The sequence below is a fragment of the Neobacillus dielmonensis genome (genome assembly GCF_000612665.1).
Taxonomy (GTDB): domain Bacteria; phylum Bacillota; class Bacilli; order Bacillales; family Cytobacillaceae; genus Neobacillus; species Neobacillus dielmonensis.
In genome coordinates, this window is record NZ_HG942067.1 from 1 (window position 1) to 44,205 (window position 44,205).

Consider the following 44,205-nt stretch of genomic DNA (forward strand, 5'->3'; position numbering starts at 1 on the left):
GATAGGTCAGAGGTGGAAGCATGGTGACGTGTGGAGCTGACTGATACTAATCGATCGAGGACTTAACCAAGTCATTTTAAAGCGAACTCGAGTTTATGAAAGTTTCTTCTGATTATCTAGTTTTGAGGGAATAATCCCCAGTTTTATAACATTTATTTAAATTTGCGGGTGTGGCGGAATCGGCAGACGCGCTAGATTCAGGTTCTAGTGGTAGTAATACCGTATGGGTTCAAGTCCCTTCACCCGCATCAGTGATTTTTGCGGAAGTAGTTCAGTGGTAGAACACCACCTTGCCAAGGTGGGGGTCGCGGGTTCGAATCCCGTCTTCCGCTCCAATATGCCGGGGTGGCGGAACTGGCAGACGCACAGGACTTAAAATCCTGCGGTAGGTGACTACCGTACCGGTTCGATTCCGGTCCTCGGCATCCTCTCTTCCGGGAAATAGCTCAGCTTGGTAGAGCACTACGTTCGGGACGTAGGGGTCGCAGGTTCAAATCCTGTTTTCCCGATCCTTCGGGGTCTTAGCTCAGCTGGGAGAGCGCTTGCTTCGCAAGCAAGAGGTCGGCGGTTCAATCCCGCTAGACTCCAATTTAAATAATAACATGGCGGTGTAGCTCAGCTGGCTAGAGCGTACGGTTCATACCCGTAAGGTCGGGGGTTCGATCCCCTCCGCCGCTACCAATTAGAGTATGGCTTTTTTTTGGAGGAATACCCAAGTCCGGCTGAAGGGATCGGTCTTGAAAACCGACAGGCGGGTTAAACCGCGCGGGGGTTCGAATCCCTCTTCCTCCGCCATTGATTTGGAGGGGTAGCGAAGTGGCTAAACGCGGCGGACTGTAAATCCGCTCCCTCAGGGTTCGGCGGTTCGAATCCGTCCCCCTCCATCCTATAGGGGCATAGTTTAAAGGTAGAACAAAGGTCTCCAAAACCTTTGGTGTGGGTTCGATTCCTGCTGCCCCTGCCATATATTTATAATTTAATTTTAGGGCCTATAGCTCAGCTGGTTAGAGCGCACGCCTGATAAGCGTGAGGTCGATGGTTCAAGTCCATTTAGGCCCATTAAACCGAGTTCTTATTGAATTCGGTTTTTTTATGTGCTCCATTGACTTCCACTAATTTTCTTATTAATCAAAACCATATTAGGAAATTCTAAAGGAAAAGCATAAGCAATGGGGGAATCTGAGATGCCTGAACTTCCAGAAATGGAAAATTATAAAATACATTTAAACCATAAAATTGCCGGCCAAGACATTACCGATATACAAATCAATCGGGAAAAGTCAATCAACATTAATGCAGGGCTTTTTACTAATACAGTCCTGCACCAAAAAGTATTGAATGTTAGTCGGAGAGGTAAGCATTTGCTGTTTCACCTGCAAAACGGATATGTCCTTTTACTTCATCTGATGTTGGGGGGATGGATGTTTTTTGGACAGGAATCAGACAAGCCTAAACGTACGATTCAGGTTCGCCTCTCATTTGGCAACGAGCATCTTTATTTTATTGGGCTTAGGCTTGGATACTTGCACCTATATAATCCCCAGGAAACACAAGACAAACTGTCTCACTTAGGCCCCGAACCATTAGACCCCAATTTTACCGCAATTGAATTTATTAATCGATTAAATAAAAAACATGGGCGGTTAAAAACAACACTAATTGACCAAGAGTTTATTGCTGGAATTGGAAATTGTTATTCTGCAGAAATCTGTTTTCACGCTGGGATACTGCCTATAAAAGATATTGATGATCTCGATGATCCTGTGAAAAGTCAATTATATCAGTCCATGAAAACTGTACTTTTAGAGGGCATTAGACTGGGCGGGTACATGGATAATCCATTTTATTCAGGGGATACAAAAACAGGGGGATTCAATGAACACTGTCAAGTATATGATCGTGAAGGTCAGCCCTGCCATCGGTGCGGGACAATTATTATCAAACAAATGGTCTCTTCACGAAAGACATTTTATTGTCCGAATTGTCAAAAGTAATCTATCTCGCCAATCTGGCGAGATTTTTTAATTATATTTAAAATAAGTAAATTTGTAAAAATAGTGGTTTCGAATTCATTTTAAATAGTATATACTAAATATAAATAAGTATAGCATAATTGTTGAGAAACCAAAGAATATACCCTAATTAATCAAATAAAGGGGGTGGTAATGATTAAACTTAGCAAACGTCAGGATGAAATTTTACAAATAGTGAAACAAAATGGTCCAATAACGGGGAAGAAGATTGCTGATAAGCTTTCCGTAACAAGAGCAGCATTAAGACCGGATTTGGCCATTTTAACGATGTCAGGAAAATTGGAAGCCAGGCCCAGGGTTGGATATTATTTTAATGACAAGTTTGAATTGAAACAGCAAGCCCAACAGTTTATTTATCAGAAGGTTGCAGACTTTAAGGCACATCCAATTGTAGTTGAAAAATCAACGTCAGTTTACAATGCTGTAGTTCAGCTTTTTTTAGAAGATGTGGGCACTTTATATACGGTTGATTCCGAAGGACATTTAGCGGGAGTGATTTCTCGAAAGGATTTACTTAGGGCAGCTTTAGGTAATAGAAATCTCCAGGAATTACCGGTCAGTGTCATTATGACACGAATGCCCAATATCATTACTATTTTTCCTGAGGAGTCGTTACTCGAGGCAGCAAAAAAAATGATCAATTATCATATAGATTCTTTACCTGTTGTGAAGGAAGTAGATCAGCAGAAAAATACATATTTGTTATTGGGGAGAATAACCAAAACTACGATAACAAGGGCATATGTAGAAATCATGGAAGGTAAAACTGTCTAAGGGAGGGCTGCAGTTGGTTCAGAAAGAAGTGGTTTATGTGGTGAGTGACTCAGTTGGGGAAACAGCTGAGTTCGTTGTAAAAGCAGTGGCAACACAGTTTAACGGAGGTCATGTAGAAATCCGCCGCAGTTCTTATGTTGAAGATATTGAAGATATCGAGGATGTTTTGATTTTAGCAAAAAGAGATCATTCCATCATCGCCTATACCATTGTTATTCCTAATTTAAAGGAGTATTTAGATAGAAGAGCAAGCGAAGAAAGGATTACTGCTGTGGATTTACTAAGTCCGTTGATGAATGCGTTTGAGACAAGGTTTCATAAGCCGCCACATCACCGTCCTGGACTGATGAGGAAATTGGATGAGGAGTATTTTCGGAAAATTGAAGCAATTGAGTTTGCTGTTAAATATGACGATGGGCGAGATCCACGCGGCATTTTAAAAGCAGACATTGTGTTAATTGGAGTATCTAGGACATCAAAAACGCCATTGTCCATGTATTTGGCACACAAGCGATTTAAAGTGGCAAATGTTCCATTGGTACCGGAAGTACCGCCGCCGGAGGAATTATATCAGGTGCCGAGGAAAAATTGTATCGGCTTGATTATCTCTCCGAATAAATTAAATGAAATTAGAAAAGAGAGATTAAGAGCTTTGGGTCTAGCCTCAAAAGCGAATTATGCAAGTTTCCAAAGGATTCTGGATGAATTGGATTACGCCGAGAAAATTATGAAACGTGTTGGCTGTCCGGTCATTGATGTCTCCAATAAAGCCATTGAAGAAACAGCCGGTTTAATTCTGGATATTTTAAAAAAGGAAAGGAGTTAGTGGATTATGGAGAAGTTCGTCTATTTATTCCATGAAGGAAATGGAAATATGCGTGACCTGCTAGGTGGGAAAGGGGCAAATTTAGCGGAGATGACCCGTATTGGGTTGCCTGTCCCCTATGGATTTACGATTACCACCCATGCTTGTAATACCTACTATGAATCTAATAAAACCGTCCCAGAATTGGTTGAAAGACAGACATTGGAGGCTTTAGCCTGTTTAGAAGAAAGAATGGGAAAAAAATTGGGGGACCCGCTAAACCCTTTGCTAGTGTCGGTCCGCTCCGGCTCCGTGTTTTCTATGCCTGGAATGATGGACACCATTTTAAACCTCGGGATGAATGATGAAACGGTGGAAGGGGTAGCAGCATTAACCAATAATCCACGGTTTGCTTTCGATTCCTACCGCCGTTTTATTCAAATGTTTAGCAATGTGGTACTTAATATCGATACGTTTTATTTTGAACAGCTTTTAGAAGAGACACGAGAGCAAAAAGGATATGTTTCAGACCCGGAAATGACTGCAGAAGACTGGCAGGAAGTGATTGTGGGTTACAAACAGATCGTCAAAAAACATACAAGAAAAGATTTTCCTCAAAATCCAAAAGAGCAGCTGTTTCTTGCTATTAATGCCGTATTTGATTCTTGGAATAACCAGCGGGCGATTGTATACCGCCGCTTGAACAAAATACCAGATCATCTTGGTACCGCCGTAAATATTCAAAGTATGGTTTTCGGTAACATGGGTAATGACTCTGGGACAGGTGTTGCGTTCACCAGGAATCCGTCTACCGGAGAACCCGTACTTTATGGTGAGTACTTAATTAATGCTCAAGGAGAGGATGTAGTGGCGGGGATTCGCACGCCGCAGCCGATAGCAGCCTTGAAGGAAGAAATGCCCGAAGTTTACCAGCAATTTACTGAAACTAGCCACCGATTAGAGCAGCATTATAAAGAAATGCAAGATATTGAATTTACCGTTGAACGAGGAAAACTATTCATCTTGCAAACACGTAACGGTAAACGGACGGCACAGGCAGCGATTCGAATTGCCGTTGATATGGTGAAAGAAGGCATCATTGACAGAAGAACCGCATTGCTCCATGTTGATCCGGACCAATTAAATCAATTGCTGCATCGCCGGATTGATGACACAGCCACTCGTAAAGTATTGGCAAAGGGACTGCCTGCATCACCAGGGGCAGCAACAGGCCAGGTTGTGTTTGATGCTGATGAAGCGGAGCAATTAGGTAATGAGGGCACCAAGGTTATTCTGGTCCGTCCTGAAACTACCCCTGATGATATACATGGGATTGTGGCTTCTCAAGGGGTATTAACAAGCCGAGGTGGAATGACCAGCCATGCAGCGGTTGTTGCTCGCGGTATGGGGAAAGCATGTATTTGTGGCTGTGAGGCAATCAAAATTGATTTAAGATCAAAAAAATTTACTGTAGGGGATAGGGTGGTCCATTACCGCGACACTATTACCATTGATGGATCGACAGGTGAAATCATGCTGGGGGAAATTTCTATGATTGATCCAGAGTTATCACCCGAATTTCAGCTTTTATTAGGATGGGCAGATCAGGAACGGAAAATCGGAGTTCGTGCCAATGCAGATAATCCTGAAGATACCAAGAAAGCATTCGAGTTTGGGGCTGAAGGAGTTGGCTTGTGCCGAACAGAACACATGTTTATGGATCAGTATCGGATACCAATCGTGCAAAAAATGATATTGGCAGATAATTATGAGGAAAGAATGGAAGCGCTCGAACAGCTCTTGCCAATGCAGCAGGGTGACTTCGAGGGAATCTTTGAAGCAATGCAAGGCTACCCTGTCACAGTTCGATTATTAGATCCACCGCTCCATGAATTCCTACCTTATAAAGAAGAACTGATAGTAGAGGTAACAAAGCTTCAAATCTTGGACCCACAATCAAAGGAGTTGAAGCAAAAAGAACAGCTATTGAAGAAGGTTCGTCAACTGGATGAGTTTAACCCAATGCTTGGACACCGTGGCTGCCGTTTGGGTATGACCTATCCAGAAATCTATGATATGCAAGCTAAAGCCATTTTCTATGCAGCAGCAAAATTAGCAGAGAAAGGGATCGAAGTTCAACCAGAAATTATGATTCCGCTTGTCGGGCATGTCAATGAATTAAAACAAATGCGCCAACTGGTAGTTAATGCAGCATCAACAGTGCAGGAGGAAACAGGAACAACCATTCATTACACAATCGGTACGATGATTGAAATACCACGAGCAGCTTTAACTGCTGACAAAATTGCCGAGGAAGCCGACTTTTTCTCGTTTGGAACTAATGATTTAACTCAAACCACCTTTGGTTTTAGTCGTGATGATGCGGAAGGTAAATTTCTGCAAGCCTATATTGAACACAAAGTTCTCCCGGAGAATCCGTTTGCCGTGTTAGACCAAGAGGGGGTCGGAAAGCTGGTAGAAACAGGTGTCCAGCTTGGCCGCTTGACAAAGCCTTCTTTAAAAACCGGTATTTGCGGTGAGCATGGAGGAGAAAAAAGCTCGATCGATTTCTGTTATAAAACGGGCTTAAATTATGTCAGTTGTTCGCCGTATCGGGTGCCACTTGCTCGTTTGGCTGCAGCCCAGGCTGCTATTCGCCATCAGGAAAATAAACAAGAAGTATTTACTACTGCATAAAAGAATGGAACGGTGTCAATAGGCACCGTTCTCTTATTATGTAAGCATAAACCGGATTAGCCCCCATATTTTTGCTTATACTATAAAAAAATTAGGCTCTGTTAAACGTTAAATGATCATGTTGATTTTTTCTTTGTTGATTGGAGCGGAATGCGCTCGACTCCTCGAAAATCTTCAATGATGCTATCGCATCATTTCGTGCGAAGAAAGTTCATGGATGCTTTCCTTGTGGTATCGCATTTTCTTCGTACGTGGGCGGATTCGAGATGAATTTCAGTGTCCTGCGGTTGTACAGGGCTGGGGCTGCAATCAACAGCCAAATGTACCAGAGCTAAAATTAAAAAGTGAGGAATATACATGGGAGCTATTGAAAGAAACGGATACCGCTTTGTACCGGAATATAGTGTGATTCAACAAAATGGAGCAATCCATGTCTATAATAAAGAGAAGTTTATAGAGGAAATAAGATTTAAGTTTTCAGGAAAATTCCCTGAAATGGACCAAATAGAGGACCTAGTAGACAAATATTGTGAGCAGAATAATCTATAAGGAACACTTGTTCGATTGTTAAATCAATGCTATAATGTAACATGCAATAGAATAGGACTTTTCAAGGGTGGGGCACATCTCCTGTCAGAAAGGAGGTGATGCTTTTGACAGTGTACCAGGGATTGATGTTTGCTGTATCGTTTGCCAGTCTCATTGTCACGGTACTGTCGTTTCACCGAAAAAAATAATCCACCCTTGAGCCGGCAAGCAGGAGAGGTGGATTACTGTTTCGCCGATCCCCAATCATGGGAAGTCAGCTATTGCAAAGCCGAGCGGTTTCCTGTAAGTTCTGCTCGGTCTTTTTTACTATATGCGCTTCTATACGAACATTATACATAAGATTAAGACAAAAGGAAATGAAAATGTCAAAATGATTGGAGGGGCAGGGATGAGCAAATTAATGGCGATTTACCCTCAGGCGATAGAACATACCAAATTAAAAGTGTATGAAGATATCGACCGCTATTTAGAAAGACAGGAGACAGCGCCTTCTTTTGAACAATACTTGATAGACCGTGGCCATTATCTGGAGCAACTTTGGACTAATGTGTGGCTGAACAAATCAACAAACGATGTCCCAAAGAATGAAAAAAAGCAATATTTAACTGAAAAGGGCTTTGAAGTACAAGGGGTTGACCGAAAACTTATTAATAAGCTTTTTCGTGATGAAATGAGGATGTATCAGCCCTTTGATGCCCTTTCCTGGGTTACCGGTATTTTTGCTGGCAAGAACGAGGAGTGGCGCAAACGTTACCAGAACGCGAAAGAGGCGTTTACACTGCGAGAAGTAATAAAAGAGCGGGAAGAGATAAAGTCAGCCCTTCAAGATAAAATGGTGAAAACGGCGATTCGGATAATGGAGGGCCACTATCAGATTTTTTATTTATATATCCGTTATTTTGCGGCCAAACAATTGGCTGCCGATTTTAAAAACAATATCAAATTTCAATCCATGGATCCTTCCTCATTAGAAGAGAAATTAACCAGTGAAGGTTCTTTTAATCCCGGAGCATACAGGACAGTGGATCAGTTCTTTAAGGAATTGACAGGAGAAATCCAATCGACGCTTGACTGGGGTAGAAGTTACTATGAATATGAGACCTACTTTTATGTTTATGAGAGCTTAATCTCTGATTACATATCGGATCTGATTCCAGAGAAGGTATTGGAAAATATTCCCGATCAATTAAAACGAGAATTTGTGGAAACTTTTCAGGAACCTTTAACTACATCCTTCGTGAGAGGCACAATATCTGATTTGTTGTATGATGTTTCCGGATATTATTTTGAGGATCTTCAGGAAGAGTACCTTAATGACCTGCTAAGACTGGCTGAGGTGCCATTTGACCTCCAGCTTCATAAGCAAATATTGGAGCAGGATATACACGAGCAGGAGAGAAGACGGGCCGAAGAAATGGCCGAGTTACAGAGAAGAAAAGAAGAAGAAGAACGCATGATGCGGGATATTTTTGGAAAAGAATATGACCCGTCACTTAGAGGGCAGATTCATTATGTTCTGCATATCGGTGAAACCAATACCGGAAAAACCCATCATGCATTAGAAAAAATGAAGCAAGCCGAAAGCGGTTTGTATTTAGCACCCTTGAGGCTGCTTGCACTTGAAGTGTATGACAAGTTAAATGCTGAAGGAACTCCATGCTCGTTAAAAACAGGAGAAGAAGAAAAAGTCATCCCTGATGCGAACCATATTTCCTGTACAGTTGAAATGTTCCACGAAAAGGAATATTACCAAGTGGTTGTAATAGATGAAGCCCAAATGATCACCGATAAGGACCGAGGCTTTTCTTGGTACAAGGCGATTACTAAAGCCAATGCCGCGGAGGTTCATATTATTGGCAGCCGAAATTCCAAACCAATGCTGCTGGAGCTTTTGGGTGATTCCGATATTGAGTTAAATGAGTATAGCCGTGATACCCCGCTAGAGGTGGAAAACAAGGAATTTCATATTAAGCATGTAAAAAAAGGAGATGCCCTTATTTGTTTTTCCAGAAGACGGGTTTTGGAAATGGCCTCAAGATTACAAAATGATGGCCATTCTGTCAGCATGATTTATGGAAGTATGCCACCTGAAACAAGGAAAAAACAAATCGAGCTGTTTATTGAAGGTAAAACAAAAGTCATTGTCGCAACGGATGCAATTGGCATGGGGCTTAACCTTCCCATACGGAGGATTGTTTTTCTGGAAAATGAAAAGTTCGATGGAACTAGAAGGAGACTGCTAACCTCACAGGAAGTCAAACAGATTGCCGGAAGGGCCGGCAGAAAAGGGATTTACGATGTCGGCAAGGTGGCATTTACAAGTGACATAAAAAAAATGCGCCATTTGCTGCTTCAAGAAGATAAGCCTGTCCATACCTTTGCTATTGCTCCGACCAATGGTGTATTTGAACGGTTTCAGCGTTATTATCATGATTTGGGGACGTTCTTTGAACTCTGGGAGAAATTCGAAAGTCCTAAAGGGACAAAAAAAGCTACTCTTTATGAAGAAAAACAGTTGTATGAAAAAATTGCTGGGACCGAAATCGAGGCACGCCTTTCCTTGATGGATTTATACGGCTTTTTACATTTGCCTTTTTCCCAAAATGAGCCTGCATTGATTAATCAATGGGAGTCATCCATGTATGCCATCGTCCAAGGTAGAGAGCTGCCAGAGCCAATTGTCAAAGAGGGCAGTCTCGAAGAGCTAGAACTTAGCTATAAGGCGATTGGTCTTCATTTGTTATTTTTATATCGGTTAGGAGAGCGGACGGAAGCGATGTATTGGGAACGGCTGCGTCTTGAAATTAGTGACAAAGTTCAGGAACGGTTGCGAACCGATATCAAAAAGTTTGTAAAAAGATGCAGAAACTGCGGAAAAAAACTTTCCTGGGATCATCCCTTTCCTACGTGTGATGCCTGCTATAGGGCTAAGTATAGAAAGTATTGGTACGAACAGGAACAGTGATTTTAAAAAGTCGACATGTTAACTGGAACGGATGAAGACTACACAAACAGCCATGCTAAAATGACCAGCATGGTTGTTTGTGTTTAAATTACAAAAACCTAAAGTATAATATATCCATTTGCCCATATGATGAGTATAAAAGGGGTGTGAAAAGATGACAGTTCATGTTGTGGGTGCTGGTGATAGTTTATGGAGCATTTCAAATACGTATGGTGTGCCGCTGCAAACGATCATGTCGACAAATGGTCTGCCATCGGAAAAGAGTCTTGTTCCCGGTTTAGCGCTATATCTTCCAGATCACACGACGTTTATGCGGTCCTATAAAATTAAAGCGGGAGACAATGATTGGAGTCTGGCAAAAGTTTTTCAGACAACTCCTGAGGCTATTTTATCAGCCAACCCTGGCATAAACACTAATTTGCTCTCCATTGGGCAAGTCATTAACATTCCATCCCCCCTTAAATTACGTTTAGCAACCCTTGGTTTTCTTATTCCTTATGATGCAAGCGCCATTCTACCTACATTAGGGGCTATTTCCAAGGAATTAACGTTTCTCGCCATTGTAGCATATTCATTTACATCCGAGGGATATGCTTATAACGAAATAGAGGATTCTTCCATTGTTGCAAGATGCAAAGAGTTAAATATCACCCCATTATTGATGATCCGTAATTTTGCTGGCGGGAATTTCAGTCCTAACCTAGCAGGTGATGTACTGGGGAACTCCAGGTATCGAAACAATCTAATTGCTAGTATCGTGAATTTAGCCAGGCAAAGGGGATTTGGCGGCATCAGCATCGACTTTGAATTTATTCCCCCTGCTAGACGCAACGATTTCAGCAGTTTTTTATCTGGTTTAAAATCGGCACTTGGCAACTTGATTTTGCAAGTGAATGTCCATGCTAAAACGGAGGATATCCCGACGAACCGGATTATCGGTGCCTATGATTACGCTGCCATTGGCAGGGCAGCAGACCTGGTTGCTGTTATGACCATTGATTATGGGTATCCAGGCGGGCCACCTGACCCGATTGCGCCGATTCCCTGGATGGAACAGGTGATTCAGTATTCTTTAACCCAAATACCTTCTTCTAAACTGCAGGTGGCGATTGCCTTGTATGGCTATGATAAAGTGACCACAACGAAAGCAACCACAGCCTTCTCTATTTTGGCGGCTCAGAATTTGGCGATATCTACAGGTACCTCCATTCAATATGACGCTTCAAACAAGTCACCATGGTTTCGTTATTGGCGGGGGGCGGAAGAACATATCGTTCGGTTTGAAGATATAAGAAGTTTACTAGAAAAATATCGGCTAATGGATATTTATCAGCTATCGGGTACGACTTTTTGGCAGATTAGTCTGCCCGCTCCGCAGAATTGGGCATTTATTCGGGATCATATAGAAGTTTTCAAACTTTACAGATAATATCCTTTTAGGGAAGCGTTCAGCATGTTAAACTGGAAAAAAACGAAAGGCTGGAATTTTAGTAGATGGAAACTTTTGGTTTTATAGATGAACAAATGAATAGAGAATTCCTTGAAAAAAAGTTGAATATATTGATAGAATCGTGTGCCGACCTCCAGGGGGCGATTGCAGGAATTAGTATCAGGTCCATTGAAGATGGAAATATAATCTATCAACACCATGGTGCTATTCGCCTGCGGCCGGCATCGAACATGAAACTGTTTACGGCCGCTGCCGCTCTTAATGTATTAGGTGAGGATTATACCTTCCCTACGGAAATCTATAGCACGGGTTTGATACAAAATCATAGCCTTTTCGGGGATCTTTTTTTAAAAGGAAAAGGGGACCCGACTTTACTGAAAGCTGATTTTGACAAAATAGCTGAAAAACTAAAAACCCTTGGAATTCAACAAATTGAGGGAAACCTGATTGGTGATGATTCTTGGTATGACGATGTCCGTTACTCCCAAGATCTAACATGGACGGATGAAACGTTTTATTATGGAGCACAAATTTCTGCTATAACTGCCTCCCCAACTTCCGATTTTGATGCAGGTGCAGTTGAAATCACGCTTACTCCTGGTTCAAAGGCCGGAGATCTAGTCCAAGTGGAGGTTACCCCTAAAACTGATTATGTACAAACCCTCAACCAGGCCATAACCGCTGAAAGCGGAGAAGAAGAAATTATTTTTGAGCGAATACATGCCCAAAATACCATCTTGGTTAAAGGGGCATTGCCCATCCATTCAGAGGGACTGAAAGAATGGATCGCGGTCTGGGACCCGACGCGGTTTGCCCTGACTCTTTTTAAACAATCATTAGAAGAACATGGGATTCAACTATCAGGGGAATTGGAATCTGGCATTGTTCCTGACAGTGCTGAACTGGTATGTTCCCGGCGTTCAATACCACTCTCTCAGTTGCTCATCCCATTTATGAAATTAAGCAATAACACCCACGCGGAGATCTTTATTAAGGAAATGGGAAAAATGGTTACAGGAGTTGGCAGTTGGGAAAACGGACTGGAAGTACTAACGGAAGAAATCAAAAAATTAGGTGTTAACACCGACACGATGGTGATCAGGGATGGGTCCGGCATTTCTCATGTTAACCTGATTTCAGCTAATGAAATTTCCAAATTGCTATTCGCGATTCAAAAGGAAAAGTGGTTTCCGGCCTATCTGCATTCCTTGCCTGTTGCTGGGGATGGTGAAAAGATGGTTGGCGGTACGCTTAGAAACCGTATGGCCCATTTGCGGGGGATGATAAAAGCAAAAACAGGATCCATTTCCACGGTCAGTACTTTATCAGGTTATCTTATGACGAAAAGTGGTCGGGCACTCATCTTCTCTATTATGTTAAATAATCTACTTGACGATGAAAAAGGCAAAGAAGTGGAAGACCAGATGGTTGACCTTATAGTGAACTCGTATTAGATACAGACTATTTCATTTTTATTTTAGTGATTTTTTTCAGCCTAATGGGAATATAAAAGTAGTAGACCCAAACTAGCCGTGTGCTATTGGCCAATCACTTTTCTAAAGAAAGGCTGAAGAATCCGATGAAAAAAATGCTTTCTTTATCTATGATCATTTTATTGTTTATGGTAACGTCCACTGCTGGACAGGCAGCAACGGAGGGACAGCTTAATACTAAATTAAATCAATTATTATCTGCTTCTGCTGAACTGCAAGGAGGGATTGTTGGGATTAGTGTCCGGAATGCGGCCGATGGCCATTTGATTTATCAGCATCTTGGCGATATCCGTTTGCGACCTGCCTCTAATATGAAACTGTTAACTGCCGCAGCAGCCCTTAATGTTTTGGGGGAGGCTCATACATTTCCAACCGAGGTGTACCGGGATGGTCCGGTTAAGTCGAAAATCCTTCGAGGTGATCTCTACCTGAAAGGAAAAGGCGACCCAACATTAATGGAGTCAGATTTTAATAAAATGGCGGAGAAACTGCAAAAACAGGGAATTAAACAGGTAAACGGGAATTTGGTTGGTGATGACACCTGGTATGACGGAATCAGATATTCCCTTGATTTGCCCTGGAGTGATGAAATGGCCTATTATGGTGCACAAATTTCCGCTCTAACAGCTTCGCCAACAACGGATTATGATGCTGGTGCGATGGAAATGGAAATACGTCCGGGCACAAAGCCTGGTGACAAGGTCACGGTGGACATGACTCCAAAAACAAATTATGTAAAAGTGATGAATCGTGCGGAAACGGTTAATAAAAAAGGAAAAAAGAAATTGACAATTGAAAGGGAGCATGCAAAGAATACAATCATAATTGGTGGCACGGTGCCACTTGGCTCAAAACCAATAAAAGAATGGATTGCGGTTTGGGACCCCACTCGCTATGCCTTGACATTGTTTAAACAATCACTCGCCGAACATGGAATTGAAATAAGGGGAAAAATCAAAACAGGGAGGGTTCCAGATTCCAGTGTGTTACTACTATCCCATCAATCCATGCCTTTATCAGAGTTGCTTGTCCCATTTATGAAATTGAGTAATAACACTCATGCGGAAATATTAATCAAGGAAATGGGAAAAGTGGCCAAAGGGGAGGGAAGCTGGGAAAAAGGGATAGAAGTACTGAAGGAAGAACTGGTGAAGTTTGGGGTGGACCCAGCCACAATGGTGATTAGGGATGGCTCGGGTGTATCTCATGTTGACCTGATACCAGCTAATCAAATTTCTCAGTTACTATTTTCTGTTCAGAGTGCCAAATGGTTTCCCGCTTATCTGAATGCCTTGCCTGTAGCAGGCGATCATGACAAAATGGTCGGTGGTACGCTGCGAAGCCGAATGAGGACGGCAGATGTGCTGGGAAGAGTAAAAGCAAAAACTGGTACGATTTCCACCGTACGTTCCTTATCGGGGTATGTCACGACAGCCAATGGACAGACGGTTGTTTTTTCCATTCTGTTAAATAATTTGCTGGATGATGAGAAAAAGAATTACATAGAAGACCAAATTGTTAGGATGATTGCTGAATAGAGTCTGAATACCTGTGTGACAATCTGAAGCAGTTTCATGGTCACACTTTTACGGATCAATGGATGTTGACCGGATAAAAATGGGACCTTGCAATACAGGGAGTCATTTATTATTCCGTGTTACCCCAGTTGATGATGGACAAAAAAGTGTCCTAAGACCTTAATTCTTTTTTCAGGGCTTCAATAGCACTAAAAACCCGAATCCTATTTTCGTCTGTATTCCTATGATTCCTCGCATAAAGCAGCACAGGTCTCACAGATTCAATAGAACGACCCCATTCATGCATCCACTCATACCGTGGCACCATCCATGTATGAAAGTGGTGCGTAGTATCTTCGTTATAAAAATAATAAACATGCTCAATTCCAAGCGCAGTCCGCTGCGCTTTTCTAATTTTGGTTAACAAATTGATGTAATCAATCTTTTCGTCCTCTGTCAGCTCATCAAAACATTTAATATGACGCTTCGAGGCCAAGATGACCAATCCCTCTATCGGATATGCAACATCCTGATGAGCATGGAAATGTTCGGTTTCAACCATGACTCCACCATCCGGCTCGAGTAATCCTCCTGTCAATGCACAGCTTAAACATTCCACCTCTACAGTTTGTCCGTTAGCTAAAGTTATCTTTCTCATCCTTCTCCCCCCAATGACTCGATCTATCTAACAAATTATACTATAGAGATTGACAAGGCGAATAGAATTTTCCAGTTGGGCAAAATCTAAAAATACATTCAAACACGGTGGGATGAGTATGATTTTTGGAAGCCATGTCAGTATCAGAAACGGATATTTAGGGGCGGCAAAGCGGGCAGCCTCTTATGATGCATCCGCGTATCAATATTTTCCGAAAAACCCGAGGAGCCTTACGATTAAAGAATTTGACAATCATGATGCGGAAGCATGTAAAGCATATTGTCAGGAGCACCAATTGCAATCCATTGCCCACACACCTTATCCAACAAGTCTAACACCTTCTAAGGATAAGGAAGAACTAACCATTGCATCCCTGCTCAATGATTTAGAAATAGCCAATGCCTGTGGTTCCATTGGTGTTGTCGTCCATTACGGAAGCCAAATCAGTGAAACCGACCCGCTTGCAAGCTACCATTTAATGCTATACACACTCAATACTGTGCTAAGCAGGTGGAAGGGGGAGACGCTTATTCTTTTGGAAAATAACGCCGGTACAAAAGGGGCATTGGGTACCACATTTGAGGAACTAGTTCAAATCCGCAATCTCTGTGAGTTTCCTGAAAAAATCGGCTTCTGTCTGGATACCTGCCATGCATTCGCCAGCGGGTTATGGAATGGAGAGAATACGGAGGAATTTTTCAAAAAAGGGCAGGAACTGAATTACTTTGACCACTTAAAAGCAATCCATCTCAATAATTCAAAGTACCCTTCAGGATCAAAAAAAGACCGGCACGCCAATATTTTTAAAAATAACGGCTTTATCAAAGAAGAACACTTAAAGGAGATGGTAACATCTCCAATACTTAAGGAAGTGCCGTTTATTCTAGAAACCCCTGATGATGAAGGCATTACCCACCAAGAAGAGATTAGCATGCTACAAGAAAGGTGGGGGCAATAAAGTTAATTTTGTGAATCTTTAAGTATTGACCTTATTAATAATTTGAATTATAACTTAAAAAGAGAATTAGCGGAGGGCAAGTGGAGAGGAATATGAAAACACCAAATAATCAAGCTCGATTGCATTCGGAACGGTTTGAGGTTGCGTTTAATCAAGTTCACGATGCATTAAGAGACATCGTCAAAATAAACGATGATAGATTTATAGTTTTGTTGAAGACTGGGGCAAAAAGGTACCAAATTATTGAAGCGTTTAAAAAAGATCTTGAGCAATATGCCAAGCTTCGAAATGCGATTGTTCATGAAAAGAGGCAAATTGGCTATTATATTGCAGAACCGAATGCAAAGGTCGTCCATCATATTGAAAAAATTGCCAACATCTTCAGCCAGCCAAATTATGCACTATCGATTGCATCTAAAAAGGTTGTTTCTTTTGAGTACGGTGACCCAATTTTAAAAGTGACGGATGCCATTAAGGAGCACGGGCTTTCCAAATTTCCGGTCTATCATAAAAATCATTGTGTTGGACTGCTAACAGCCGGGTCAGTCGTCAAATGGATGGCTGCTAACATGGATAACGGTTTAGTTCATTTAACCAACATCCAAGTTTCAGACATTATGAAGTTTGAAAAGGAACAACGCGTTCAAGTTGTCTCAAAAGAGGTTAATATATTTGATGTCGAGAATATTTTCGAAGAAGCACATAAAAATAAGATGAAGCTAGAAGCGGTGGTGATAACCGAACATGGAAAGTTAGACGAAAAACCGATAGGGATCATTCCTCCATGGGATTTAATAGAAATTGATTATACGGTGGAATAACAGGAAGGAGCATACTTAAGATGGTATGCTCCTCGCTGAATATTAAGGCAGATTATCAAAATCAAACTCGCTTAGCTGGTCCATGTGACTGGCAATCATAGCAATAATCGTACTCGCTTCTTCTTTGCTGAAAATAAAATGAGATTCATCTTTTATTAATTCATCATCTGTGGTCCAAACACGGTTCACTCGCCGAAGGACACCATCCCCCGTCTCCTCGACTACTCCAAATTGATAGGTAATCTCCACTTCATCCTTATGCTTAAACGCCGTCACCTCTGGTGTAGACCATTCGATATCAATTTCTTCAAAGATTTCATCTCGGTTATCCTGTTCTGCTTCATAATATTCCTCTTCGTCCTCATCGTCGGGTTCGTCATCAAATTCTGATAATTTCATTTCGTCTGTCTCATCAACACAATCTTCTGACTCAAGGAATACACCGTCTGAGGTGAATTGATCGTCACCATTAATATAATCATGAAGACTTTCATGGACTTCATCAATGATTTCCTCAATGTCTGAAAGAATGATTTTGACCGAATTACCCCGATCAACATCGAAGGAATCAATATAAAATTCCTCATTGTCTGGGTCAAAAAATAATGTACAGAAATAATCACGGCCCAGCTCGTCTGTATCCTCATCCGCTGTCTCCACAAAAAACTCGATTCTTGGATGCTTGGCAGCCCGCTCAATCGTCATATGCCCGATTTGGTCATATTCTTCACAAATTGACTCCAAGTGATCTTGTAATTCTCCGCATACCCGGTCAAACCACTCTAATGACATCCGCACCTCATCCTTTCAAAAGTAATCGAGGTTATTATTTCCGACAATTCAAATATTATGTTATATTAGTTGGTGCAGAATGAAAGAAAGGTATTACCTAAAGGGGAGATTAATCATAGATCCTACAAAACGGACTGGTGTCAATTTCCATTGAATAGTTAGACAATCCTTTACTGGGGCTTTATAATAAAAAAGTACAGCAAATAGCTGGGTGGCGGCGGCACTCCTTTTAGAAAGGGGGTGACGCCTGATGCTGACTGTCTACGAAGGAATCAGTCTGATGATTGGTTTTGGAAGTCTAGTTGTAGCGGTTATCGCAGTTGTTATTTCTCATAAAAAGAAATAACCCACCCCGCTCTTGAGCCAAGTTGGGTGGATTATTTCTCCCTCTGTGCCGCTGCACTTTGCAGTTGCTGTACAAGAGCTCTCGGCCCGCCAGCCGAGGCTCTTTTTAGTATATGGTGTTTATAAATTAATTATATATAGAGAATGAAGAGATGTAAAGGAAAGACATGCCGTGTTTATCTTGCATAGCATCGTCTGCTTTTATACAATAAGATTAAGGTGTTTTATAACAGTCTTCAACCATCCGGCAGTACCATCGTCTACCGTTTTATTAGCCTTTATGAATTCAGAATATTATAAAATATCAAAACAAGGAGGAGGAAGATGGTAACAGACGAACTGATTGCCAAAATAAGCTCCACATATCCAGAATTAGAAATTGAGAATGGACTAGTGAGTATTCATCCATTGGGGAATGACGGCAAGGTTGTCGTTTATCCCCAAACAGAAGAGGAAATTGCTAGTGTCCTTAGATTTGCAAATGAAAACCAGAATAGTGTGGTTGTCATGGCCGGAGGTTCAAAAAGAGGCTGCGGCGGTTTAGAAGAGTCTGCTGAGATTTTACTATCGTTGGAAAAGTATAAAGGCATTGTTGAGCATACTCTTGGTGATATGACCTTAACTGTGAAAGCTGGGACTCCATATAAAGAGATTCAGAATTATATAGCAGGATTTAATCAAAAAATTCCCCTTGACCCCTATGCTTTAGAATATGCAACAATTGGTGGAGTAGTTTCCGCCAATGACAGCGGTCCAAAACGGCTCGGTTACGGCTCTGCTCGTGATAGCGTCATTGGCATGCGAATCGTTTATCCCGATGGCACGGTAATCCGAACGGGAGGGAAAACGGTTAAAAACGTGGCCGGATATGATTTTAATAAATTGTTTATCGGATCGATGGGAACACTTGGCGTCATCACTGAAATAACCCTCAAACTTAGACCTTTACAAAAATATGAGAGTCTTGTACTAGTAACCTTCCCAGATGGGAACCCCGAAGAAATTTATTCTTTTTCCGTCACCTTCTTAAATACAGTCATGGAACCAACTGCATTAGAACTTTTGAGTCCAGCATTATCAGAAAAATTAACCGGACATTCCTGTTTTACTCTTGCCGTCTGCTTTGAGGATGTGGAAAGTGCAGTCCGGTACCAGGTAGAATTTATTGAAAAACTAAAACCGGATACTTCGGGTTTTTCTGTCCTACATCAGGAGAGCGCTAGGGCATTTTGGAATTTATTAACCAAAATTCCACCTAATGGTGCAGTGGAATATACAGGGCCAGAAACGAGGGCCTCTGTAAAAATTGGCGTAAAAAACTTAGATGTTATAAAAGTCATGAAGGAAAGCCATTTGCTTCAAGACCGTTATAATCTCGATATTGAAGCCCATGGTGGATTGGGTCATGGCATCGCCCGGATCTATCTGAACGGGGCCAGCGACGATGTGATGAATGCGATAGGGATATTGAGAACATTTGCAGAAAAATTAGGCGGCTATGCTGTCTTGACCCATTTGCCATTGGTCCTTCGCCGACAAATAGACGTCTGGGGACCAAAACCTGCCTATTCTTTCCTATTTGATGGCATTAAATCAAAAATTGACCCAAAGCGAATACTGAATCCAAAACGTTTCGTAGGAGGGATATAAGATGGGTCTCCCTGAACTGGAGCAAAACCGGCCTTGTAATTCAGCTGGTTTAGGAAATTATTTATGGAATGATCCACCAAAAGAATATAAATGGGCTGATTGCGTTCACTGTGGTTTATGCTTAGAAGCCTGTCCGACCTATGAACAATTGGGACAGGAGCAGCATTCACCGCGCGGCCGTGTTCACCTGATTAAATCAGTTGCTGAAGGTAAGCTGCAGGTCAACGAGGCGTTTGCTGATCCGGTATTTCAGTGCTTAGATTGCCGCGCCTGTACAACTGCTTGCCCGGCAAGCGTCGATGTCGGCGGTTTGATCGAGGAGGCCAGGGGTCAAGTCAGGCAGGCGATGCCGCTCTCTGGCTGGAAGGCTATGGCCAGCAAGTTTTTACTCGAAACCCTGTTTCCCCATCATGAGCGTTTAGAAGCAGCGGGTGGATTATTAAAATTTTATCAAAAAAGCGGGCTCCAGAAAGTGGTTCGCAAAACAGGGCTGATTAACATAATGCCGGACCATTTAATAGAAATGGAGTCGATCATGCCTGAGGTGAAAACTTCTGTCCGAAAAAAATACAAGGATATCAACGTCATTAAGGCAAAAGAGAAGACCAAGCGCCAGGTGGCGATGCTGACAGGCTGTATTATGGATGTGATGTTCAGCGATGTTAATCAGGCAACCATTAATGTCCTGACACGTAACGGAAATGATGTATTGATTCCTAAAAATCAAACTTGCTGTGGGGCACTGCATGTTCATGCCGGTGACCGGGAAATGGGCAGGAAGCTCGCCAAACAAAATATTGAAGCATTCGAGAGTTCCGAAAAGGTAATTGTTAATGCCGCAGGTTGTGGCTGTATGCTAAAGGAGTATCCAGAACTGTTTCATGAAGAACCGGAATGGTATGAGCGAGCTCAAGAATTTTCCGCAAAAGTGGAAGATATAGCGAAATATCTCTACGATACAGGTTATGAGATTCCGAAGGCGGAATTAAAGACACGGATTACATATCACGATGCTTGCCATCTAGCTCATGGTCAAGGCATCCGCGAAGAGCCTCGTGATTTGCTTCTGCATATTCCCGGAGTGGAAATGGTCTCTATGCCAAATGCGGACCGCTGCTGTGGCAGTGCCGGAGTCTACAACCTCACTCATCCGGAAATGGCTTCGGCGGTATTAGAAAGCAAGATGACCCATATACCGGAGGATGTGGAGATGATTTCGATGGGCAACCCGGGCTGTATGCTGCAAATGGCAGTTGGTGTACAGAAGTATGGCAGGAATCAAAGGGTAGTTCATACCATCCAACTGCTGGACTGGGCATATCAAAAGGAAGAAGTGCAAGGGGGCAAGAATCATGGCACGAAATAAATTGGATACAAATGACCCTCATATACTTCACTTAGCGAAACTGGTTTCTGGACCAAACGCCATTCTGTATAAGCAGGAAGATTTGCTCGCCTATGATTGTGATGGGTTTACGATTGAGAGACATTTGCCGCGGGCAGTTGTTTTTCCAAATAACACAGAAGAGGTAGCAAAGATTGTGAAGTTTTGCTCGGAAAATAAGCTTCCGTTTTTGGCACGTGGAGCCGGAACGGGACTAAGCGGCGGAGCCGTACCATTAAATAACGAAATCATCATTAGTTTGGTTCGGATGAAGCGGCTGCTTGAAGTGGATTTCGAAAACCGCCGTGCTGTTGTTGAACCTGGCTATGTTAATTTAAAGTTGACGAATTCAATTGCTGATAAAGGTTATTATTATGCTCCAGATCCATCGAGCCAATATGCATGCACAATAGGTGGAAACGTGGCGGAAAATGCTGGCGGGGCCCATTGCTTGAAATATGGGGTTACTACAAATCATATTTTAGGCCTGGAGGTTGTACTGCCAAATGGAGATGTGATGGAAATTTCCCCTAATGGGATTGCTGATTTTCCGGGTTATGATTTGCTCGGCTTGCTGACTGGCTCAGAAGGCACCTTGGGGATCGTGACTAAAATAACGGTTCGAATTTTAAAAAATCCGGAAGCAAAGCAAACCGTTCTGGCCTATTTCGACCGAGTCCAGGACGGAAGCCAGGCTGTCTCAAATATTATTTCCGCAGGTATTGTTCCGGCTGCCTTAGAAATGATGGATAAGGTTGCAATCGAAGGTGTGGAAGCAGCAGCCTTTCCAGTTGGCCATCCTAAGGACATTGCCGCAGTGTTATTAATTGAGGTTGATGGGATTGCAGCCGGTATAGATGAACAGATTCAGCTGATTTTGGATGTTTGCAAAAAAAGCCATGTTCGCGAGGTAAAAGTGGCAGAAGACGAAGCAGAACGGGCCAGATGGTGGGCAAACCGTAAAACTGGGTTTGGCGCCATGGGGGCGATCTCCCCTGATTACTTGGTCCAGGATGGAGTCATTCCCAGAAGTAAGCTGCCCGAAGTTTTAGAGCGCATCCATAAAATTAGTGAAGAATCTGGCTTGAGGATTGCCAACATTTTTCATGCTGGAGATGGAAATCTTCACCCACTAGTTTTGTTTGATTCGAGAGTACCCGGAGATACCGAAAAGGCCATTCGAGCGGGTAGTGCATGTTTAAAGGCCTGCGCAGATGCTGGAGGATCGATTACCGGTGAACACGGGGTCGGCATTGAGAAAAAAGAGGAAATGCGATTTGTCTTTAATGATGATGAAATCAAAGCACAAACTGATATTCGAGATGTATTTAATCCAGACCGGCTGTTAAATGCCGGGAAGTTATTTCCTACACCGAGCCGCTGTGCCGAAATGAAGCAGGAACTGAAAAGACCAGAACATGCCAAGTAGTGTTTGTGTGGTTAGCTAGCCATGAAAAAGCCCTTGAACAGGGCTTTTTTATCTGGCTTGTTATAAGAACGGCAGCTAGAAAAAAGCCAATCTATAGTTTTTGACCGCTTTCAAAGGCTTCAATTTTCGATCGGACAAAATCGGGAACAGGTCTGGAGTTTTTCATGACCGGATCAAAGCTAACATAAATGATTTCGGCTAATAGAATCGGTTCTACCTCTTCTTCTCTAGTAATCAAACAATTCATGGTCATACTAGTATTGCCGATTTTGGACATCTTGCACCAGATCGTTAACCAGTCATTCAAACGAGCAGGTTGTTTATACTCTAAGGTTGACTTTGCCAAGACAAAGTCGAAATCAGTTTCACTAAAATTTAAATTTAATCCCTCATGAAAATATTCCGTGACCGCGACATCAATATACGTCAAATAATGGGCATTAAAAACAATTTTTTGCCCGTCAATCTCCGAATAACGAACTTTCAGCTTATGGAAAAACCGATACCCGTCCATAAATCACCTCATTTCATTATGTATACGTTGTTTATCAGTGATAGTCATTATGATGACTTTATAACAAATTTTACCATATGCATCTGCTATTGAGAAATAAAAAACCTGGTTAACCAAGCTTTTGTTTTTTATATAGAATTTTTTTCAGCTACGCCAACTATGGAGAAGGCAATCATGTCCTTAATAACATAGCATTTTCACATTAGAGAAGGGAAAGGACAGCAATCCTTTCCCAATTTAACAGCTACCTACGCTTCCTTTTTCGCTTATAGACCCACATATTACCGTCCTTCCAACAGCTTTGTATTTTATATCTCCCATCATCACTTGTGTACCATTCCGTACAAACGAGATCATCGGGACATTTTCCTGTTGAAAAATGGCTACTGCTGGAAGACTCTGTACTGCTCGATTCAAAGCTGTTCAAGTGAGAACTGCTGGATTCTGAACTGGAACTGCTGGACTCATCTTGCATTCTGCCAGGGGTTTGGGCAGTTCCTAAAACAATCCTATCCCAAAAGTTGTGATGCCTTGTTTCATGAGATGAACTTTCGAATTCCTGATGCGGCATATTTGTATCTGCCATTTATTGCACCTCCTTAAAATAATAAAGGGAGTACGAATAGTAAATTACCTTTATGAAGCAACTCCTCTTTTACCAATTTACGTCTCAAATCACTTTTTGTATCGGACAATCGCCTAAGTTTGGAAAAATTGCCTAAGAATGCAACATTTTTCTGGATTAGGTAACAAAAACTTTCCTAAAAAAGTGATTAAACATATACTAATCTTATTATGAAATTTTGAAAGGAACCGACATGCATTTAACTTCAATATTTCTTGGCATTATTTTTATTTTAAATTTAATGTTCGCCACAATTGTCCTCTTTTTGGAAAGAAGGGATGCTGGGACTACCTGGGCTTGGCTCCTCGTTTTGTTCTTTATACCCATTTTAGGATTTATTTTGTATCTTCTTTTTGGTCAAAACCTAAGCAGGAAACATCTATTTTATTGGGAGGACCTGAAAAAGACCGGGTTTGAGGAAAAGGTCAGTACTCAGCTGGTGAATATCCACCGAAACCAATTCGAGTTCCGTAATCCTTCCTCCAAACATAATCGTGATTTAATTTATATGCAATTAGTGAATAATCACGCCTATTTATCAGAAGACAATTCAGTTGACCTATTTGTAGATGGAAGAAAAAAATTCGAGCAATTGTTTAAAGATATCGAATCGGCAAATGATTATATTCACTTGCAGTATTACATCATTAAAAATGACCGGCTTGGAAAAAAGTTAATCGCTTTGTTGACGGAGAAAGCAAAAACGGGTGTTAAGGTTCGTGTTTTATACGATGAGCTTGGCTCGAGAAGTCTTCCGAAACGGCTATTTAAAGAGCTTCGTGCTGCTGGCGGACAAGTAGAGGTTTTTTTTCCTTCCAAATTAAGATTTATTAATTTGCGCATGAATTTTCGCAACCATCGCAAACTGGTTATCATTGATGGGAAAATAGGCTATGTTGGAGGCTTTAATGTAGGTGATGAATATCTTGGACTAAATGAAAGGTTCGGTTATTGGCGGGATACTCACTTACGAATCCAAGGTACAGCCGTTGATGCCCTGCAAACACGTTTCATTCTTGACTGGAACCAAGCGTCTCGCAAATACGATATTAGTTATGTCCCCAATCTGTTTCCTAAGGACGTTCCGCATGGCGATGTAGGAATCCAAATTGTTACGAGCGGCCCTGATTCAGAGTTGGAACAAATCAAAAATGGCTATATTAAAATGATCCTGAGTGCTAAAAAAAGGATATATATCCAAACTCCCTATTTTATTCCGGATGCTAGTATTTTGGATGCCCTCAAAATTGCCAGTTTATCAGGTGTTGAAGTCAATATTATGATCCCGGATAAACCAGACCATCCGTTTGTTTATTGGGCTACACTGTTTCATATCGGCAGAATGCTAGAGATAGGTGCGCGGGTTTTTATCTACAAAAAGGGGTTTATTCACGCAAAAACGATCGTAGTGGATAAGGAAATGGCTTCAGTTGGAACGGCCAATATTGACTTTAGAAGTTTTAGACTCAATTTTGAAGTTAATGCCTTCCTCTATGACCAATCATTAGCCGACAAACTAGCCAGCATTTTCATAAATGACTGTCATGATTGTAAACTCCTGACATTGCAAGAATATAAAAGCCGTTCGTTATGGATCCGATTTAAAGAATCAATTTCGAGGCTGCTTTCTCCTATTCTATAGAGAGCATTAACAACATAGTTATCATGCGTGTATCACCCTAAATTAACGGTACATTAAATAGCTCATGAGCTTCCTTAAAAGGGAAGCTTTTTTTGTGGAAAAATCAAACAAAAGGAGGAAAAAATTTACTTTTATTGAACATTATAAAGGGTTAGAAATTTTATTGAGAGAAGGCGGTAAAATGGCACTTGATCCACAGACGAAATTAGTATTGGACCAACTAGCGGCTGCGGGGGCACCTCCGTTGGAAACACTTTCTCCAGACGTAGCACGCCAAGTTTTTGTCATGCCCCAAGGAGAAATAGAAGAAGTTGGGAAGGTTTTCGATCGGACCATTCCCGGGTCAGAAACGGATATCCCTGTTCGCGTATATTATCCTAAGGGTGAGCAAACCAGTTATCCTGCCCTTGTTTACTACCATGGTGGCGGCTGGGTAGTAGGAAATATTGAAAGCCATGACAATGTATGCAGAGCCTTAACCAACCTGGCCAACTGTGTAACGATTTCGGTAGATTACCGTTTAGCACCTGAGCATAAGTTTCCAGCAGCCGTAGAGGATTCATACGAGGCCGTTAAATATGTGTTTGACCATGCGGAAGAATTCCAAATTGATCGGTCCAGAATTGCTGTTGGGGGCGACAGTGCGGGTGGGAATCTCGCAGCAGTTGTATCCAATATGGCAAAGGAGAAAGCGACCCCGACCATTAGCTTCCAGCTTTTGATTTATCCTAGTACAAATTTAGGTGGGGAACCTACTGTTTCCATGCAGGAAAATGCTGAAGGCTATTTTCTAGAAAAAGGAACAATGGAGTGGTTCCGCGACTGCTACCTGAATAGTGAAGAAGATAAACAAAGTCCGCTTACTTCACCGATGTTATTTGGCGACTTCAAAGACCTTCCGTCTGCACTTGTCATAACGGCTGAATATGATCCGTTAAGAGACGAAGGAGAAGAGTATGCAAATAAACTTGCGGAAGCGGGTGTGAAAGTTGAAGCGGTCCGTTATGATGGAACAATCCATGGCTTTGTCAGTATGGCTGCGGTACTTGATGTAGGGAAACGAGCGTTAGAAAAAGCAGGAACCACTCTGAGAAAAGTATTTTATGAATAAGGACTTAGGGGGCCCACAGCGCCCGTGACAAGCTTAAGTAAAAAAATCATGTGGGAGTAGCATGTTACCAGGGGTAAAGATGACAACCTTTGATGAGGAGGTTGTCTTTTTTCGTTCAGAAAAGTAAATTCTACTTGGAAATGCTTACTTTTAAAAAACTAGGAAATTTTAGTGGATAAGTGAAAGCGAATCATGTAATCTGTAAAAGTAAGTTTTTAAAGGAAACAAATAACTAATATAGAAAAATGGGGGAATGAATGGATGGCGGTCTCAGACTTCAAAAAGTCTACAATCGTGGCGCTGCTCCTTGCCGGAACATTTATTTCAATTCTAAATCAAACTTTGATGATTACTGCCATACCGCCAGTAATGGAGGAAATGGATGTAACGGCAAATAGTGCCCAATGGCTTACCACTGTGTTTATGTTAGTGAATGGAATAATGGTGCCTGTTAGTGCCTTTCTGTTGGAACGATTTACTACAAGGCAGCTGTTTATCTCGGCTATGAGCATTTTCTCCTTGGGTACCTTAGTCGGTGGACTGGCACCTAATTTTGAAGTTCTTTTAATAGGAAGAGTGATTCAATCACTGGGGGCAGGGGTTATGCTTCCGCTTATGCAAACCGTTTTTTTGATGATTTTTCCCGTTAACAAACGAGGCTCGGCGATGGGATTAGTTGGTCTTGTGATCTCTTTTGCACCGGCAATTGGTCCAGCTTTGTCAGGATGGGTAACCGCCCATTTCTCATGGAGAGTCTTGTTTTTTATTATTCTACCGATTGCCATCCTTGATATTGTTGTTGCATTTATCGCTTTGAAAAATGTAACAGAGGTCTCCAAACCGAAAGTAGACGTTCTATCCATTGTATTATCGTCATTTGGTTTTGGCGGGTTGCTTTATGGTTTTACCGCTGCCGGTAATTATGGGTGGCTGAATTCCATTACGTTATTAACGTTAGGAATCGGAGCTCTGGCCCTGTTTATGTTTGTGTTCAGGCAAATGAGGTTAACTCATCCGATGCTGGAATTTCGGGTATATGCACTTTCAATTTTTCCGTTTGCGATTGTGATTGGAATGATTGGCTTTATGGGATTGATTGGTGCAGAAACGATTATTCCATTGTTTATGCAGAATATGAGGGGGTTTTCTGCATTCGAGGCTGGTCTTGCCCTTTTGCCTGGTGCGTTAATTAGTGGACTCATGGCACCAATTGTTGGAAGATTATTTGATAAAATCGGGGCAAGGTGGCTGGTGATTATTGGTTTGATTATCACGACAGCATCTTCATTTGCTTTTACCAATTTAGGGACCACAACAACTATGTCTTTTATAACAGTTTTATACGGAATTAGAATGTTTGGTTTATCCATGGTGATGATGCCAGCGGCAACCGCAGCCTTAAATCAGTTACCGAGACGGCTTATTCCTCATGGTGCTGCTATGGATAATACGATGAAAATGATTGCAGCATCTGTCGGTACAGCAATACTTGTTACTGTAATGACCACCACTGCAGAAACAGCTAAGAACCGTTTGGATGTTACCAATCCCGATATTCATGGAGCAAATGTGGCTTTTATGGTAGTTTCCATTTTAACTCTTATTGCCTTGTTACTTTCATTCTTCATTAAGGATCATAGGTCTGCCAAAGCGACCAGTGATAAGAGTGGCAAAAAAGTAAGTATGGGAATGCAGGGGGAATAACATTAATAGATTCAATTAGAACGTCGGGAGACATATGCCTATTGGGTGTATGTCTTTTTTGATTTCACTTTAGCATATAGCATGGAAAATAATTAGCTTTAGTGCTTTTTCGCTTGTTTGCGGTAAAGTAATAAAATTTTTTCTTGATTTTTTGTCAGAAAATTCATTATAATATATTCATATATTATTTCGGGATAAGATGGGAGATTAACAAAATGAAAGATTTCATCAGCAAATTATTGAACGGTATGAGTATTGGCATTGTTGTAGCTCTAATCCCTAATGCCTTACTAGGGGAAATTTTAAAGCTCATCATACCTATTTTTCCACCATTACAGCATGTTTTTGATATAACCGTGTTTGTCATGAGTCTACTTCCAGTCATGATCGGTGTCATGGTAGGAATTACGTTTAAATTATCACCGATTCAGACAGCAAGCGTTGGGATTGCGGCAATGGTTGGCAGTGGTGCAGTTCAAAAGACGGCAGATGGTTTATTTGCACTAAATGGGATTGGAGTGGTCATTAATACTGGTGTTACCGCAGCCTTAGCTGTTTTATTTGTACAGTTACTGGGTGGGCGATTGAAGGCTTACTCCATACTATTGATGCCAACATTAAGTATTTTAGTGCCAGGAATGATTGGATACTTAATTCTCCCGTTTGTAAAAAGCTCAACAGGATTACTAGGTGTTGCCATTGCAAATATTACCACATTACAGCCAGTTGTAATGGGGGCTATTATTGCTGTTGTATTTTGTGTTATTATTCTCTCTCCGATTTCAACAGTTGGGGTTGCAACCGTAATTATGCTTTCGGGTGTCGGCTCAGGTGCAGCCAATTTAGGAATTGTAGCAGCCGGGGTCGGTTTAGCTTTTGCCAGCTATAAAGCGAACTCGATGGGTACAGCCTTGGCCCATGTATTAGGCTCTCCCAAAATCCAAATGAGGAATTTTTTTATGAAACCGAAAATCGCTTTTCCGATGTTAATTACAGCAGCTGTTCTAGGAGCTTTAGCGGGTGTTTTAGACATTCAGGGAACCCCGTACAGTGCTGGTTTTGGCTTATCAGGGCTGGTAGGGCCATTAAATTATATGCACTTAGCATCAGGCGGCTGGACATTAAAGAATGTATCTATCATGCTGAGTGTCTTCTTCATATTGCCCATTGCCCTAAATCTGAGCTTGATTTATGTATTTTCTAGAAAGCTAAAAATGATAAAAGCGGAAGATTATAAATTGCAATTTGATTAATCCTGAAACTTTATGCCGGTGCTGGTGATTAAAACAGCCCGGCATATTTTTATTAAGAAATGCAAGTCATCCCTCAAACTTGAATTTTGTTTAAAAAAAAAGCTACAATATAATACATGAGTTTAATGACAAAATAGAAAAAGTAGGGAAGAAATATGATTGCAAAAACAGAAGAGGATATTAACGGATTAAAAGAAATTGGCAGGATTTGCGCTTCCATAAGGGATGAATTGGTCCGTAGAGCAATGCCTGGTGTTACAACAAAAGAGTTAGATGAGATAGCCGGTGAAATGTTTGCAAAAGAAGGGGCAACATCCGCTCCAAAAGGGGAATATGATTTTCCTGGCTATACTTGTATCAGTATCAATGAGGAAGTGGCACACGGGATCCCTGGCAAAAGGGTGATACAAGAAGGAGATATTGTGAATATCGATGTTTCCGGTTCAAAAAATGGCTACTTTGCGGATACAGGGATTTCAGTCGTCGTTGGTGAAGGTGAGGAAGTCCTGAAAAAACTTTGTGACGTGGCAAAGCTGGCGTTTGAGGAAGGATTAAAGAAAGCCAAACCAGGTTCAAGAAAAAGTGGGCTTGGTAAAGCGGTATACCGGACAGCCAAACAGCACGGCTTTACCGTCATCATGAATTTGACGGGCCATGGAATTGGACGGACTATCCATGAGGAACCAGAATATATTTATAATTATAATGAGCCAAGCGATGATGAATTGCTTAAAGATGGAATGGTCATTGCCTTTGAACCATTTATATCCACACTTGAAGAGGAAGTTTTTGAAAAAGGCGACGAGTGGACCTATATTACGGAACAAAGCTTTGTGGCCCAATACGAACATACGATGATTCTTACTAAAAATGGACCAATCATAACCACATTATAAGAAAAAAAACATCTCTGACTTTTAGCAGAGATGTTTTTTCAATTATACAGATCCATTTTCTAGCTCGCTTTTACAAATTGAAAAAAAGCCTATTATTTTTAAGCTGGTTTTTCGCAACAAACCGAAGCATCCTTCGTCTAATTTTACATAAAAAGGAAAGACGTCTTGGAGGTGCTCTAATGAACTATATTATTACTCACAATTTGAATGAAAAACTAATGGAAGAATTACATCAATTATTTGAGCGGGAGTGGTGGACGAGGGGAAGAAAACGGGAGGATATAAAAAATATGCTGGCATATTCGGATATCGTGATGGGCCTTTGTGATTCACATACGAATGAACTAATTGGGTTTACATCGTGTACTGACCGATTATACTTATAAGGCCCTGATTTTGGATGTAATCGTCAAGGAAAGCTTTTGCGGGCAGAATTTGGGGAGGGAGTTAATGAACCATATCGTAGAACATCCTTCTTTGCAACAAGTCCAACATTTTGAGCTATACTGCCGCCCGGAAATGCTTCCTTTCTATCAAAAATGGGGATTTACTGAGGAGTTTAAAGAGCTTTATTTTATGAGGAAAACAAACAATTAAGCTTTAGATGCACTTTTTCTGGCAATTCAATTAATTATATTTTTTTAACTATAAAAATGATAAACTAGTAAATATCTATTTTTGTAAAAAAGTGAGGATTACAATGATCAAAACGATTTTTTTTGACTTAGATGATACGTTGCTATGGGATCAAAAAAGTATAAAAGAAGCATTTGCAGCTACCTGCCGTTTGGCAGAAGAACGGTATGGAGTCAATCCTGATGAGATGGAAGAAGCTGTTCGTGAAGCAGCCAGGGAGTTGTATTCTTCCTACGAAACATATCCCTTTACTCAGATGATTGGCATTAATCCATTTGAAGGGTTATGGGGAGACTTTTTTGACGATCAGGATGATTTTAGAAAATTAAAAGAGATAGTTCCGGGATATCGTAAAGATGCATGGATAGCAGGGCTTAAAAAAATGGCCATTGATGATGTTGATTTCGGGTTTGAATTGGCAGAGCGATTCCCGGAAGAACGGAGAAAACTTCCGTTCGTCTACGAGGATACTTTTGAAACGCTGAAGTCTTTAAAAGGGAAGTATCAGCTTTTGCTATTGACCAACGGTTCGCCTCATTTACAAAATACCAAATTAGAGATTACACCAGAGCTTGTGCCGTATTTTGATGAGATTGTCATTTCCGGAGATTTTGGAAGAGGCAAGCCCGATCAGGGGCTATTTGAATATGCCCTATCAAAATTGTCACTGTCCAAGGATGAAGCCATCATGGTAGGCGATAATCTGATGACTGATATCTTGGGGGCAAATCGCGCCGGGATGAAATCCGTGTGGATTAATCGTCACAATAAACAACGGAATGATGTTATTCCAACTTATGAAATTAAGCGTTTAGCGGAACTGCATACTATTTTGGAAGAACTGAATAAAGGTTTTGTTAATACCTAATATTACCAGTATCATAATTGTAACCTTGTTTCCCTTTTATGCGACTAACAGGTAAAGGCATAAATGAAAGGGGAACGGAATAATGAAACTGAGAGGATTATCAGTTATATGTTGTGCATTGGTAATTGGACTTTTAACCGGCTGTGGGACAGGTAATGGAAACGAGGGAAGTGCGGGAGCAAAAGAAATAAAAGCAGAAAGTCCAAAAAATAATGAGATCGCCCCAAAGTTTCATCCTACAATTGAAGCCACTGAGCAGAACAATAGCGTCAACCTAAATTATAGGGTCAAGAATATCTCAGGTGAAACCAAAACCCTTACCTTTCCTAACGGAATAAAAGCTGATTACATTGTGTACGATGAAGCTGGAAAAAAAGTTAAACAATTCTCTGAAGATCATTTGTCGACACAAGCGATTGAAAAAATATCGTTAAAAAATAATGAAGAGCTGACTAAAGCGTTCACAATCTCCGATCTTGCCAATGGCCGCTATAACGTAGAAGTTTTCTTAAACGCGGAGGAAGAGGAAGCAAAAGCAGTTACGGAGCTAAATGTGACCAATTCTTTTGCTCAAGGTGCTGGGACTCTAAACGGCCAGATGGATCCGCATACGATTGAAGTGGATATGAACGGCACCCCTACAGCCTTTCAAATGACGGAAAAGGCAATCCAACAGCTTCCAAATTATCGAGATGGTGACCTTATTTCTTTTCATTACAGAGAGAATGAAACAGGGCAAAAAACAATACTAAGTTTTGTGGTGCAATAACAATTAACTTAATTGATAGATAGTTTAAGCTGGGGCATGCCTCAGCTTTTTCAATTTTTTATGATATTTTTATAATTATTGCTACAATGCATGTTAGATAAAACTCGTGGAGGTATGGAAATTGGAATTGCGGCAATTGCAGCTCTTTGCTGAGGTGGCGAAACATAAAAGCATTACAAAAGCAGCGGAAGCGGTGCACATCTCACAGCCCGCACTAAGTAAATCTATAATGGCAATAGAAGAAGAGCTTGGAATCACGCTCATTATCCGAACAAATCGGACTAGTGAAGTGACCGATGCGGGGAAAGTGGTTTTGGAATATGCTCAGAAAATGTCGGGTCTTATGGATGAAATGAAAACTACTTTAAATGACATGACCAATCTCGAGAGAGGCCAAATCAATATTGGCCTACCACCATTTATTGGAAGTTTATTTTTTCCCAGAGTGATGGCTAAGTTTCATCATACATTTCCCAATATCAAACTGAACATTACTGAATATGGCGGCGCCAGAGTCGTAAAGAGTGTCGAAGAAGGGGAATTCGAATTAGGGGTTGCTGTCTTGCCCATAGATGAAAAAGAATTTGATGTCTATCCCATCGTAGAGGAAGAGATGAAACTGTTGGTCTATAAGGATCACCCTTTTGCTAATCGGGAAGTAGTGGATATTAGGGACCTTAAGGATGAAGAATTTATTTTTTATCATGAAGAATTTGCGTTACACCAAATTATGAGGAACCACTTTATTGCCGCAGGATTTGAGCCAAGGATCCTTTTTGAAAGCTCTCAATGGGATTTAATGACGGAGATGGTCGCTGCTAATCTTGGTGTGACAATCTTGCCTCACTCGATTTGTAACCGTGCATTTAATACAGATATCAGGGTCATTGATATCAAGCCGAAAATTCTCTGGCGGCTCGCTGTTTTGACCAAAAGAGAGCGATACATATCAAATGCAGCTCGGACCTTTATCGATTTCATACTTAAGGATCCATTATAATTTGTAGTTATGGCAAACATTCTAAATATGTATTTTACGAATGGCAAAATCCGTCGTAAGATTACCCTTAGTTCTTTTGAAAGGTTAAAGGAGTGGATGGACTCCTTTGTATATAGGGGGTTTTACGATGAAAAAAGCAGGGGTCATTATCCTTCAGGTTTTATTTCTGCATGTGTTTTTAATATTAGGGGCGGCACTGAAGCAAATCGTTCCTATTCCGATACCTGCTTCGATGTTCGGATTAGTTCTTTTATTCCTGGCACTATGTCTGAAAATTGTCAAACTGGAATGGGTGGAAAAGGGTGCAAATTGGTTACTGGCTGAACTGCTGCTTTTCTTCGTCCCTTCAGCAGTAGGAATTATAAACTATAAAGAAATTTTTAGTTTCCTTGGAGCAGAAATTGTCATATTGATTGGCATTAGTACCATAGTTGTTATGGGATTGACAGGAATCATAGCAGAGAAAACAGCAGTTTTCAAAAGGAGGGAGCAACATTGATTATGATGATTCTATTTACTGTTGTGACTTACCTATTATACCGAATCTCCAAAATGGTTTATGTTAAAATGTCCTTCCCACTTTTTCACCCGTTACTGCTAACACCGATCCTTCTAATTATTGTTATTTCGATCGTTCATGTGCCAGCGGATGGATACTTGCATGCAACTAGATTATTGACTCATTTGTTAGGGCCAGCTACGGTTGCCTTTGCTGTACCAATTTATAAAAATTTGCCGACTGTAAAAAAGTATTTGGGCACTATTGCGATCAGTATTACAACAGGAACGTTAGTCGCCATTTTTTCCACCTTTGGTTTATCAAAATTAATCCATTTGAAATCTGATATGATTACTTCTATTCTCCCAAGATCGATTACGACACCGATTGCGATTGAAGTATCGAAGGAAATTGGCGGAATGCCAACCCTAACGACGGTTTTTGTCATTATAACCGGTGTTTTTGGCGGTATCGTTGGTCCGATGGTGATTAAATCCCTGTCGATAAAATCCCCAATTGCACGAGGGCTTGCGCTTGGCATGGCGGCCCATGGGGTAGGCACGACAAAAGCTATGGAGTATGGCAAACAGGAAGCAACGTTTTCTTCGTTGGGAATGATTTTTGCAGCATGGATTACACTGATTTGGGGTGCCTTGCTGATCCCATCGTTGATGACGCTTCAGCATCTTTTTTAAAAGGGGAAAATTATGTTCGCTTTATTAAAGAATCAGCGGAACTGGCTGGTTCTTTATTTGTTTTTATGAAATGGCTCTGTTTAAACAAGAATGTTGATTTTTATAACTCTGTTGGTTGGAGCGGAAGGCGCTCGACTGCTCGGGAGTACGGGGCTGGGGAGTCCCCGCAGGCGCGCTTTCAGCGCCGAGGAGGCTCCCCGGCACGACCTCGGGAACGCTTAAACGACTGGAACGGAAATCAACAGCCAAATATAACAGAGCTAATGAAATAAAAATAAATAAAACAAAATTGCTTGAAACTATACGCTCAGTATATTTATCCTTTATTATCCGATTAATTTATAATAAGAGAATATGGGGCCAATAATAAGTGATTCTTGGTTAATCCTAATTGGCATCAGATATTGGAGGGATAATTATATGACTATGGAAGTTGGTTTTATCGGTTTGGGAAATATGGGTAAGCCTATGGTAATGAACTTACTTAAAGCAGGATACAAAGTAAATGTGTATAATCGGACAAAAAGTAAAGCAAAAGATGTTGTAGATGCAGGTGCATTTCTAGTTAATTGTCCTTCTGATGCAGTGTCAGAAGGCGGGATTGTAATCACCATGGTAGCAAATGATCAAGCACTGGAAGAGCTAGTATTAGGCTCGGATGGGTTTGGAATGAAACTGGGCAAGGGGGGAATTCATCTTTCAATGAGTACTGTTTCTCCCGAGACTTCCCGAAAACTTGCTTCTTTTCATCAGCGGCAAGGCAGTGATTATGTCGCTTCCCCTGTTTTTGGACGACCTGATGCAGCAGCGGCTCAGAAACTTAATATACTTTCGTCCGGTTCCACCGAATCAAAGGAGAGAGTGAAACCATTACAGGAGGCAATGGGTCAGCGGGTGTTTGATATCGGCGAGGAGCCTGGAAGTGCTAATATTATTAAGCTTGGCGGGAATTTTATGATTATGGCGGCCATGGAAGCAATGGCTGAATCTTTTAATTTAGCTGAGAAGAACGGAATCAACCGAGAACGAGCGGCAGAGGTATACGCATCCACTTTGTTTAACTGTACGGTATATCAAGGTTATGGACAACTGATCGCTAAAAAGCTGTTTGAACCTGCTGGGTTTCAACTGGCACTTGGCCTTAAAGATTGTAATCTTGTTTTAGATGAGGCGAATGCCGCTAATAACCCGATGCCTTTAGCGAATTTAGTGCATGACCGTTTGCTCGCATCCGTAGCGAAGGGCCGGGAAAACCAAGATTGGGCAGCATTAGCTCGAATTTCAATGGAAGAGGCAGGGCTTGAATAACTACCAACTAAATCAATTTAAAAAAACGAGACACAAAAGAGTACTGATGTCTCGTTTTTAATGTACTTGATTTTCATGGACCAATTCAAAACAAAAAGGGATAGATATCCTCCTCATCAATGGTTTGCTTAATCTTCTATCGATTTTTTAGATTTAAATCTATTGATTATTGTGATAAAATTTCTTACGTTCTAAATTGAATTGGAGGCTAATGATATGGCAGATATAAACGGTTCAATAATGACACCGCAGCCGAACTCGAAAAAAACAGCAGTTAAAGTCCTTGTTTTTATTTTAATTACCATCGTGGGATTGTCCTATGTAAAGTGGTATCCTTATTTTAATAAAACAATTCTAGCAGCAAATACCCATTCCATCGGGGCATCCATTTTAGGGGATCATGCTGAATTGTCGTCTGCATCATGGGATAGTGCCTGGTCCTATGCCCTTGTCTATTTTAATGCAGTGTGGAAAGCCGCTGTTGTTGGCATTTTACTTGGTTCCCTAGTACAGGTTCTATTGCCGACCAACTGGCTGTTAAAAGTTTTAGGAAAAACCTCTTTTGGCAGCACTGCTGTTGCCGGACTTGCCTCACTGCCCGGTATGATGTGCACCTGTTGTGCGGCACCAATTGCTGCAGGATTACGGAAGAAAAATGTTTCTGTCGGTGCCAGCTTAGCATTTTGGATCGGAAATCCGACACTGAATCCGGCAACCCTTATTTTCATGACATTTGTTTTATCATGGAAGTTTACCGCTCTTCGGCTTGTATTTGGGATTATTTTAACATTTGGGGTAAGTTATTTGGCCAACCGTTTTGCACCAAGTGTAAATACAGCCGATATCGATAAAATGATAGAAAAAACAGAGAAAGAAGCAAATGGATCATTTGCACAAAGATGGGCGAAAAGCATTGGCACCATGATTTTATATATTGTCCCAACTTACTTTTTATCCGTACTTTTGATGGGAGCCGTCCGTGTTTGGTTATTCCCAAACATAAGTGAAGCATCTGCTAATAGTTTAATAGCAGTGATCGGTTTTGCCATTGCTGGTATGCTATTCGTGATTCCAACAGCAGCGGAAATTCCAATCATTCAAACGTTTATATCTTTTGGAATGGGTGGAGGCCCCGCAGGAGCACTATTGTTAACATTGCCTTCTATAAGCCTTCCGTCGCTTTTGCTAGTGGCAAAATCTTTTCCTAAAAAAGTATTGCTTTTTGTAGCTGTTTCTGTGGTTATTTTAGGTATCTTGAGCGGTGTGGCAGGTATGTTTCTGCTTTAATTGAAAACATAATTTGCAAAAAATGCCTTCGTCTGAACTACTCGGACGAAGGCATTTTTTTAATGACTTTCAACAAATTCATATTCCGGCGGCTTTACATGAAAGCCTTTAGTTAAAAATAGCAAATACACGAAGCCTACCCCAAACCATGAAAGACCAAAGGTAATCGCTAAAAGATCCAAACTTACCCATAGGTAAATCAGAAAGGCTAAACCAATGACAGGCAAGACAACATAACTGAGAAAACTAAGCGTCTTTTCTATTTGCCTATTTTTAAAATAATAAATAATTACAGATAAGTTCACAAAAGAAAACGCAGTGAACGCTCCAAAATTAATTAAGGAGGTAGCTGTAACAAGATCTAAAAGCAATGCACTTAAAGCAACCACACCGATAAATACAATATTGAAAATAGGCGTTTGCCATTTAGGATGAAGGTAACCGAAGACCTTTTTTGGAAGAACCCCATCTCTTCCCATGGCAAAAAGTAACCGGGATGCACTCGTTTGGGCAGCAAGTCCGGACGCTAGAACTGATATGAGGGCTCCACTTGTAAATACTGATTGAAACAATATCCCGCCAATATGATGGGCTATTTCAGGTGAAGCACCTTCTATATTAGTTAAAACCGAAACATCCGGATATAATACTTGAATAAAATAAGTGACTAAAATAAAAAATATCCCACCAATCACCGCAATAAGGAAGATTCCTTTTGGTATATTTTTCTCGGGTTCTACCGTCTCTTCGGCTAGGGTAGTCACTGCGTCGAAGCCTAAAAAAGCAAGAGCCAGAATGGATGCACCCGAAAATAAGAGACTCATACTGATATCTTTCGAATAAAACGGAAACGAAGATAATCCTGTTCCGCCATTGCCGCTATATATCGACCGAATGGTTAAAATAACAAAGATAATGGCAACTAATAATTGTAAGAGAACAAATAATGTGTTTGCCGAAACAGCAACTTTGATTCCAGCAATATTCATAACCGTAATAAGCACAACTAACCCGACTATCCATAGCCAGGCAGGAACACTTGGAAAACTGGCAGATAAATATATGCCTGCTAATAGCGCATTAATCATTGGCAAGAAAATATAATCAAGTAAAGCTGACCACCCAACCAGAAATCCAAGTTCTGCTCCCATTGTTCTTTTTGTATAGGTATAGGCAGAGCCTGCATCAGGATAAATCTTCACCATCTTCCCATAGCTTAATGCAGTGAAGAGTATTGCTATTGTAATAAGTATGTAAGATGCGGGAACATGCCCATTAGTCACGTCTGACACTACTCCAAAGGTGTCAAACACCGCAAATGGTGACATATAGGCTAACCCTAAAAATACGATGGAAGTGACCCCTAACGATCTTTTTAAACTGCCTTGTGAAGCATTCAACTGTAATTCCCCCTTAATTCAGCATGAAAATTATTTTATATGAATTTTTATTCAATGAAAATAATTTTTTTGCAAAAAAGATAAATTTTTGTAGGCTAAGATATCCTGTTGTTGTAATTTTATTTATTCGATGAAGTAGTAGGGCGCTGCCAGGCAAATTTAAAAAGGACAACCGCTTAGTTGCCCTTTATTTTGCGTTATATGAAGCAATCTACTATTTACCCACAACCAAAAAGTCCGAGTAAAGTACAGGTTTATTACTCATTACTTTGATTTTTCTCTTTATCATTGCCAGTTAAATTATTCACTGCATTTGCTGCCGCATCCACAGTACTCATAGCTACATTCTCAGTTGTTTCTAAAGCGCTATGAACAGTATGAAATGCTGACCCAGCGGTTTCTTTAATACTATTTGCAATACCTTGGTTATTTTCATTATTTCGTTCTTTTGGCATCCGACTCACCTCCTATTTGCAGCAAATGTAGGTTATGTAACATGGCAAGGAGTTATTCTCTAGCGTTAGCGGAAGTATGTTTACTTTTAAAAAAATTCCGGTTTACCGATGCAAGGGATTCTTTGATTGAGGAATTTTTTATTAATCCCTCTGCTTACGGCCAAACATGGGCTATTGCATCCTTAATAATTTTGCTGAAAAAATCTTTATATTTTCCGATAAGAGGCGAAAATAAGCCATGAGCGCTGATTATAGCAAATTATTGGCAAAATTGTGCCGGATGCTTACTAATTGAGCTGAATACACATAAATTTCCATTTTTCCCTTGATATTCTTTTTGAAGATGTTAGTATAAGGGCATTGAAAATTATTGAACAATATACAAACAGGGAGAGATTGCATGGTCAATAAAAAGACGATTGCATTTATCGGTGCTGGTGCTATGGCTGAAGCAATGATTTCAGGTGTTGTTTCATCTAACAGCATACCCGCGGAACATATCTTCGTTACCAACCGCAGCAATACAAATCGCTTAAAGCAACTGGAAAATGAATATGGAATAAACGGCATCCCCCAAAATGAACTAGAAATAAATCAAATGGATGTCATTATCCTCGCAATGAAACCAAAAGATGCAGAAACCTCTTTACAAATCATTAGAAATATAGTAAAACCCCACCAGCTCATTTTGTCTGTAATAGCTGGCCTAACTACTTCGTCGATTGAACGGATGTTGCCCGAAGCCCAGCAAGTAATTAGGGCAATGCCCAACACATCCTGCAAGATTGGCGAATCGGCCACAGCACTTTCCAGAGGGAAAAATACCACTAATCTAAATTTTTCATGGGCTATACAATTCTTCGAATGTATAGGAAAGGTGTACGTCATACCAGAGGAGCAAATGCATACCTTTACCGGTATAGCCGGCAGCGGTCCAGCCTACTATTATTACTTTATGGAATGTATGGAAAAAGAGGGGATAAAAGCAAATATACCGAAGGGAACCATCCGACAAATTGTTGCACAAACCATTCTGGGCGCCGCCAAAATGATTCAAGAACAAGGGGAATCGCCGGAAGTATTAAGGGAGAACATCACATCACCTAACGGTACAACGGCTGCTGGATTAAAAGCTTTGTTTGAACATGGGGGTGGTGAGGCTATTACTCACGCCGTACTTCAGGCTGCCATCCGATCATGTGAAATCAGTCATCAACTGGATAAATCCATTTTAAGTAATAAAGTACAACAGCTCGAAAGAAAATAATTTGCCATCTTAAAAGCATTTTAATTTTTCTAGCTGAATGAAAAAACGATAATGGAGTGATTACATGGTTCCAACCCTTGGGCGACCACAGAGGGTAGTCATTAAAATTGGTAGCAGTTCTTTAACAAGCCGCCATGGTGAAATTAGCCTCAGAAAACTTGAAAAATTAACAGCAGAGATTGTCTGTTTGAAAGATGCGGGTTATGAAGTAGTACTGGTTTCATCAGGTGCGGTAGCTGCGGGTTACCGGAAATTGGGGTGCTCTGAACGTCCCTGTTCATTACCCGAAAAACAAGCGGCTGCTTCAATAGGTCAGGGCTTGTTAATGGAATCGTATTCTAAGCTATTTTTATCCCATGGGTATATTGCTTCACAAATATTGATTACAAGAAGTGACTTCTTGGATGAAAACCGTTATAAAAACGTCCGTAATACATTGAATGTTTTATTGGATAGAGGCATTGTGCCCATTGTTAATGAAAACGACACGGTTACCAGTGACAGACTAAGGTTTGGTGATAATGATACACTTTCAGCAAAGGTTGCTGGATTAATTGATGCAGAAATGCTCATTATCTTATCGGATATCGACGGTTTATATAGCGCGGACCCTTTAAAAAACACACAGGCAAAACCAATTAGACATGTGACGGCGATTACCCCAGACATCGAAGCAGCAGCGGGAGGATCCGTAAGTGCAATGGGAACAGGAGGAATGAAATCAAAAATCGATGCTGCAAAAATTGCGATGGCATCAGGTATCACTATCTTTTTAGGAAATGCCTCTCGTAAAAACATCGTCAGTGATGCGTGCCTAGGCAGGGCAAAAGGAACATATTTCAAAAGTTTACAACCAGCGGGCAATTTAAACCAAAAGAAGAAGTGGATAGCCTTTAACTCGGGGCCGGAAGGAGAGATATGGTTACACAAAGAGTCTCAACTAGCGTTCATAGAAGAACATAAATGCTTAAGATTTAATGATATTTGTAAACTAAGCGGCCACTTTAGTGAAGGCACTGTAATTCGAGTAATGGATACGGAAGGTGACGAAATTGGACTTGGGGTCGTGAATATTTCGTCAAAAGAGCTGACTAGACTAATAGACTTAAAGACTGAGAGAAGCCAGCTTACGACAACCGTAATGGAATGGGATGATTTTGTGTGCAATTTAGATGTGCCCTGTTTGGCTGGTATAACAAATTAGGATAAATGCATAGTTAACATCTTGAGCAAAGAGTTTTGCTCATGTTGCTTACCAGGCTTTAGGCTGGTGTTATACAGAATTGTTAGGGACCGGTCTTAAAGCATTTAAAAGAGAGTAAGGGAGGTGATTACATGGAGTTTAATTTTACAGATGCCACGTGGGCTTGGTTAATGGTGCCGATGCCTTTATTGGTGGTACTGTCCGTCATTACTTATTTTGCTGAAAAAGGAGAGGGTTAATTAATGAATATAAGTGCACCCACGTTAACATCCATCATCTTTTATTTGGTGGTCATGTGGATTATTGGTTATATTGCTGCCAAAATGACAAAAAACTTGAATGATTATGTACTAGGCGGAAGGCGGCTTAGCGCGGGAGTCGCGGCATTAAGTGCAGGGAGCTCTGATATGAGCGGCTGGTTAATGCTTGGACTACCAGGAGCAGTTTACCTGAGCGGAGTGGGTTCCATTTGGATGCCAATTGGATTGGCAATTGGAGCATATTTAAATTGGCAATTTATCGCGAAACCACTTCGAGTTTATACAACAGTAGCGAACGATTCGATTACAATACCAGATTATTTTGAAAACCGTTTCCATGATTCTTCCAAAATATTGCGAGTTATATCAGCCATTGTCATTCTAGTTTTCTTCACCTTTTATACATCTTCCAGTCTTGTTGGTGGGGCAATCCTATTAGAGGAGTCTTTCGGCATGAACTATATCCTGGCACTATGGATTGGGGCTGCCGTTATTGTTTCCTATACCTTCTTTGGAGGTTTCTTAGCAGCTAGCTGGACTGACTTTTTTCAAGGTATCCTTATGTTCTTGGCGCTTATCGTTATTCCAATCGTGGCCATTAACGAACTTGGCGGCTGGCATGACACGGTTCAAAAAATCGGAAGTATTGATACTTCATTTTTGAACGTTTACTCCGGTGCAACTACGGTTGGTGTAATTTCTTTGTTGGCATGGGGGTTGGGATATTTTGGCCAGCCGCACATTATTGTCCGTTTTATGGGAATTAAGTCAACCAAGGAAATCCCTAAAGCACGCTTAATTGGAATGGTATGGATGATTGCATCCTTATTTGGGGCGATTTTTATTGGATTCGCGGGTATTGCCTACTTTGCCGATACTCCTTTGGAAAATTCGGAAACAGTCTTTATTATGTTTTCACAAATTCTGTTTAATCCATGGGTCGCCGGCTTTTTACTTGCAGCCATTCTCTCAGCAATCATGAGTACTGTGGATTCTCAACTACTCGTTTCTTCAAGTGCGTTAGCACAAGATTTTTATAAATCCATTTTTAGAAGAAATGCTTCCCAAAAGGAAGAAATGATTGTTGGCAGAATTGCTGTTTTAGGCATAGCGATTATTGCAATCCTATTGGGATACAATCCGGAAAGCAAAGTTCTTGATTTAGTAAGTTACGCCTGGGCTGGATTTGGGGCAGCTTTTGGACCTGTAGTCATTCTTAGTCTTTTCTGGAGTAGAATGACCAGAAATGGGGCGTTGGCAGGAATTATTATTGGAGCTTTAACAGTCATTGTTTGGGCAAAACTGTCAGGCGGTCTATTTGATCTATATGAACTTGCACCAGGATTCTTGTTTGGTACCTTAGCCATTATTATTGTAAGTTTAATCGGAAAAGCACCTGCGAAAAAAGTGCAAGAGGAATATAGTCTATATCGTTCGAAGTTGAAACAAGAACAAACAATCTAGATAGCTTAGTTTGGATTGGCTGAATGGCTCCGGAAATATTCCGGAGTCTTTTGCCTGAGAAAAGGTGAATCGACAGAAATAGATTATTCCAATGAAAGATATAATAATACAAAAAGGACAGGAGGGTCATTGAATGAAGGTTTTTGTTGTGGGGGCTAATGGAAAAATCGGGCATCACCTTGTCCGTCTATTAGCAGACGATAATCAGCATGTCGTTAAAGCAATGGTTAGAAAGGATGAGCAGTTACGAGAAATGCAGAAGCTTGGTGCTGAAGCGGCTATTGTCAATTTGGAGGGGGGAGTAGATCAAATCGCCGAAGGGGCTAGAGGGTGCGATGCGATTGTTTTTACCGCAGGTTCTGGTGGGCACACAGGTGCAGATAAAACCCTTTTGGTAGACCTTGATGGAGCGGTCAAAACAATAGAAGCTGCTGAAAAATCAGGTATAAAAAGATTTATTATGATAAGCGCTCTTCAAGCACACCGAAGGGAAAATTGGAATGAAGCTATTAAGCCTTATTATGTTGCCAAGCATTATGCCGATAAAATGCTCGAGCAAAGCAGTTTGACATATACTATAATCCGTCCCGGAGGATTGGTAGATAAAACGGGAACAGGGAAGATTACAATTGCTGAGGATATCATAGAAGGAGCTGTGCCAAGAGAGGATGTGGCTAAAACCATAATTGCCTGTTTAACAGAGGGAAACACTTATTACCGGGCGTTTGATCTTGTTTCAGGTGATATTCCCATTGCTGAGGCATTAAAGATGTTTTGAGCCAAGGTGACCATTATTGATCGTCTCTAAAAGTAGCAAGAGTCAGTAAGGGCAAAATTATAATTCGGGAAAAATGGAAAATATTGCAGATTGCTTGAATGATACTTCGGTGATATTATGTATTAGTCGCTTTTGAGAAGAGTAAAGTGAGTTTCAGCTCTCAAAGAAATAAGTTGAATTTGGTATGAAATTGTGTTACTATATTAAACGTCGCTTCTGTTAGAAGCTGCAATTGCTCTTTGAAAACTAA

The 44,205-nt window shown here is 41.0% G+C and carries 39 protein-coding genes and 10 tRNA genes; 43 read left to right on the plus strand and 6 right to left on the minus strand.

The genetic code is table 11. From position 1 onward, the window contains the following. The first annotated feature begins 164 nt into the window (after positions 1-164). From BN2425_RS13740 to dacB (BN2425_RS13830), 19 genes are all read left to right on the plus strand, one after another. A tRNA-Leu gene (locus BN2425_RS13740) sits at positions 165-248 on the plus strand. Positions 249-260: 12 nt separating this feature from the next. Continuing rightward, a tRNA-Gly gene (locus tag BN2425_RS13745) sits at positions 261-335 on the plus strand. A gap of 4 nt (positions 336-339) precedes the next feature. After that, positions 340-425: transfer RNA gene (locus BN2425_RS13750), tRNA-Leu, on the plus strand. Between the two features lie 10 nt (positions 426-435). Next, positions 436-509 (plus strand) — tRNA-Pro (locus tag BN2425_RS13755). A 6-nt stretch (positions 510-515) separates the two neighbouring features. Beyond that, positions 516-588 (plus strand) — tRNA-Ala (locus tag BN2425_RS13760). Positions 589-604: 16 nt separating this feature from the next. Then, positions 605-681 (plus strand) — tRNA-Met (locus tag BN2425_RS13765). 21 nt (positions 682-702) lie between these two features. After that, a tRNA-Ser gene (locus BN2425_RS13770) sits at positions 703-795 on the plus strand. A gap of 7 nt (positions 796-802) precedes the next feature. Then, positions 803-884 (plus strand) — tRNA-Tyr (locus tag BN2425_RS13775). A gap of 6 nt (positions 885-890) precedes the next feature. Beyond that, positions 891-964 (plus strand) — tRNA-Trp (locus BN2425_RS13780). 21 nt (positions 965-985) lie between these two features. After that, a tRNA-Ile gene (locus BN2425_RS13785) sits at positions 986-1,059 on the plus strand. A 125-nt stretch (positions 1,060-1,184) separates the two neighbouring features. Continuing rightward, on the plus strand, positions 1,185-1,994 hold the full coding sequence (gene mutM, locus BN2425_RS13790) for a bifunctional DNA-formamidopyrimidine glycosylase/DNA-(apurinic or apyrimidinic site) lyase (protein WP_042460549.1): 810 nt from the start codon (positions 1,185-1,187) through the stop codon (positions 1,992-1,994). Between the two features lie 171 nt (positions 1,995-2,165). Then, positions 2,166-2,807 (plus strand): helix-turn-helix transcriptional regulator, encoded by a 642-nt coding sequence (locus BN2425_RS13795; RefSeq protein ID WP_042460552.1) that lies wholly within the window; start codon positions 2,166-2,168, stop codon positions 2,805-2,807. A gap of 13 nt (positions 2,808-2,820) precedes the next feature. Beyond that, a complete protein-coding gene (locus BN2425_RS13800; protein ID WP_042460555.1) occupies positions 2,821-3,633 on the plus strand; it encodes a pyruvate, water dikinase regulatory protein in 813 nt (270 codons plus the stop codon). Positions 3,634-3,639: 6 nt separating this feature from the next. Next, entirely contained in the window at positions 3,640-6,309 is a 2,670-nt protein-coding gene (ppdK, locus tag BN2425_RS13805; RefSeq protein WP_042460558.1) for a pyruvate, phosphate dikinase, read from the plus strand. 357 nt (positions 6,310-6,666) lie between these two features. After that, entirely contained in the window at positions 6,667-6,858 is a 192-nt protein-coding gene (locus tag BN2425_RS13810; protein ID WP_042460560.1) for a YbxH family protein, read from the plus strand. Between the two features lie 388 nt (positions 6,859-7,246). Further along, positions 7,247-9,823 (plus strand): DEAD/DEAH box helicase, encoded by a 2,577-nt coding sequence (locus tag BN2425_RS13815; protein ID WP_042460564.1) that lies wholly within the window; start codon positions 7,247-7,249, stop codon positions 9,821-9,823. Positions 9,824-9,977: 154 nt separating this feature from the next. Then, entirely contained in the window at positions 9,978-11,252 is a 1,275-nt protein-coding gene (locus BN2425_RS13820; RefSeq protein WP_042460567.1) for a LysM peptidoglycan-binding domain-containing protein, read from the plus strand. Positions 11,253-11,317: 65 nt separating this feature from the next. Continuing rightward, positions 11,318-12,727: a D-alanyl-D-alanine carboxypeptidase/D-alanyl-D-alanine endopeptidase gene (gene dacB / locus BN2425_RS13825; RefSeq protein WP_042460570.1), complete on the plus strand. Its 1,410-nt coding sequence runs from the start codon at positions 11,318-11,320 to the stop codon at positions 12,725-12,727. Positions 12,728-12,852: 125 nt separating this feature from the next. Continuing rightward, on the plus strand, positions 12,853-14,304 hold the full coding sequence (gene dacB, locus BN2425_RS13830) for a D-alanyl-D-alanine carboxypeptidase/D-alanyl-D-alanine endopeptidase (RefSeq protein ID WP_042460573.1): 1,452 nt from the start codon (positions 12,853-12,855) through the stop codon (positions 14,302-14,304). Positions 14,305-14,455: 151 nt separating this feature from the next. On the opposite strand, the gene BN2425_RS13835 is transcribed toward dacB (BN2425_RS13830), so the two are convergent. Further along, on the minus strand, positions 14,456-14,941 hold the full coding sequence (locus BN2425_RS13835) for an HIT family protein (RefSeq protein WP_042460576.1): 486 nt from the start codon (positions 14,939-14,941) through the stop codon (positions 14,456-14,458). 118 nt (positions 14,942-15,059) lie between these two features. Here BN2425_RS13835 and BN2425_RS13840 point away from each other — a divergent pair, with 118 nt between their 5' ends. Together BN2425_RS13840 and BN2425_RS13845 are read left to right on the plus strand one after the other, a co-directional pair. After that, the gene (locus BN2425_RS13840; protein WP_042460579.1) at positions 15,060-15,899 is read left to right on the plus strand and encodes a deoxyribonuclease IV; all 840 of its coding nucleotides are present in this window, start codon (positions 15,060-15,062) and stop codon (positions 15,897-15,899) included. Between the two features lie 92 nt (positions 15,900-15,991). Beyond that, the gene (locus BN2425_RS13845; protein WP_042460583.1) at positions 15,992-16,720 is read left to right on the plus strand and encodes a CBS domain-containing protein; all 729 of its coding nucleotides are present in this window, start codon (positions 15,992-15,994) and stop codon (positions 16,718-16,720) included. Between the two features lie 42 nt (positions 16,721-16,762). Here BN2425_RS13845 and BN2425_RS13850 read toward each other — a convergent pair whose 3' ends face one another. Beyond that, the gene (locus tag BN2425_RS13850) at positions 16,763-17,512 is read right to left on the minus strand and encodes a hypothetical protein (protein ID WP_042460586.1); all 750 of its coding nucleotides are present in this window, start codon (positions 17,510-17,512) and stop codon (positions 16,763-16,765) included. Positions 17,513-17,762: 250 nt separating this feature from the next. On the opposite strand from BN2425_RS13850, the gene BN2425_RS23115 reads away from it, so the two are divergent. The 4 genes from BN2425_RS23115 (at position 17,763) to BN2425_RS13865 (ending at position 22,320) form a co-directional block, all read left to right on the plus strand. Beyond that, positions 17,763-17,858, plus strand: a complete 96-nt coding sequence (locus tag BN2425_RS23115) for a putative holin-like toxin (protein WP_235714641.1) — start codon at positions 17,763-17,765, stop codon at positions 17,856-17,858. A 323-nt stretch (positions 17,859-18,181) separates the two neighbouring features. After that, positions 18,182-19,507: an FAD-binding oxidoreductase gene (locus BN2425_RS13855; RefSeq protein ID WP_042460588.1), complete on the plus strand. Its 1,326-nt coding sequence runs from the start codon at positions 18,182-18,184 to the stop codon at positions 19,505-19,507. Position 19,508: 1 nt separating this feature from the next. Then, positions 19,509-20,873: a (Fe-S)-binding protein gene (locus tag BN2425_RS13860; RefSeq protein ID WP_042460591.1), complete on the plus strand. Its 1,365-nt coding sequence runs from the start codon at positions 19,509-19,511 to the stop codon at positions 20,871-20,873. Next, entirely contained in the window at positions 20,860-22,320 is a 1,461-nt protein-coding gene (locus tag BN2425_RS13865) for an FAD-linked oxidase C-terminal domain-containing protein (protein WP_042460593.1), read from the plus strand. Before BN2425_RS13860 ends, BN2425_RS13865 begins: the two co-directional genes overlap by 14 nt. Positions 22,321-22,411: 91 nt before the next feature. Here BN2425_RS13865 and BN2425_RS13870 read toward each other — a convergent pair whose 3' ends face one another. Both BN2425_RS13870 and BN2425_RS13875 read right to left on the minus strand, forming a co-directional pair. Beyond that, a complete protein-coding gene (locus tag BN2425_RS13870; RefSeq protein WP_042460595.1) occupies positions 22,412-22,834 on the minus strand; it encodes an acyl-CoA thioesterase in 423 nt (140 codons plus the stop codon). Between the two features lie 244 nt (positions 22,835-23,078). Continuing rightward, entirely contained in the window at positions 23,079-23,420 is a 342-nt protein-coding gene (locus BN2425_RS13875) for a hypothetical protein (protein ID WP_042460598.1), read from the minus strand. Positions 23,421-23,652: 232 nt separating this feature from the next. Between BN2425_RS13875 and cls the strand changes: the two genes are divergently transcribed. The 14 genes from cls (at position 23,653) to BN2425_RS13940 (ending at position 37,127) form a co-directional block, all read left to right on the plus strand. Then, positions 23,653-25,101, plus strand: coding sequence for a cardiolipin synthase (gene cls / locus BN2425_RS13880; protein WP_042460601.1), 1,449 nt, complete (start codon positions 23,653-23,655; stop codon positions 25,099-25,101). A 94-nt stretch (positions 25,102-25,195) separates the two neighbouring features. Continuing rightward, the gene (locus tag BN2425_RS13885; protein ID WP_235714642.1) at positions 25,196-26,212 is read left to right on the plus strand and encodes an alpha/beta hydrolase; all 1,017 of its coding nucleotides are present in this window, start codon (positions 25,196-25,198) and stop codon (positions 26,210-26,212) included. 261 nt (positions 26,213-26,473) lie between these two features. Further along, on the plus strand, positions 26,474-27,916 hold the full coding sequence (locus BN2425_RS13890) for an MDR family MFS transporter (protein WP_042460603.1): 1,443 nt from the start codon (positions 26,474-26,476) through the stop codon (positions 27,914-27,916). Positions 27,917-28,131: 215 nt separating this feature from the next. Further along, a complete protein-coding gene (locus BN2425_RS13895; RefSeq protein ID WP_042460606.1) occupies positions 28,132-29,169 on the plus strand; it encodes a PTS transporter subunit IIC in 1,038 nt (345 codons plus the stop codon). A 155-nt stretch (positions 29,170-29,324) separates the two neighbouring features. Next, entirely contained in the window at positions 29,325-30,065 is a 741-nt protein-coding gene (gene map / locus BN2425_RS13900) for a type I methionyl aminopeptidase (protein ID WP_042460608.1), read from the plus strand. Positions 30,066-30,244: 179 nt separating this feature from the next. After that, positions 30,245-30,451, plus strand: a complete 207-nt coding sequence (locus BN2425_RS22555; protein WP_052352874.1) for a hypothetical protein — start codon at positions 30,245-30,247, stop codon at positions 30,449-30,451. Positions 30,452-30,461: 10 nt separating this feature from the next. Next, positions 30,462-30,662 (plus strand): GNAT family N-acetyltransferase, encoded by a 201-nt coding sequence (locus BN2425_RS22290; protein WP_195891945.1) that lies wholly within the window; start codon positions 30,462-30,464, stop codon positions 30,660-30,662. Positions 30,663-30,765: 103 nt separating this feature from the next. After that, on the plus strand, positions 30,766-31,569 hold the full coding sequence (locus BN2425_RS13910; protein ID WP_042460611.1) for an HAD family hydrolase: 804 nt from the start codon (positions 30,766-30,768) through the stop codon (positions 31,567-31,569). Positions 31,570-31,651: 82 nt separating this feature from the next. After that, the gene (locus BN2425_RS13915; RefSeq protein ID WP_042460615.1) at positions 31,652-32,338 is read left to right on the plus strand and encodes a BsuPI-related putative proteinase inhibitor; all 687 of its coding nucleotides are present in this window, start codon (positions 31,652-31,654) and stop codon (positions 32,336-32,338) included. A 121-nt stretch (positions 32,339-32,459) separates the two neighbouring features. Then, complete coding sequence (locus tag BN2425_RS13920) at positions 32,460-33,338, plus strand: LysR family transcriptional regulator (protein ID WP_042460618.1); 879 nt, start codon at positions 32,460-32,462, stop codon at positions 33,336-33,338. A 127-nt stretch (positions 33,339-33,465) separates the two neighbouring features. After that, positions 33,466-33,837 (plus strand): CidA/LrgA family holin-like protein, encoded by a 372-nt coding sequence (locus BN2425_RS13925; protein WP_042460621.1) that lies wholly within the window; start codon positions 33,466-33,468, stop codon positions 33,835-33,837. Between the two features lie 2 nt (positions 33,838-33,839). Continuing rightward, positions 33,840-34,532 carry an LrgB family protein gene (locus BN2425_RS13930; RefSeq protein ID WP_235714643.1) on the plus strand — a complete coding sequence of 231 codons (693 nt, stop codon included), beginning with the start codon at positions 33,840-33,842 and terminating at the stop codon, positions 34,530-34,532. Positions 34,533-34,952: 420 nt separating this feature from the next. Next, positions 34,953-35,840 carry an NAD(P)-dependent oxidoreductase gene (locus BN2425_RS13935; RefSeq protein ID WP_042460628.1) on the plus strand — a complete coding sequence of 296 codons (888 nt, stop codon included), beginning with the start codon at positions 34,953-34,955 and terminating at the stop codon, positions 35,838-35,840. 216 nt (positions 35,841-36,056) lie between these two features. After that, positions 36,057-37,127 (plus strand): permease, encoded by a 1,071-nt coding sequence (locus BN2425_RS13940; protein ID WP_042460630.1) that lies wholly within the window; start codon positions 36,057-36,059, stop codon positions 37,125-37,127. 59 nt (positions 37,128-37,186) lie between these two features. Here the strand turns inward: BN2425_RS13940 and BN2425_RS13945 are convergent, their stop codons facing one another. Then, positions 37,187-38,527: an APC family permease gene (locus tag BN2425_RS13945; RefSeq protein ID WP_042460633.1), complete on the minus strand. Its 1,341-nt coding sequence runs from the start codon at positions 38,525-38,527 to the stop codon at positions 37,187-37,189. A gap of 257 nt (positions 38,528-38,784) precedes the next feature. Then, positions 38,785-38,982, minus strand: a complete 198-nt coding sequence (locus BN2425_RS13950; RefSeq protein ID WP_042460636.1) for a hypothetical protein — start codon at positions 38,980-38,982, stop codon at positions 38,785-38,787. A 400-nt stretch (positions 38,983-39,382) separates the two neighbouring features. On the opposite strand from BN2425_RS13950, the gene proC reads away from it, so the two are divergent. From proC to BN2425_RS13975, 4 genes are all read left to right on the plus strand, one after another. Continuing rightward, positions 39,383-40,249, plus strand: a complete 867-nt coding sequence (gene proC / locus BN2425_RS13960; protein WP_042460642.1) for a pyrroline-5-carboxylate reductase — start codon at positions 39,383-39,385, stop codon at positions 40,247-40,249. Positions 40,250-40,313: 64 nt separating this feature from the next. Further along, the gene (gene proB, locus BN2425_RS13965; protein WP_042460645.1) at positions 40,314-41,453 is read left to right on the plus strand and encodes a glutamate 5-kinase; all 1,140 of its coding nucleotides are present in this window, start codon (positions 40,314-40,316) and stop codon (positions 41,451-41,453) included. 242 nt (positions 41,454-41,695) lie between these two features. Beyond that, positions 41,696-43,177, plus strand: a complete 1,482-nt coding sequence (gene putP, locus BN2425_RS13970; protein WP_042460648.1) for a sodium/proline symporter PutP — start codon at positions 41,696-41,698, stop codon at positions 43,175-43,177. Positions 43,178-43,310: 133 nt separating this feature from the next. Next, positions 43,311-43,955, plus strand: coding sequence for an SDR family oxidoreductase (locus tag BN2425_RS13975; RefSeq protein ID WP_042460651.1), 645 nt, complete (start codon positions 43,311-43,313; stop codon positions 43,953-43,955). Positions 43,956-44,205 lie beyond the last annotated feature (250 nt).

Coding starts and splice junctions, on each gene's coding strand:
- mutM (WP_042460549.1), top strand. CDS start 1,185: ATGCCTGAACTTCCAGAAATGGAAAATTATAAAATACATTTAAACCAT.
- BN2425_RS13795 (WP_042460552.1), top strand. CDS start 2,166: ATGATTAAACTTAGCAAACGTCAGGATGAAATTTTACAAATAGTGAAA.
- ppdK (WP_042460558.1), top strand. CDS start 3,640: ATGGAGAAGTTCGTCTATTTATTCCATGAAGGAAATGGAAATATGCGT.
- BN2425_RS13810 (WP_042460560.1), top strand. CDS start 6,667: ATGGGAGCTATTGAAAGAAACGGATACCGCTTTGTACCGGAATATAGT.
- BN2425_RS13815 (WP_042460564.1), top strand. CDS start 7,247: ATGAGCAAATTAATGGCGATTTACCCTCAGGCGATAGAACATACCAAA.
- BN2425_RS13820 (WP_042460567.1), top strand. CDS start 9,978: ATGACAGTTCATGTTGTGGGTGCTGGTGATAGTTTATGGAGCATTTCA.
- dacB (WP_042460570.1), top strand. CDS start 11,318: ATGGAAACTTTTGGTTTTATAGATGAACAAATGAATAGAGAATTCCTT.
- dacB (WP_042460573.1), top strand. CDS start 12,853: ATGAAAAAAATGCTTTCTTTATCTATGATCATTTTATTGTTTATGGTA.
- BN2425_RS13835 (WP_042460576.1), bottom strand. CDS start 14,941: ATGAGAAAGATAACTTTAGCTAACGGACAAACTGTAGAGGTGGAATGT.
- BN2425_RS13840 (WP_042460579.1), top strand. CDS start 15,060: ATGATTTTTGGAAGCCATGTCAGTATCAGAAACGGATATTTAGGGGCG.
- BN2425_RS13845 (WP_042460583.1), top strand. CDS start 15,992: ATGAAAACACCAAATAATCAAGCTCGATTGCATTCGGAACGGTTTGAG.
- BN2425_RS13850 (WP_042460586.1), bottom strand. CDS start 17,512: ATGTCATTAGAGTGGTTTGACCGGGTATGCGGAGAATTACAAGATCAC.
- BN2425_RS23115 (WP_235714641.1), top strand. CDS start 17,763: ATGCTGACTGTCTACGAAGGAATCAGTCTGATGATTGGTTTTGGAAGT.
- BN2425_RS13855 (WP_042460588.1), top strand. CDS start 18,182: ATGGTAACAGACGAACTGATTGCCAAAATAAGCTCCACATATCCAGAA.
- BN2425_RS13860 (WP_042460591.1), top strand. CDS start 19,509: ATGGGTCTCCCTGAACTGGAGCAAAACCGGCCTTGTAATTCAGCTGGT.
- BN2425_RS13865 (WP_042460593.1), top strand. CDS start 20,860: ATGGCACGAAATAAATTGGATACAAATGACCCTCATATACTTCACTTA.
- BN2425_RS13870 (WP_042460595.1), bottom strand. CDS start 22,834: ATGGACGGGTATCGGTTTTTCCATAAGCTGAAAGTTCGTTATTCGGAG.
- BN2425_RS13875 (WP_042460598.1), bottom strand. CDS start 23,420: ATGGCAGATACAAATATGCCGCATCAGGAATTCGAAAGTTCATCTCAT.
- cls (WP_042460601.1), top strand. CDS start 23,653: ATGCATTTAACTTCAATATTTCTTGGCATTATTTTTATTTTAAATTTA.
- BN2425_RS13890 (WP_042460603.1), top strand. CDS start 26,474: ATGGCGGTCTCAGACTTCAAAAAGTCTACAATCGTGGCGCTGCTCCTT.
- BN2425_RS13895 (WP_042460606.1), top strand. CDS start 28,132: ATGAAAGATTTCATCAGCAAATTATTGAACGGTATGAGTATTGGCATT.
- map (WP_042460608.1), top strand. CDS start 29,325: ATGATTGCAAAAACAGAAGAGGATATTAACGGATTAAAAGAAATTGGC.
- BN2425_RS22555 (WP_052352874.1), top strand. CDS start 30,245: ATGAACTATATTATTACTCACAATTTGAATGAAAAACTAATGGAAGAA.
- BN2425_RS13910 (WP_042460611.1), top strand. CDS start 30,766: ATGATCAAAACGATTTTTTTTGACTTAGATGATACGTTGCTATGGGAT.
- BN2425_RS13915 (WP_042460615.1), top strand. CDS start 31,652: ATGAAACTGAGAGGATTATCAGTTATATGTTGTGCATTGGTAATTGGA.
- BN2425_RS13925 (WP_042460621.1), top strand. CDS start 33,466: ATGAAAAAAGCAGGGGTCATTATCCTTCAGGTTTTATTTCTGCATGTG.
- BN2425_RS13930 (WP_235714643.1), top strand. CDS start 33,840: ATGATGATTCTATTTACTGTTGTGACTTACCTATTATACCGAATCTCC.
- BN2425_RS13935 (WP_042460628.1), top strand. CDS start 34,953: ATGACTATGGAAGTTGGTTTTATCGGTTTGGGAAATATGGGTAAGCCT.
- BN2425_RS13940 (WP_042460630.1), top strand. CDS start 36,057: ATGGCAGATATAAACGGTTCAATAATGACACCGCAGCCGAACTCGAAA.
- BN2425_RS13950 (WP_042460636.1), bottom strand. CDS start 38,982: ATGCCAAAAGAACGAAATAATGAAAATAACCAAGGTATTGCAAATAGT.
- proC (WP_042460642.1), top strand. CDS start 39,383: ATGGTCAATAAAAAGACGATTGCATTTATCGGTGCTGGTGCTATGGCT.
- proB (WP_042460645.1), top strand. CDS start 40,314: ATGGTTCCAACCCTTGGGCGACCACAGAGGGTAGTCATTAAAATTGGT.
- putP (WP_042460648.1), top strand. CDS start 41,696: ATGAATATAAGTGCACCCACGTTAACATCCATCATCTTTTATTTGGTG.
- BN2425_RS13975 (WP_042460651.1), top strand. CDS start 43,311: ATGAAGGTTTTTGTTGTGGGGGCTAATGGAAAAATCGGGCATCACCTT.